We start from the raw sequence: 57,671 nt of genomic DNA on the forward strand, positions 1-57,671 counted from the left end.
ACCCTGCGTCAAAATAATGCGGAACTCGTATTCGCTTGTACGATCAACCTTGCACGGTTTGGTAATAACGTTCAATATTTCAACGCCACAAGACATAGCCTGCGTAAACTCGTTTGTAACAGGTTTGTCTACAGTTACTACATATTCCTTCTCATGACCATGCTCGGAACGCATCATTTGATTGACAATGCTTCCATCGTTGGTTAATAGAATGAGTCCCTCTGACGCTTTGTCCAGCCTGCCAATGGCAAAAATCCGCGAAGGGTAGTTAACATAACTAATAATATTACCAGCAACCTGTTCTGCTGCGGTACAAACAATGCCTATAGGCTTATTCAGAGCCAAATATACAGGTTCACTGGAATTATACGGAATAACTTCCCCATCAATCAGCACGATATCCTGTGGCTCTACTTCCGCGCCCGCTTCACAGACAATGCCATTAATCGTAATTCGTCCTGCTGCAATCAGTCTGTTGGTTTCCCGACGTGAACAGAATCCTGTCTCACTGATGTACTTGTTAATTCTCACGATTCACCTGCTTCTGATTATAATATGTGAGTTTAAATAAAATAATTAAAAAAACACCTGATTGTTCTTGCTTAATCAGATGTTCGCCGTTTACGACAACTTATACTTTCCCGGCTTATTTGCTACTGTTGCCGCCGTTTTTATTCCTTGTTGGTTTGGCAGTGCCGCCTTTTGTGCCACCTGCCGCTTTGCTTCCCGGTGCGCTTGTAGAAGCGCTTTTTGTCCTTACTGGCTTCGCAGTTTTGTTCCAGCGTGTCCATCCCTTACTACCTGTGCCTCTGCCGGTCCCGCCGCCCTTGCTTTTTCCACCCATATGATCACTCCATTACTAGTCGTTCAGATTTAACTAAGCTATCATACCATTACTTTGAATATAATGCCCATTTGTTTTAAAAATTGAACATGTTAAGCCGCAAATACTTTCGCAAAACGGATCTTACTGTATTTTTGTTAGTTTGCAGGTTAATAATGAGATAAGGCCATATAGTATGGAAAAATAATGATTCTTAAAGGAGTGAAACACATGTCTGTTGATGTTTATCTTAACTTTAATGGAAACTGTCGTGAAGCAGCGGAGTTTTACGCAGAGGCATTTGGGACTGAGAAACCACAAATTATGACGTTCGGTGAAGCACCGCCCAATCCTGATTATCCTCTACAAGAAGAAGCCAAAAATCTGGTCATGCACACGCGGCTTCAAATTGATGGTAGTAATGTCATGTTTTCAGACGTTTTTCCTGGTATGCCATTCGTAGCCGGAAACAACATCAGCCTCGCCATCGTCAATAAGGACGAAGAGAAAATTCGATCGTACTTTCATAAATTAAAAGAAGGAGGAACCGTAAACATGGAACTTCAAGAAACATTCTGGAGCAAATGTTACGGTAGCCTTAAAGATAAGTTCGGAATTGAATGGCAATTAAGTTATGATAACGGAATGACCGACAGTTAGTCTGTTATATTACCCTGCGATAGTTAAGCCCTCGCAAGCTATTCTAATTGAATACTTTGTGAGGGCTTAATATCAGCTTAAAGTTACTCTATACAGCAGCCTTAGAATTCTTCCAAAACCTTGAATTTGTCTCCATGAATCTTATCCAGGTGATCCTCTCCCCAGTAGCATAAATGGTCTAGCGCGGGTTTTAATCCCCAGCCGTAGTCCGTTAACTCATACTCTACTTTAGGAGGGATTTCATTATAAACCTTTCGTGTAACGATCTCATCCTTTTCTAGGCCTCTGAGCTGAGTGGTCAGCATTTTTTGTGTAATGCCGGGTATTAACCGACGAAACTCAGACGTTCGTTTCCGTCCTGTCATCAGATGGTAGATAATTAAAGGCTTCCATTTCCCTCCCATCACCTCTAAAGCCGCTTCCACTCCAACTTGATACTTCTTTTGAACCCTATTTTTTGTCTGTTCAGTCATTTCTTAATCCTCCTTTAGAAGGCTTCGTTTGCTCAGAACAACCCATCACTTCAATTCATTACTCAGATCAGTTTCTAGGGAATCTACCTAGGGCACTTCCATGTTCCTATGGCACCTGTATCATCCTATAGAACTTAGAAGTGCGTACTTCCAGATTATTTTCCTACTGTATATAATAGCATCAAGCATTGAGCATTCCTAGAAGTAAGCTATTGAGAAAGGTAGTGAAGAAGCATGAAAGTATTAACCGTTGTTTCACACCCGAGAAAAGATTCCTTGACCTTTAAGGTTGCTGATCGTTTCGTACAGGGTCTTGCCGATGCAGGCCACGATTATGAGATATTAGATTTGCATGGGATTGGTTTTGATCCTATTTTAAAAGGAGTAGATGAACCGGATTTGACAGTTGCGGAACAGTCCTTTTCCCCTGAAGTAGAAATGGAAATAAGGCGGATGAAGGAGCATGATGCATTGGCATTTATTTTTCCACTTTGGTGGTGGAATTTGCCAGCTATGCTGAAGGGTTATATTGACCGTGTATGGAACAATGGGTTTGCGTACGGTTCGAATCACCTGCATCATCAGCATATCTTGTGGCTTGGCTTGGCCGGCGTTTCGAAAGAACAGTTGAAAAAGCGTAACTATGATGAAATGATTACTCATTTGCTGAATGTGGGAATTGCAGATTATTGCGGAGTTTCCAATTCCAAGGTTGAATTCTTAGATGAGACCCTGAGTTCAAATTCCGGTCATTTTGTAATGCTGCTGGATCAAGCTTATCACTTTGGTTTGAATTATGGCAAGGATTAGGCTTTATTTACAATCCCCTCCGACACGAAGGCCGGAAATCCTAACAGAATGCGAGAAAGAATTATCTTTCCGCAAGGAGACCTAAGTAGTAACGCGAAAAAAGACGTTAACCCAGCCATATTTTGCATGGACAGGGGTTAGCGTCTTTTCATTATTCTGCATTTAACTAGCTTTCGACAGCAAGTAAAGGAAATAAGGGGTAACCAGTATGGTGATAATAATTCCGGTTGGAATATCTGCACCAAAGCTGATCGTCCGAGTAAGTGTGTCAGCAATCAAAATGACGAGTGCACCAACTAATGCTGTCGTAGGTAGCAATAGCTTATGATTGGGCCCTACTAGCTTGCGCGCTAGATGGGGACTGACCATGCCTACAAAAAAGAAATTCCCTCCAAGTGCCACGCTACCAGAAGCGAGCGCAACGGCAGCAATCGTCAAGCCGATAAACTCCCTTTTAATTGCTACACCGAGGCCCGATGCTGTCTGATTCCCCAAATTCAACGTATTGAGTGTGTTAGACCTGTAAAAAACGTAAAAACAGATGATAAACACCCACGGGAGCAGCACCATAATATAGCTCCAGTCGTCCCCCCACAGGTCTCCAGCCTGCCATCTCAGAGCAAAGTCATACTGTTGCTTGTCTAGCCGGAGTGTCAACATCAGAGATAATGCGCTGTAGCCACTCCCCATAGCGACACCGGTTAAAATTAGGCCTGTAGGCGAGATGTCTCTTCCCCGCCTGAAAGCAAACATAAAAATCAAGAAAGCTGCCGTGAGGCCGCCTGCAAAAGCTAACCCTGGAAGAAGAATCGGCGATAGCAATCCTTCACTAGCGAACAACGTAATATACATAAGTACAAATAGCCCCGAGCCTGAGCTGATGCCGAGTGTCCCGGGACTGGCCATGTCGTTTTTGAGCAAGCTTTGCATGATACAGCCTGATATCCCCATGCCAATACCTACCAATATAGAAAGCACAATACGTGGCAGTCGAAAGTCAAACACGATCAGGTTCTGTTTGCTCGTTCCTTCGCCCATGATGACCTTGAAAACTTCGAGTGGAGAAAGGTTCATTTTCCCAACATTCATACTGAGTATAGCCACTAACAGCGTCAGCACTACTAACAGTAAAATAATGCTAATACCCCTGCTATTGCGGGACAGCTTCAACTAAACTCCCTCCTTTGCTTGCGCACAAGGTAGAGAAAATAGGGTACGCCCACCAAGGCAAAAATAATGCCAAGGGGTGTTTCGTGAGGGCGATTGATCAGTCGTCCAAGTAAATCCGCTGCCAACAGAAAGACTGCTCCATACAAAGCTGAGGCCGGGATAATATACCGATAATCCGTTCCGACCAGATGGCGCATAATGTGTGGCACGATCAAACCCACGAAGCCAACAGGACCGACCACAATTACCGATAATCCTGTTAGAATTAATACAATTAGGGTTGAAAACAACTTAATCCTATTGGCACGAATACCCAAGCCTGATGCTACATCCTCCCCGAAGCTCAAAATCGTAATTGAGGGAGAAAGCGCGATGGCACAGACCAAACCCACTACAAACAGTGGAGCAATGAAAGCTAGTTCACCCCACTTGGCACTGGCTGTACCACCAGCAGACCAGTAATCAAGGGCTTGGCCAATCTCATACTTAATAGCGATAAACGTACTAAATGCACCAAAAAGCATGGAGATGGACATTCCTGCCAGTACCAGTCGCTGAGGCGTCATGCCTCGCTTGCCTATAGATGCGATGTAATACGTAATGCCCGTAGTGATTGCTGCACCTAGGCAAGAATACAGCATGGTTTCTCCGTAGGTGCGACCAGGCAAAAAGGCCATACATAACGCAATAGCAAATGTCGAGCCTGAGCTTATGCCAATGAGTCCCGAATCCGCTAGTGGATTACGAGTGGTTCCCTGCATAATCGCCCCACACACAGCCAAGCTACACCCTACCATGATATCTGCCACGGTGCGTGGAAACCGCAAGGTGTGAATAATCTGATGTTCCGTAATGTAGGGATCAAACTGAAATATAGCCCCCCACGCCAGCTTCAAGCTCATTTCAGCAGCACCAAAGGTAATGGATGCTGCGGTAACCACCAGAAGCAGGAACACGCCCACGATCATGCAGCCTATAAAATGAAATATTCCTTTTTTATTTGGTTCTTTGTGAGTAGACATCGATTACACCCTTAGTTGGTCAATTATGCATCATTACTTCGTCTGTTCCAGCAATTTGCTAATCATATAATCTAGCTGTCCCGTCATACTAGCAACGTCCGAATAATAGAACAGTCCTGCATATTTCGCTGGAATTTCGATGATATGTCCGTTTTTAACGGCTGGAATGCTGCTCCAGATTTTTGTCTTCGCATATTCGGATTCCTTGCCTTCCTGCTTAAACCAAAGGACATAATCTCCAAAGTATTCAGCAGCTACCTCGTAGGATAAAGAACCACGATTCTCTCCGGAGTTTTTAACCAATGTGTTGAGCTTTTCCGGTTTGTGAAGTCCAAGATAATTGTAAAGCAACGTTCCTCCGCGTGAGCCTGTTTCATAATAAATTCCGTAGGAGCCACTGCCCCAGTCCTCGAAAATGCTAAACGTTTTGTCCTTGAATATGTCGGAATTTAGTTTTTCTTTGGCCTGACTCAGCTTGCTTTCAAACAGTGAAATCACTTTGTCCGCTTCTGCTTCATGTCCTGTGGCCTGACCAAGAAATTTCAAACGTTCTAGGGAGGTCATTTTATCCTCAGGTATCACAAGAACAGGCGCAATTTTAGACAGCTTATCATAATCCTTTGTATCATATGTAATGATAAGATCAGGATCATACTTCATAATTTCCTCAGTTTCCCACTTTTCAATATTGGGGACGTCGCTAAACTTATCGTAAAAAGGCATCGTTTCTTGTTTCCACCCCATGACTGCGGCCGGCTTAATCCCTAGTGTAAATACATCGCCAACATACCAGTTCACGACTACCCGTTGAGGATTAGCGGGCACCTTCACATCTCCTTTTACCGTAGAGACTGTACGTGTATCAGAATCACTGCTTACCTCTTCCTTCGTGGACGACGCGGATTTAGCAGATGAATCAGAGGAGCTGCCAGCATTCCCACAACCTGAAATAACGAAAATCACTACGAATAGTGCACATAAAATCATGTGAAACTTCTTGTTCATCATACGATGCATGTTGCAAATCTCCTTTGAAATATAGTAAGTGCAAAGCATACTTAAAATTAATGATATTGATAATCATTATCACTAATATAAAATTGTAAATTTTACCTCACTGATTGTCAACTATTTCTTGTTTTGTTTTACTTTAATGGGTTCTCCAGTGTTGCTCTTCTATTCGCTTCATGCCATTCCTGATAGATTCCTCCAATTTCATAAAATGCTTTGTTCATTGAAGTTGTCAGCTCCTTCATGATCTCCTTTGTATATTTTAAATGAGTATTTATGTTATCCACTTTATATTTGCGAAGCAGATTCAGATGGGCAATGATGTGAATTGTATCTTCGATGATCCAATAAATCACATCCTCTTCCTCTTTCGTAAGCTTGTTCAGCATCTGTATGCCTCTTTCATACATTTGGAGCGTATAACCCCGCTTGCTCACTTGCACATACGGACTCAGATCATCATAAAAATCCGTACAGAAAGGTCGTCTTACATATTGCTCATACTGCTCTTCATATATTGAAGTTTGTTCAAGCAGTTTAATCGTCATATCTATGAGTTCTTGTTCGCTATATATTTTTTTCATCAGATTTTCCCTTCCCTCTCTCTACTAAATAGATTCAAGTCATATGGACGAAAGCATCGGCTATTCTATGGGTAGTGGTATCCCTGATGTTCAATGGAACGTACGCGCTCGCAGCTTCAGCAACATCAACGTTTATCGTTACGTTTCAACAAGCAACCTTGGTATACAACGATCACGTAGGCACGATTAGGCCATTGCTGTCCAGGTGGCAGGTCAATCCATTAGTGAAGGTAACAGCGTAAAGGCCTCCTCCGTTTCTGCCAAAGGTTCTACCGTTAAGCTAAAAGTGACGATAATAGAATGCTAAAAATAGACCGTCACTCCCAGGAGCAGCGGTCTTCATATTTACAAGTCGCGGTAACTGGGCAGGTACCATTTCGGTATATAGGATTGAAAGTCATCATATGCCTCCAATACCTCTTCAGCTCGTTGCACCATATCGTCTACCTCTTCTTTGCCAAATGGAATGGCCCAGTGGATCGATGAAAGCTGATTGCTTGCAATATACAGAGCCATTAATCTAAAAAATAAATCAGGTACATTGTTATTAAAATAACCGTGGATTCGGCCCGAAGCGAATAAAGGACTTAATGCTGCACACCAGGTAATTCTATTGAATTCTTCCCAAGGATCACCATAGTCCATTCTATTAAAATCGATGATACCCAGTTCACCAGATGGGGTAACCACCATATTGCCCACATGATAATCCCCATGCTGAAATGTTTGAGGACGATTTTCTAATAGATGACGGTTTTGCTCAATAAAGCTTATGGCTTGATCTGCTCCCTTTAAGAAAATACCGCATGACTTATAGTTTGTAATATACCTGTTGATTTTGCCATTATAATGCTCAGCCCATGGGGCTCGATCTGGCTCTGCATGAATCTCATGCATTTTTTTCAATGCATCTCCCGCTTGAACTCCAAGTTGATACTGTTGTGCTGCAGCTAACGTGGGGATCATCTCTTCAGCATCTTTCCCTTCGATCCAGGTGAACAAGGAATATACAGATTGACCCTCATTACAAAACCCAAATTCAAGCGGCCGGGACATGAACAGATTCTCCACGTGATTCAGCTTTTTTACAGCTTCAAACTCGCGTTTCTTTTTATCATAATGAACCATATCCGCCATTCTTAGCAGCAAGTCTCTACCATCAGTGGTTCGAATATAATATTTTTTGTCACTGGACCAGCCTCTATGAATCTCTTCCACGTTGCTCCACTTGCTGGCACCCGGTATTTCACTAAAGAGTTGATTCACGCTCATCCCCCCACGTTAAAATAGCCTTACTTACTAACTTAATATATGCTTTCCATAGTTTACCTTTGAAATGACAGAGGAATCAATCTTCTTCCAGAAAAAACTCAAATAAAAAAGGCTGAAAAGACAAGCTGTCTCTTCAACCTCAATATTCGCTGAGTTGCCATCGTGAACACCCATCACTTATATTATAAAATCAGTAAGAATACGAAAACTCATGTTTAAATTCGTCTACCCGTTGAATGGTTTTGAGAATATTGCGACCTTCACGTGTACCATCAATAATACGACGAGCTTGTTTACTATCCCCAATATTAATAACTTCTACTTGATGTTTTTTTCCATATTCGAGCAAGCTGTCCATCAGCGGACTGTATGAACGCATACCCAAGCATACGAATCCAAGATCAAAAGGAATCTCAAACTCCTGTTCTCCATGCTTTACTTTGAAACGGTCGCTACACACTTCTGTCAAAGCTGTTTCCGTATGGACGTTCACTTCCCGCTCCTCTACCATTTTCATCATGGAGATTCGGGTAATCATATCCAGATCTTTACCGAGTAGCGGCATCATCTCAATAATGGAAACCTCTTGTGCTCCACGCTCTGCGTAATATTCGACGACATCCAGTCCCACAGCCCCGCCACCAACTACAGCAATGCGTTTACCTTCAAACTCCTGGAATTTCTCCATGTTGTGCAAAAGATCAAAGATGGAGAACACTTTTGTCCCCGGTTTGCCCAGTTGCTCATGCAAACCTGCAATGGGCGGAAGAAGGGGTATAGCCCCCGTCGCATTGACAATAATATCAGGATTCAGGGCACTTATCATCGCCAAATCGGCTCGGGTCCCTGTTACAATGTTCAGATTGGTTAACTGTTTGGTGCGTTGAATCAGATAATCAGGGAAATCATTGATGCGTGTTTTGTCTGGCAAGCGGGCAATATCACGGGCCAAACCGCCCAACTCTGGTTTCTCCTCAAAGAGGGTTACTTTGCAGCCTACTTCGGCTGCCGTACATGCTGCTTCCATCCCAGCAGTACCCCCACCGATCACAACAACCTGAACATTGTTTTTAACACGTTGTTTCCGGTATTCAGCTTCCTTGAACAGATCCGGATTTACCGTACAGCAAATCGGTTTACTTTTGGAGATACGATGATCGGCACAACCAATGTTGCAAGAGATACATTTTCTAAGCAAATGTTCGTAGCCGTTTTGCACTTTAAGCACCCAGTTCGGTTCTGCAATCAAGCCTCTACCCATTGCCAGAAGATCCGCGTCACCTCTCACCAAAATATCCTGCGCAGCCTGTGGGCTCCGAATATTACCTGAGGTCATCGTTACCTTCCCAAATTTTTCTTTTACCGCTTTGGCCATATATGAGCGCCAACCATCTGGTAGGTTCATCCCGTCAATCTGGAACTGGATGGAATCATTCAGAGCAGCAGAAACATTCAAAATATCTACCTCATCATTAAGATACTCCAATAACTCGAGTGTATCTTCCAGTGTGTTCCCACCTTCTGTGAACTCTTCCGCGCTAAAACGTAAGCAAATAGGGAAGAATGGGCCTACCACTGAACGAATTTCATCAATGACTAATCTGGCAAAACGGGTACGGTTTTCTGCACTGCCGCCAAATTCATCCGTGCGTTTATTATACATCGGCGAAAGAAACTGACTCAGCAAGTAGGAGTGTCCCGCATGAATTTCAACACAGTCAAATCCTGCTCGTTGCGCTCTTCCCGCTGCTTCTCCGTATTTGCGCACAATGGCGTAAATTTCTTCTTTTTGCAAAGGTCTTGGAATCGCTCCGCCCTTTTTAGAAGGAATATTGGAAGAAGATACAGGCTGAATTCCGTTCAGTCGTCCCGCATAAGCTGAAGCACCCGCATGGTTAATTTGTACAGAAACACAAGCTCCATAAGAGTGTAGGGCTTCTGTTAATCTAAACAGTCCGGGAATAAACTGATCGTTATCCATACGCAGCTGGGTTGTTCCGTTTGTACCCATTGGGAAATCCAGACAAACATTTTCTACTGTTATCAAGCCGGTACCACCTTTGGCCCGTTGCACGTAATAGTCAATATGATCCTGAACAAAGCTTCCGTCCATGGCAGCAAAGTTAGTTCCCATTGGGGGCATAACAATCCGATTTTTCAAGGTCATGCGTCGTATGGTTAGAGGTTCAAAGATAGCAGGATAGTGGTTCATTGTTCTTCCTCCTTGCGAGTGTACAAATTTCATGTTCAAGCTTCCATTAAAGCATTCTCATATGTGATTTATTTCACTTTTGGGAATATCGAGATGTTATTGAGTACGATCATTCCTTATGACTTGATTTTATATCATCTAATCCATAAATTCTAATGCTATTTTATGTACTAAATCATAGTTTCAATCTATAGATTAACTGGAGTTATAAATAAAATAAAAAAGGAACAATCCTGTGAGGAATGTCCCTTTGGTGTGGAAAAATCATGCTTATATTCTGGTATCCATCTACCGAGCTGTTCTTTTAAAACCGTTGGGTACACGTACCAAAATCCCTTCCCTAACGTATCTGTCCAGCAGTCCACACATTGTGGTATATCCATTTACTTCGAATAAAGGTGCGTAGGCTGAGGCTTTAGGAGAGGTATTCAGATATTTAAGGAAAAATCCTTCGTCGATGACCTGGGTATCGTAAATATAAGCCTCAATAGATGTATGCCGTTCTGGGTGATGCTCCCCAATATTCATAAACAGACAATGATCACCATGCAAATCAGCTGACCATATTCCATCAATAATCAAGTCTGTTTCTTTCTGTTCCAGCCATTCAAACTGAGTTGGGAACGGGTCGAACTCAGAAGGTCTGAATTGGTGGGTTTCGGTAGCCATTCGTTCACATAAACGCTGAGCAGATAGTGTGTATTCGTCCCACAAGCCCAGAATAGCCATATCTCTTTCATTCGAGTATTCCCACTCTTGATCCTCTTCTGTCGAAGTTGAGAACTGTGCGAGTGATTGGTCTATCCCCTTATGTCTCATTGCTGTTTTCTTTCCTCCTATCCATCACTAGAAGTGCTCCATTCAGAAACCAAAAATCCCCTGCCCGAAAAGCCGGGTGAGTCCAATGAAAGGAAACACCCCGGCTTGACGTCAAGGGAGACTTGTCTATCCGTATCAAGATTATACTTTTAAATCACCATCATAGGTGGCAATCATATTGTACAGTTCAGGACGACGGTCACGGAAAATGCCCCATTCAATCCGTCCTACTTCCAGCTCATCCAGGTCAAATTCAGCAGTAAGCACTTCTTCATCGGTACGACCCGCTTCTGCGATCTTGTTACCTTGATGTCCGGCAATAAAGGATGAACCGTAGAATGTAATACTGGAGTCTTCGTCCGTTTCAGTTCCGATCCGATTGGAAGCTATGACTGGAATCAGGTTGGAAGCCGCATGACCCAGCATGCAAGTCTGCCAGTGATCCTTGGAATCGATGGCAGAATCCTGCGGTTCCGAGCCAATAGCTGTCGGATAGAACAAAAGTTCTGCGCCCATAAGCGCCATACAGCGGGCCGCCTCAGGATACCATTGATCCCAGCACACGCCTACCCCAATTTTGGCATAACGTGTATTCCATACTTTAAAACCAGTATCGCCCGGATTAAAATAAAATTTTTCCTCATACCCAGGACCGTCCGGGATGTGGCTTTTGCGGTATTTACCTAACACTTCACCGTCTGCGTCAATGACAGCAAGACTGTTGTAGCGCGCGTAGTTTTTCTTTTCATAGAAGCTGATTGGCAGCACAACCTGTAATTCTTTGGCGATTTTCCTAAAATGGTTAACCGCTTTGTTGTGCTCCAGCTCAGTGGCATATGAATAATAATCAGACTTTTCCTTCTGGCAGAAATATGGAGTCTCGAACAACTCCTGTAGCAAAATAATTTGTGCGCCCTGCGCAGCCGCTTCACGTACTAACTTCTCTGCTTTACTAATATTTTCTTCGATATTGGTAGAACAGCTCATTTGAGTTGCTGCAACTTTTACTTTTCTCACTTTAGTCCTCCTTTTAGATGTTGTATCGTTCAACGCTTTACAGCAGGCATCTGCTGGGTCGTACAGTGCACGTTACCGCCTTCACGGATGACCGCCATACCGTCTACAGTACGAATGATGCGATCTGGGAATACATTTGCCAGCACTTGCTCAGCTGCAAGATCACTCTCAGCGGCAGTGCCGCCGAACACTGGCAAAATAATACCGCCATTCACAAAATAGAAGTTAATATAACTCAGTGTCAATCGGCTGTCTTCATAATCCACACGCGGCGGCTGACCGATTCGAATCACTTCCAGCTTACGGCCTTTGGCATCCGTTGCTTGCTCCAGAATGCGCAGGTTTTCCTGCGTGATTTCGTAATTTTCATCCTCAGGATCATCACACACTTGCATAATGACCTTGCCAGGAGCTGCAAAACAAGCAATATTGTCCACATGACCGTCTGTTTCGTCGCCACTAAGACCACGTTTTAGCCATATTATCTTCTCGGCACCTGTATACTCACATACATGCCGTTCAATTTCTTCTCTGCTTAATTCCGGATTTCGGTTGGAATTGAGCAAACACTCTTCGGTTGTAATCAGTGTGCCTTCGCCATCTACGTGCAGTGAGCCGCCTTCCATCACAACCGGTGCATCAAACCGTGGAACTCCAAGTTTGTCCAAAATTTGCGGTGCAACCTGGTCATCCAGGTCCCATGGGGCGTATTTGCCACCCCAGGCGTTAAACTTCCAGTTAACACCTGCCAACTGACCATGCTCGTCTGTGAGAAAAGTAGGGCCGTTATCACGCAGCCACGCATCGCTGTGCTCAATCGACAGCAGTTCTACCCGTTCCCCAAGTTCAAGCGCCTTAACGCTCTCCAGATCTTCCGGATTTACGACCACAGTAACTGGTTCAAATTCCGCCATGGCGCGTACAATTCCGGCATAGCCCTTGCATACATCAGCATGCATATCCGGGTAAACCATTGAAGATTTTACAGGCCAAGAAATATACGTGCGTTCATGTGGCGCCCATTCAGGCGGCATCTTATAATGTGAATCCTTAATTTGCATGTATTGAAGCTCTCTTTCTTTTTCATAATGTAGACTCCGCTCCTATCATACAATAATATGATCTTTGTCTCAATCGAAGCGGAAAACTTTCAATAATTTACATTCACATTGGAGTAAATTACTTTGAAAATGTGATTGCTTTCACTGTATTCCCATCAAAATCCTTCACAGTGAATTGTGCTCCCTCCAACACACCGTAAGAGGATGGATAGTTTTCTTTTGGCAGCGAGATCGAACCGGGGTTCAGTATAAAGATCCCATTTTCCACATCCGCTACCGGAATATGAGTATGTCCCTGGATAAACACATCTCCCGCTTCTAGTGGTGGTAAATTTCCGATACTAAAGCCATGTCCGTGCGTGACATAGATTCTCCGTCCTTCATGGTATAGCAAAGCATAATCACCCATCATAGGAAACTCCAGCAGCATCTGATCCACCTCTGCATCGCAATTTCCGCGCACAGAAACCGCAATATGGGACTTGTGCTTATTTAACAGTGCGGCCACTTCTGCGGGATTATACCTTTCTGGTAACGGATTACGTGGTCCGTGGTACATATAATCTCCGAGCAGGACAAGACGATCGGCTTTCTCCTCCCTGAACTTTTCCAGTGCCAATTGCAACCAGTGCAGTGAGCCGTGAATATCTGATATAAACATCAATTTCATAATTATTCTTTCCTTTCTGAATAGGCTGAAAATATTCCACTTAAGCACATTATTGCATTATTCCCTAAACAAATCTGTGCAAAAATGTTCTTTCGTTTGGTCATACTCTTTTTAAGACAATAAACTACAGCTCCGAGTGAGCTGTAGTTTATTGTTATTCCTTTTATATTTGTACTTATCATCTTCGGTGATTTTACGGGTGACCTTGCAAGGGTTTTCAACCGCAATCACACCAGAAGGCACATTACCACCGGTCCATCCTCGCTTCGCTTATTTAGATACAGAAGTCAGATTTCTTTTAAAGCTTCATTGTAGGATTCCACATGCTCACTCTTCAGAACTGAAAAGCTACTCACATTGAAATTTCCACCAAATTACCTTCTGGATCTTTAATTACGCTTTCATAATAGCCGTCACCTGTCAATCTTGGCTGACCCACTACTTCATATCCTGCATGCATGAGCTGCTCTGTCTTTTCATTCACCAGTGCTTTACTTCCAACGGAAAATGCCACATGAGCCCAGCCCGTAATATTGATCTGTGGAGAATGATCTACTCCCGTTTTACGCATAACCTCTAACCTTGCTCCATCCTCAAAGGTGATAAAATAGGACTCAAATCCTTTTGTAGCGTTATAATATTTATCGTTAGATTTTCCATCAAAATATTGCTCGTAAAAGCTCTTCATCTTTTCTAAGTCTCTCACCCAGATCGCTACATGCTCAATCTTCATTATTTTCCTCCTTCTGCAGCCCTCATAATGAAAAAATCATTAATTTATACTGGACTCAGTTTTCTGTATAGTTATTATTAGTGTTTTAATAAGTCTTAATATATATTAGTAATTAATTTTTGTCCAATTCTAACACCCCTAAAAAATTAGCGACCGCTTCGTAAAAGAAAAAAAGCGGTCGCTATCTATAAGCCTTCATTTATATATTGTACTTAATCACTTGTTTTTATAAATTAACGTTTCAAGCTTTCACCATTCGTAGCAATAACTTCTTTATACCAATGGAACGATTTCTTCGGATATCTTTCAAGTGTACCGCTGCCATCATCATGACGATCTACGTAAATGTAGCCATAACGTTTCTTAAGCTGAGCGGTCGATGCGCTAACAAGGTCAATACATCCCCAAGACGTATAGCCCAAAACCTCTACTCCGTCCTCAATAGCTTCTCCAACTTGAACCAAATGATCATTCAGGTAGTTGATCCGGTAGTCATCTTCAACCGTTTTTTCGCCTTTTTCATTTGTAATCAGTTCATCAACGGCGCCCAGACCATTTTCAACGATGAATAGTGGTTTTTGGAAGCGATCATAGAACGTATTCAGGACATAACGTAAACCTTGCGGATCAATTTGCCAGCCCCACTCACTTGCCTCAAGATGCGGATTGATGACACCACCAAGGATATTACCTTCACCTTTGACTTTTTTAGCTTCGTCAGCTGTCTCACAAGTACTCATATAATAGCTGAACGAGATAAAATCAACGGTATGCTTCAAATCTGCGGCATCACTTGGTTCAAAGTGAATAGTGATTCCGTTTTCTTTAAAGAAACGTTTCATGTAACCTGGGTATTGACCTCTTGCGTGAATATCGGCAAATGCCATGTTTCTGTGATCAAATTCCATTGCAGCAATGACATCGTCTGGGTTTGGTGTCAGCGGATAAGTAGGCATACTCAGCACCATACAGCCAATTTTGAAATCAGGGTTGATCTGATGACCGATTTTTACCGCTCTTGCACTCGCTACAAGCTCATGGTGAATAGCCTGATAAAGATCTTGCTCACTAAGTTGATCTTTTGGTGTGCTAATTCCTCCACTCATGAATGGTGCTTCAAGAATGGAGTTGATTTCATTGAAAGTCAACCAGTATTTAACTTTATCTTTGTAGCGATTAAATACAGTTGTAGCATAGCGCTCATAAAAATCAACAAGCTTACGGTTTACCCAACCATCGTATTCTCTGGACAAATGTAAAGGTGTTTCATAGTGAGATAGTGTAACGAGTGGCTCAATTCCATATTTGTGAAGTTCATCAAACAAATCATCATAAAATTGCAAGCCTTTTTCGTTAGGCTCCAGTTCGTCACCTTTAGGGAAAATACGTGACCATGCGATAGAAGTACGGAATACTTTGAAGCCCATTTCCGCGAAAAGTTTGATATCTTCTTTATAATGATGATAAAAATCAATACCGATCAATTTCATGTTATCTTCTGTGGGTACATCCGTAACGGGCCCCCAACCACCACGAGGAGTTACATCCTGAATGGACCAGCCTTTTCCATCTTCTTGATAAGCGCCTTCGAGCTGATTAGCAGCAACTGCTCCGCCCCACAGGAAATCTTTTGGAAACTGTGTACTCATATTTTCTCCGCCTTTGCTGATGTTTTTTATTAACTAGGATAGAAACACGTTACCTCTATGCTAATGTGTTATAAACTACTTCTAATTGAATCTTAAGGTTTGTAACGCGTTTCATGTCAAGTTTTATTTTAAAAACATCCAGAGCTTATCATAGTATTATCTCCAATAATTACTCCCATATTTATAACTCTTCTATTATTGAGTAAAATGACTATTCTTCAAATGGCGGATCTACATGAATATCTCTATCTGGTTCAGTACTTACCCAGCGTGTAAAGATAACCTGAAAGCCGGCTCGAGTCGGCGCGCAGGCAAAAGGACCTGCCTGTTGTCCCGTTTCATAAGGAAAACGTGCTACACGTACAGTGCGCCAGCTTTGATTTTCGGTTCTGGCTCTAATGATAACCGCATCCTGTAGTTGTGAAGCACGGATCGTGACATTTTTCCCTACCCAATCGGGTACAGGAGCTAATGACCAATCGGAATAGCCATCTGTGACTACGACTGCCAGCTGAGGAATTCCGTCATTTAATTCGATTCCGGCTTTAATCCACTTTTGTTGTCCTTGATACAGCATTATACCGGCCTGATCGTAAAGCTCCGTAAATGAGCCTAATTGAAACGTGACTTCGATGGCAGAGCCTTCTTCCCAGTCTGTAAGCAGGGAATGTCCGCTACTGCGTTCAAACCCATACAAAGTTTTTTCCCAGTAGTCGCTTCCTTCTCTGGTTTCAACTTTAAGAAACTGGTCTTCTTCTATGGATGATACAGGGTGATTAGTCCATGTCCCTGTAGTCCATGCAATCGATTTTTGATTCATTAATCTCATCCTCTCATGCTTTATTGAACGATGTCTTATTTCCTTTTCTCCACCAATTGCAAATTGTACGTCAGACTTTCAAGGGTCACCGAAATCAAGCCATACATGTATTCATCATGCGTATCGTTTTTCACAAAAATCTCGGGCATATGTTCTTTGGGTATATCTTTTAGACAGCCGCTATAAATATCGTCCAACAGATTCGGCTTGGATAACTCTCCAGTCAAAGCGATAGATACAGGGTTTATAATCGCAATAATGGAAGTTATCGTTTGGATCGCCAGAGGAACAAAGCCCTCTATGCTATTTAACTGTTTAAGCTGTTCCTCTCTTGTTAAATCAAAAGGTAGGAAGGAAACTTCCCCCGCAAATTTGGTATTTCCTTTTAACAAATGTCCATCGACAATAAAACCCGCTCCGGGGAAATTGTCTTTTGGAAACGTAACAATAGCAAAGGTTTTATCCTCATCATAATTCTGCATGTTATAAAATCCGTAGACTGTTAAATGCATATCATTTTCAATGGTAACTTCTAATCCGTATTTATCTTGAAGCTGTGGACCTACAGCGACTCCTATGAGCAGGTCGAGATCACAAACATCGATAATTCCTTGATGAACGACCCCGGGGATGCCAATTCCAATGGCTTTGACGTTTCCATAGTTATTAATCAGCTCTCCAATTTGGGTTTCTATGACCTCATAATCAATATGAGGCACAATGGAAGTATTCTCGATGATGGTATCACCAAGCAAATTAGCAACAGCATAAGTAAGAGAATGTATACCGCCTTCCGTTTTCACATTTAAACAGATAATATAAGAATAATCAGCGTTATATTTGTACCGTCTAGCCGGACGTCCGCCGTTCGACTCTTCCAATTCCGTCTCTAATACTTCCCCGGTTTGAAGAAGCTCATTCAGAATATTTCCGCAAGTTGCCACACTAAGACCTGTGATACTGGCTATCGATGACTTGGTTGCATATTCCTTGGATTTCAGTGTGTTTTTAACTAACTCTACATTAATTTGTTTAACCCGAATGGTGTTATTGGAGACTGGTTGTATTTGAATACACTCCTTTTCCAGTATTTATTAAAAGGTTTATAATAAGTTGTAATATAACGCTCTGCCTGTAAAAAGTCAATTTGTACGCCTTTTCCTCTTCTCCTCTATCATCATGCTATACTATAAATAAGAAATAAATTTTTAGTGCAGCATTTCTGCGTTGAAAGTCACTTAAATAGGGGGGAATTCTGTTGTCAGCTATTGAGTATATAGCAATCATCGCATTGCTCCTCTCCGTCATACTTTTAATTAAGGTCTACAGCCTTCAATCTCGGCTTAATGACTTGAAATCCGACGTGGAGCGTCTAGAAAATCGTTCAGGAATACAAGGAACATCGCTGTCAGGCACCATCGCTGCCTCTCCTCCACATATTCTAGACGCAGGAGCTTCAGAAGATATCAATGAAAGGTTGCTCCTGCTCATTAGGGAAGGAAAAAAGATTCAAGCCATAAAAGAACTGAGAACGGCTAAGGATCTTTCCCTTAAGGATGCAAAGGATTATGTGGGTCACTTGGAAAAACTCTAAAGAAAGGAAGAAATAAGATGAGTGCCAGCAAAACAAACGCCATGCGCATATTGGACGGGCAACATATACAATACAATATTTTGAGTTATGATCATCAAGATGGAAAAATAGACGGTATGAATGTGGCTGAGAAAATCGATAGAGCCCCGGAGATAGTTTTCAAAACTTTGGTTGCACATAGCAAACAAAATCTGTTTGTTTTTGTAATTCCTGTACATCAAGAGCTTGATCTCAAAAAAGCAGCCAAATCCGCGGGAGAGAAAAAAATTGAAATGCTTCCAGTTAAGGATTTGCAAAAGTTTACGGGATATATTCGCGGTGGTTGCTCCCCCATTGGAATGAAAAAGCTCTACCCCACTTTTATCGACCAGCCTGCATTGGAACTGGAAGCCATCGTTGTAAGCGGTGGGAAAATTGGGACCCAACTGGAGTTAAGTCCGCACGATTTAGCTCAAATCATTCAGGCTCAGTTTACAGATCTAACGCATACAGCATAAAACTCACTACATGATCATAAAATCTTTATGCGTATTTTCTTATCCCATACTTCATCAAGCTTCAACCTGGAGAGGAAGATTTAATGATGCATAATGATTGCCCTAAAAATGCAAGAATCCCCCAACCCATCAGAAGTGATGGTGCTGGGGGCATCGATAAGGGTCCACGTGATGTGATGAGGGATCTACAGAATCCCGATATGCTGGTTCCCCCCGTAACGGACAATGGTCTCATTCCAAATATGAGATTTTCTTTTTCTGATGCCCATATGCAGCTTAATCATGGTGGGTGGTCAAGAGAAGTAACGGTAAGGGAATTACCTATTGCTACAACCCTTGCCGGGGTGAATATGAGTTTGACACCGGGTGGTGTACGTGAGCTTCACTGGCATCAGCAAGCGGAATGGTCATATATGCTGTTGGGAAGTGCTCGCATTACGGCAGTAGACCAAAATGGACGTAATTTTATTGCTGATGTGGGTCCCGGAGATCTCTGGTATTTCCCTCCTGGCATTCCGCACTCTATACAGGGACTTGAGGATGGGTGCGAATTTTTGCTGGTTTTTGATGATGGTAGTTTCTCCGATCTGAACACCCTATCCATCTCCGATTGGTTCGCACATACTCCCAAAGACGTACTTTCTGCAAATTTTGGTGTACCAGAAGCTGATTTTGCAGCAATTCCTCAAGACCAAGTATATATCTATCAGGATTCCGTTCCCGGTTCTCTTCAAAGCCAAGCGGTTTCCTCTCCCTATGGTACGATACCTCAGTCCTTCAAGCATGAATTACTAGCCCAGCCCCCAATCAAAACGCCGGGCGGAAGCGTACGAATCGTCGACTCCTCCAATTTTCCGATTTCCAAAACCATTGCAGCTGCTCTTGTTGAGATTGAGCCCGGCGCCATGCGAGAAATGCACTGGCATCCTAATAATGACGAATGGCAATACTATCTTGCCGGGCAAGGACGGATGACTGTCTTTGGCGGTAATGGTGCAGCCCGTACGTTTGATTTTAGAGCCGGAGATGTTGGATATGTGCCTTTTGCTTACGGTCATTACATTCAAAATACAGGCTCCAGCACACTTTGGTTTCTTGAAATGTTTAAAAGTGACCGTTTTGCAGATGTTTCCTTGAATCAATGGATGGCCCTTACGCCTACAGAACTGATTCAGAGTAATTTACATGTAGGTACTGATGTGATCTCAAATTTACGAAAGGTAAAATGGCCCGTTGTCAAATATCCCAGTTATTCTTATGACCCTAACCATAAGAGGTCCGATGATTACTATACAAAAAAACACCGTATCTAAATACGGTGTTTTTACAAACTAATTAACAAAGACTATTCCTCAGAGTCTACATTGTGGTAAACCTGCTGAACATCCTCCAAATCTTCTAATGCATCAATCAGTTTATCGAATTGAACCTGTGCATCTTCTGGAAGAGAAATATCATTTTGGGCAAGCATGGTGAGCTCCGCAACGGTAAACTCAGTTACTCCTGCTTGTTTGAAAGCTTCCTGCACAGCATGGAATTGATCAGGCTCTGCATATACGATGACGGCTTCATCTTCTTCAATGATGTCACGTACCTCTACATCTGCCTCCATCAGTAGCTCCAGCACTTCATCTGCGGTTTTACCCACCAGACCAATAACTGCTGTTGAATCAAACATGTAGGCTACAGATCCGCTCACACCCAGGCTACCACCATTTTTAGTAAAAGCAGAACGCACATCCGATGCTGTACGGTTAACGTTATTGGTCAGCGCATCTACAATGACCATGGAACCGTTCGGTCCGAAACCTTCATAACGAAGCTCTACGTAGTTTTCATCGCCAGCACCTTTTGCTTTTTCAATAGCACGGTCAATGATTGCTTTGGGTACATTGTACGTTTTTGCACGTTCTAGAACTACTCTTAGTACCCGATTGGATTCAGGATCAGGTTCGCCTTGTTTGGCTGCCACATAAATTTCCACGCCAAATTTAGCATATATACGACTCGTATTAGCATCCTTGGATGCCTTCTTTTCTTTAATGTTATTCCACTTACGTCCCATAATATCCCGCTCTCTTCCTGTATGAATATACACAACGAACTTCATTATATCCTTGTATATTATATCTCCTAAAGGACATACGAACAAGTTTAAACAACTCTGTTATGGAAAAATAAACAAATCTACCTAATTAGGGATGCTTGAAAATGTGTACTTTCATTTCTCCTCATCTATGGACAATCTCCCTATCCATGTCTAAGATGAAGAGGAAGTCTGACTTGAAGGAGATCATTCACTTGGATGTCTTGTACAAAAAGTTGAGCCATAATCATGAAATCACAGTATACGAAACCACCGAGCTGTATGGTGAAAAGGGATTATTTCGGGTGATGCAGTTTTCAAATACAGCCGTCCAAGGCGCGGTGGACTTGAATCATCCACAACGCATTTTGTTCGAATATCCGAGAGCAATTATCCATCTTATGGAGCTGAACGATCCATCATTTGAAGATGTATTTGTTATCGGGCACGGTATAGGTACAATAGCGGGTCATTTTACAGATAAACGTTTTAAGATTGCCGAGCTGGATGCACAAGTTGTAGAGTTCAGCCGAACATTCTTTGGATACGATCAGGATAATGTGACTGTTGGCGATGGACGACGCCTTCTGGAGAAGGAAGCGCCGGATGCTTATGACTATGTTATTTTGGACGCCTTCACGGAGCTGGGTACGCCCTTGCATTTAGTATCCTGGGAATTTTTCAAGATGGCCAAAGAAAAGCTGGATTCCGAAGGCTCCCTGATCATGAATTTAATGGGCAAAAGTGAACACGACCATTTGATCAATGCCATTCATACAACGTTACGTGAAGAATTTGCCTATGTCTCAACTTTCTCGCTCCCCTCGGAAGGCGCTGCCGACGTTCAAAATATCATTATGATAGGTCGGGACAAGCCAATCCGGTTTCAGGCACGTCAGATGGCGGACTTTCATGAGATTACACTCGGAGAAGGCCATATTCTACGGGATATAGATGCTTAGTGTAGTTCCAATATTCGTCTCTCTACATCTTCAATACGAATCGTCTCTTTGTTGCAGCTTTTTCGTTCCACTAACTCTACTTTCCCGTGTTCGGCATCTTTACCTACGATGATGCGCACGGGAATACCTACTAAATCGGAGTCTTTGAATTTAACCCCAGGCCGTTCCTCCCGATCATCCAGCAGCACCTCCACACCGCGATCCTGCAGCTGGTTGTGTAATTTCTCGGCTATTTGCATCTGAAGCCTGTCTTTCACAGAAATCGGAATAATATGAACTTGAAACGGGGCTAGTGCATAAGGCCATATCATTCCGTTCTGATCGTGATTTTGCTCTACAATGGCAGAAAGGATCCGGGATAAGCCAATGCCATAGCAGCCCATAATCATCGCTTGCTCAGCTCCAGACGCATCCAGAAAGGTCGCACCCAGCTTCTCACTATATTTGGTGCCCAATTTAAATACGTGTCCGATCTCAATTCCACGATGAAGTTTCAATTCCCCTTCGTCACATCGAGGACATCTATCCCCTTCTATGACATTGCGCAAGTCAGCCACATGCCGAAGATCTATATCGCGCCTTGGGTTCACATGTCGATAATGGTAATCCAGCTCGTTCGCGCCTGCGATACCGCTGGACATTTGGACAACGGCGTAATCCACCCACACAGGGATTGTCAATCCGCATGGGCCTATGAACCCCGAGGGGGTTCCAGTCGCCTTTGACACGATGTTTGTACTTGCTATTTCGAATTTTTCACTACCTAAAATATGTTTAATTTTCACTTCGTTAACCTCATGATCCCCCCTAACAACTACAGCAATAGGTTGATCGTCAGCCATATAAATCAGTGTTTTGATGATTTCTTTGGGCTCTATGTGAAGCGATTCAACCAGTTGATCTATTGTACACAGGCCTGGAGTATGGAATTTTTCCATTTTAGCTGTATCAAAAGAAGGAGGGCTGACTTGTTCATTTTTATATGAGACAGGAGATATTTCTATTTTTCCCGTCGATCGCGCCACGGCTTTTTCAAGATTAGCTGCATATTCACAGCAGGTACATGCTACAATGGTGTCCTCTCCAATATCAGCTAGAGCCATAAATTCATGGGTTTCACCTTCGCCACCAATGGCACCCGCATCTGCTTCTACTGCACGAAAGTTTAGACCACAGCGAGTGAAAATGCGATGATATGCCTGGAACATGGTCGAATAGGTATGATCTAGTCCTTCCCAATGTGCATCAAACGAATAGGCATCCTTCATCAAAAATTCTCTACTGCGAAGCAGGCCAAATCGCGGACGTCGTTCATCCCGAAATTTGGTTTGAATTTGATACAACGTTACAGGCAATTTGCGATAAGAATTCACTTCATTTCGTATTAAAGACGTAATGACCTCTTCATGTGTAGGCCCCAAAGCAAACTCCCGACCATGCCGATCTTGCAAACGCATCAACTCAGGACCATAAACATCGTATCTTCCTGATTCTTGCCACAGCTCCGTTGGCTGCAATACAGGCATCAGCAGCTCCCCAGCCCCTACGCGATCCATTTCATCCCGTACGATTTGCTCTACTTTTCTGAGCACCCGTCTGCCCAGGGGCATATAGGTGTACATTCCAGCCGCCAGTTGGCGGATAAATCCTCCCCGCAGCATAAGCTGATGACTGATCACTTCAGCTTCTGCGGTTGCTTCACGCAAGGTTGTCAGTAATAATTGGCTTTGGCGCATGTGTAGCTTCCTCCTTGTTGGACGATAAAATGTACGCAAAAAGACACATCCGTCAGGGACGAATGTGTCGTGGTACCACCCTTCATTTGACCGTAGCCATACACGGAACGGTCCTTCATTAGATAACGGCGTCTAGCCGGTAACGGTTTATCATACAAACCGCTACAGCTCGCAAGGCAGGGAAACGTTCATTCGCGGCGAGAAACCTTTCAGCCCATGAGTTTCTTCTCTGTATAGCGAGTATTGAACCTTTGATCCTTGGTCTACACTATTCCTATATATTACAATTTTCACCACTTTACACGAAATGTAATTTCTAGTCAAGGAGATAATCTTCTGCTACACAGCAAGAAACTCGTTACCCTGCTCTACCTGTAAGGGCCGCATAGAATAGATCAGTCTGTCCATCATACAACATGCTCCTTTTACAAATTCAATAATTGAGGCCATTACATACGTGAAGCTCCAAATATGCGCTGTTGTAGGTTAGAGTTCTCTTGATTAATTATGTATCATTCTTTTTAAAATACACGCCCTTGAAAAACACAAAATTTTGCGTATGTGTGCCATACAGCTCCTGAAACCTAGAATGAAGTTTATTCATAGAAAGAGTCTCTGAGACCGTCCGATCCGTTTGCAGGGTCAAGTCGACACAGCTAATTCCAAATTGGCACACTTGCTCCATAGGATAACCTTGGGTAATTCCATATATCATCCCGGCAATAAAAGCATCATCTGCGCCTGTGACATCAATGACCTCTTGAACGGGATGAATGGGAATTTGGCCATGAGTTCCATCCTGAGAGGCGTACAAAACACGATCAGCACCGCAGATAAAAATGACATTCTGAACTCCAAGTTTGTGAAAAATTCGGGTGGCATCCAACATATGCTGATCATCTGTAAGTTCTAGCTCCAAATAGGCTTCAGCCTCCACCGGTTTACATACCAGCCACTCCACTCCATGCAAATTTCGGGGAAGCTTTCTCATCTTCGAGGCCGATACCGAAGAAACGACAATCGGAATCCGATGCTCATGACAGACATGTATGGTGGCTGCAATTACGTTCATAGAGAAATTAGTGTCCAGCAGAACGAGTCGGGATGAGGCAATTAAAGGAGCATTTTCAAAAATTACTGAAGGACGAATCTGATCATAAATCTCCATTTCTGCTGTCGCTACAATCAGTTCACCACGCTCGTTCAGCAAGGCAGTATAAACCCCAGTTGACGGTTCACCTTGGACTTGCAGAGGAACCACGTGCATGTAACGGCTGGACTGTTCGATAATAAATTCACCTTCCGCATCGTCCCCAACTGTGGTCAGCAGGCTGACCCGCTGGCTCAACCTCCCTAAATTTTCGGCTACATTTCGTGCTACCCCACCGCAAGATTGCAGTCTTGTACTGCTCGGATTGGAGGTATGAAGCTGAAATGTACCTTTAATCATGATTTTACGATCCAAATTGGCCCCCCCGATACATAGTATTGGTTTGCTAGAGGGCCAAGGCTCGTCCTGTTCATTTTGGTGGATTTTTTTTAATTTCATCATTTGACTCCTTTCTCGAGTCTATTCGTTAAAATGATTTAAATTTGTACAGAAATAGGCACTATATAAAATTAACACGTTCCAAATGTCATATTCCCAAGAATAATGTCGAGTTCGTTAAAATATCCTAAAGTTACACATGCAAAAAAACACCCTATTGTAAAGATATCTTTCACTTTTACGATAGGGTGATTGGGTTGGAACTACAGCATAGTTCTTCCTTACATTATGTTATTCAGGATTTTTGCAAAATCCTCTATTTCAAAATAAATAGAGCTGCTCCGTGAGGAGGTAAATCTGTGGACAGCTCTTGTGCTAAAACACCTAAATCTACATGGTTCCATAAATCTCTGGCATTTGCCTGACCTTCAATACCAAGGTCTTTTAAGGATACACGCACCTTTGAAGATTCATCCCCAGCATTAAACAAAGCTGCATATACATGCCCTTTCCCGTTATGTGAAGTCCAAACGATATGTTCATCCTTTCTATACACCTGCCGTGCATTCAAACCGTTGCGATGAGCATTTAACACTTCTTCATTAGTCAGCAAAGAAAGAGTCCATGCATCATTATCCCGCAGTTCGCCCCCGAACATCAGGGGAGACCGGAAAATGCTCCACAAGGTCATCATCGTTAGCTGCTCATCCTTAGTAAAGCGTGTCCATCTGTCATGGCTGCCGGAATCTACCGAATCTACCGAACGAATACCCAGATGACCCAGTGGTAGCATGTCGCAATCCGGCCAGTGACCCGGCCCTACATGTTCCGCCCATTTCTCGCAGCGCTCAAACATACCATACAGTAAAGGCCATACATCCCAGAAGTCATCAGTCATACGCCACATATTCACGTTTGCGATTAAATCAGATGCATGCTCCAGCGGTGCAGGACCAGGCGATAGACTCAACACCATCGGACGTCCGCATTGGGCGATAGCCCGCCTAATCAATTCAATTTCCGCCAAATGAATACCATAGAGACGTGATGCAGCAATGTCATCTACTTTGACAAAATCCACACCCCATTCCGCATACAGATCAAACAACGAATTATAGTACTCCTGTGCGCCTTCCTTGGATGCATCTACCCCATACATATCTGTGTTCCAGGGACAAATAGAGTTGGGATGCGCAATTTGTCTCGCCGTGGCTGTGGTTCCCAAAATCGGGGTATCCTGATGCACCGCCTGACGGGAGATGCCTCTCATAATATGTATACCAAATTTCAATCCCAGACCGTGTACATATTCCGCAAGAGCTTGGAAGCCTCGTCCATCTGCTGCCGAAGGAAACCGATTCACTGCTGGAATAAGACGTGAAAATGAATCCATTTCCAATGGGACAAACGGGCGATACTGTGAAGATACTGCTCCTGACTCATACCACTGAATATCTACCACGACATATTCCCAACCATATTCCTTCAGATGCTCCGCCATATATTGAGCATTTCCCCGTACTTCCTCTTCCCGTACTGCTGCACCGTAGCAATCCCAGCTATTCCACCCCATAGGTGGTGTATGCGCTGTCAAATGATGCTTCATTTCATTCATCCTTTCATCCAGTAGATCTCATCCTGCTACCAAAAATCCCCTCATCAGTACGTAACTATTATAATGTAAACCCTTACTTTTGTCGCTCGTCTCCTTTTTCATTTCCACTTTTTATACATTTAAGTTGACTAACTAAAAGAATGTGGTACATTTAAAATTGCTTTTAAAAAACTTTGACTTGAATCAGAGGGTGATTTTACATGTGTGAACATACTTATCGAATTTTGTTGTTTTACAAATATGTCAACATTGAAGATCCTGCCACCTTTACGGCAGAGCATCTGGCTTACTGCAAGGAGCTGGGCGTCAAGGGAAGAATCTTGATTGCTGCGGAAGGAATCAACGGAACACTGTCTGGTACAGTAGAGCAAACGGAGCAATATATGCGTGATTTGCGCGCCAATCCGAAATTCCACGATATCGTTATTAAAATAGATGAGTCTGACGGTCATGCGTTCAAGAAAATATTTGTACGCCATCGTCAGGAGCTTGTTACGCTGCGTCATGAAGATGAGCTGGACCCTAATGAAATTAGCGGTAAGCGTCTGTCACCAAAGGAGTTTTATGAACAGCTTCAAGATGAAGATGTAGTTGTTCTGGACGGACGTAATGACTATGAATATGACATCGGTCATTTCCGCGGGGCTATTCGCCCCGAAGTCGAATCGTTCCGTGAATTTCCACAATGGATTCGCAACAATATGACTCAGTTCAAAGACAAGAAAATTCTGACGTACTGCACCGGAGGTATCCGTTGCGAAAAGTTATCGGGTCTTCTGATCAAAGAAGGATTTAACGATGTAGGCCAGTTGGATGGCGGCATTGTGACTTACAGCAAGGACCCGGAAGTACAAGGACGTTTGTTTGACGGTAAATGCTACGTATTTGACGAACGAATCTCGATTCCGATCAATCATACGGATGAGGACGTCATTGTCGGCAAGTGCTTCCATTGTGAAACGCCGAGCGATCATTATATCAACTGCCCAGTGTGCAATCTCCAGCATATTGCATGTCCAGATTGCGAAGAACAGCATCAGCACTATTGCTCTGACGATTGCCGAACCAAAGCGGAAACCGTAGCTACTGCATAAATTGGCAGTATCATTGGTTCATTATAATAAAAGGGATGCCCTATTAGCCGTTCATCATGGCTGTGGGCATCCCTTTTATTGTTTTCACAATAAGTGTCGTAGGCTTCATAGTATATACCTATGGCCTTGATTGTATTTTCATCTTGGACGGGCTCGAAAGTAGCGTCTTATAATGGAAAATGTCATTACAGAAAGGATGGGTGGAATTCATGATTCAAATCGTACTTTCAACTCTATTATCGGTTATCGTTCCGCTGTCCATTCCGGTGATCGCCGGATTTTTACTTGGAAAATTCATGAAGCTGGAAACGAAACCGCTCTCGACTTTGTATTTATATTTTTTAAGCCCCGCCATGATTCTGGACACGCTACTCAAAGCACAGCTTACCTGGCATGATGTGGCGCAGACTGCCGCTTTTTCAATATTAAACCTGCTGCTGTTGTGGGGAATTGCACAATTAGCAGGGAAAATCTTTAGACTGAGCACTCCGGAAACGGCTGGACTTACCTTAATCTCCACACTCACCAATAGTGCAAATTATGGCCTGCCCCTAATTTTACTTGCCTTTGGGCAGCTCGGTCTGGATAAAGCCTCCGTGTATGTCGTCATCCAGATAATTATAGTCAATACCATTGGCGTTTATTTTGCAGCCCGCTCTGAATTTTCTGTTCAAAGTGCTGTTAAGTCGGTGTTTTCACTTCCTGCGATCTATGCAGCTCTACTCGCCATGGGACTGCGGCTACTGGACTGGCATCTTCCCTCAGGGATTCAATCAGGCGTCTCGATGATTGCTGCTGCCTATTCTCCGGTCGTGCTGGCGATTCTGGGTACCCAGATGGCTTATGTAAAAATATTTAAGTTGGAGTCGTCTATTAAAAAAGCCAGCTACGCCGGACTAACAATTCGGCTTCTACTCTCCCCACTTGCGGCTTGTCTTGCTATGCTGATACTGGGAATTTCAGGTCTTTTGTTCTCCGTTCTCTTCATTCTGGCCTCAATGCCGGTTGCTGTAAATGCTGTCATTTTAGCAGAAAAATTTAATGCATCGCCAAAACTGGTTTCCACCTGCATCCTGTGGAGCACGCTTGCCTCATTCCTGATATTGCCTATTCTGATTATGTTGGTGGCAGGTTAGCGAGAAAAAAAGACTCTCTACACCATAGAGAGCCATGCGCGATTCTGTCTCCATTCTACTTGCACAGGCGTTTCAAAAAAAGCACTAAGCGTTTCACTGCTTAGAATATCAGTCGTTTTACCTTTAGCAAATACCGTGCCCCGGCGGATTAAAATCGTATGCGTGTACATCGGTAGAATTTCTTCGATATGATGTGTAACATACAGTAAATTCGGCGAAGCCGGCGACTCCGATAACTGGCGAATGCTATCCAGCAATGCTTCCCGGGAAAAAAAGTCCAAACCATTACACGCCTCGTCCAAAATCAGTAGCTTGGGCGAGGCCATTAATGCGCGGGCGATAAGCACTTTCTGCTTTTCTCCCTGTGAGCATCCCTGATACAACCGATCCACGAGATGAGCACACCCCAGTTGCGTCATAAGCTGAACGGCCTGTTCATAATCTGTATCCGTCGTCTGATCATAAAGTCCAATGGAGGCAAATTTGCCACTAATAACAACATCCTGCGTACGCTGACTCCCATTAATTCTTTCCTGTAAAGAGGAACTGACCCAACCAATAGATTTGCGCAGCTCCCTCAGATCCACATCCCCAAAGGTATGGCCCAATACATCAACACTACCTGTGGTTGGCCATATGTAACCGTTAATCATATTGAGCATCGTTGTTTTACCTGACCCATTCAAGCCGAGTACAGCCCAGTGCTCTCCCTCAGCTACCTGCCAATTGATTTGATCTAGTATGGTGCGGTTATCTCTCTTCCAGCTTACATTGTTAAGTTCAATGACAGAATTCATGGCTGTACATCCTTTCTATTCGTCGTATCATCAGATGTTTATACGCATAGTAAAGATCATCATTAGTACGTCTAGCTTCTCTTTCATGTAAGCATAGCACAGGGTCACAGGTTGTTCAATTTTAAATAACCCACTCCATTGTTCATATAGGAGTGGGCTGGCAATGAAGCAATCCACTAATCAAGATACTTTTTCTTTTTTAGAATCCTTAATTACATTCTTATCTTTGTTCTTATCTTTATTTGTGTCTTTGCTTGGGACCCTAACCTTCCTTCTTTCATTAGCCAGTCGCCAATAGCCTAATACTTTACGGTACATGGACTTATCTGATAATTGGTTAAAAATATATGGGTCTGGCTTCGTATTCACCTCAATAATCCATGGGGTAAAGCGATGATCCAGTCCAATATCCACACCAATTTGCCGGAAATTTGGATATGTTTTTTGCAGTTGTTTGGCGATGGTAAGACCCAGTTCATTTAGTTTCTTGACCAGCTCCGCCTGTTTGCTTTGCGATAAATGGGATTTTAGTAACTGCTCCAAGGCCATCGGCTTGCCACCACTATGATAGTTAGTCACGATTTTACGGGGATGACCCAGACGTCCAATAATTCCAGTAGACTCCCATAGCCCTTTTTCATTACGCTGCACCATGACCCGAATATCAAAATAACGCATTTGATGGCGTAGTAAATGGATTCCCTTTTGAATAAGATAACTTTTCTTCCCCGTATGTTTCGATAGGCTGGTATATAGTGCATCCAAATGTTTAAATTCTTGACGCGTTTCCTCATATTGATAGGCGAAACGCTGGCCAGCCTCCTGCTCTACTCTCATTACACCTTTACCAAAGGTACCTCGCTCGGGTTTTACATAGACCATACCGTATTTCTCCAGCATTGACTTCAAATTTGCTTTGTTATATTTGCGAGTTTCTGGTACATAAGGTTTGATGCTTCCATTCTGAAGCAACAATTGGGTTTTATGCCATTTGCTGCGCGACGCCTGCGCTTGTGAAGAATTCACTTGCCCCTCTCCTCTCTACTCTCAGGTAGAACGCTCTTGTTAAAAAAGATCAATCTATCGTATGCGCTAACTCCCCATTCGAAGCTTCATCAGCCCTGTCCTGCATAGAAATGGACGTTTGACCTTGCCCGGTCGAAAGCGCCTGTCCAAGCATACGATATTGGGAGACGCTGGGAGCGTATATTTGCACATATAGGGAGTGAATAACATGTCAGCGCAATCGGATGGTCCACGGAAGGGTTCCCTTACAATCGATGTTCTGATTCCCGCAATTGATAAAGATATTGCCACACTACCGCTGGTAATTGACAGTCTGCGCCGTCACGTGCAGCACCGAATTGGAAATATTTATATCGTTTCACCGCAAAGCACCGGGATTCGCCGTCTGTGCGTAAACAAGAAATGTACATTTATAGACGAAAAAACGGTGCTGCCCATTACCAAAAAACATATCCATTACGGAACAACGCGCTGGGACCGTTCAGGCTGGCTGTATCAACAATTGCTCAAAATGAATGGCGACAAAATCAGTAAAGCCTCTTTTTTCCTCGTCATTGACGCGGACACGGTTTTGATTCGTCCACATACGTTCCGTAAAGACGGAAAAACGATTTTTTACTACCGCAGCTGGAGCCAGCCTGAGTATTTTCGCACCCATCACAAGCTGATGGGCGTTAAAGCTCCCTCACCAAAGTCCTTTGTTACTCATTATATGCTTTTTGAAAAAGCGCGGCTTACCCAGCTCAAGCAAGTTATCGAGGCCCGTCATGGAAAACCTTGGTACAACGCAATTATCCACAGTATAGACCGGACAAAACAGTTTGGGTTTTCCGAATATGAAACGTATGCCAACTATTTATACAGTAATCAGCCCTCTCGGATGATTTTGCGCAAGTCATTGAATAAAGCGCTTCATCGTCGGGCTTCTTCCCTGTCGCAAAAACAATTGGATGTCTTGGCTAAGAGCTATCGCTCCTTATCTTTTCATCAACGCAAGGTGTACCAGCTTACTCCAAAAACAAAGATTGAATCATCGCTAAAATAGTTTTTAAAATCCTGCAAAATGATGCAGTCCAAAATAGATCTGCATTGAAGGAGGAAACGTCCGTGCGCATCGTATTATTATGCGGTGGTGCCGGAAAACGGCTATGGCCACTATCCAACGAAATCCGGTCGAAGCTGTTTCTCCGGTTGTTGTCCGCTCCTGACGGGCATAAGGAATCTATGCTCGGTCGGGTGTACCGTCAGCTTACCTTAACCGGGCTGGATTCCTCTGCCCTGCTTCTGGCTCATCGGAGTCAGGTAAATCTAGCCTTTCGCCATACAGAAGGTCGTCTGCCCGTTCTGGGCGAGCCTGCCAAACGTGGAACCTTCACCGCTGCTGCACTGGCAGCTGCTTATTTTCACACCAGAGGCACAGGGCTGGATGAAGTTCTCTGCATTGCCCCAGCGGACATGTTTGCAGGAGAGGATTTCTTCCATAGCATAGCAGCGCTCTCCGGCATATTGTTTGAGAGCGGAGCCGATCTGGCTATGCTTGGGACAAGGCCCACTCATCCCTCCGACCAATACGGCTACGTCGTTCCGGGTCTGCAAATGATACGGGAAGGGAAAACTTCCTATGCGCAAGTTGCTCGCTTCACAGAAAAGCCGGATCTCCCCGGAGCACAACAGCTTATTCATCAGGGCGCGCTCTGGAACTGTGGTGTTTACGCTTTTACATTACGGTATATGTTGTCCTGTATGGAGCGAAGTGATCTGCCGCTGAACGATAAAGCATTATGCGCGATGTATGATAGCCTCCCCGTTCGCAGTTTCGACGAAGAGATTGCAGAGCGTGCCGAACATGCCATCGTCCTGCCCTACGATGGCGAATGGCACGACATCGGCAACTGGCAGGCTCTAACAGAGCAGCTAAACAGTCAAGTAATCGGGCGTGGACAGATTAGTGGGCAGACTCACGGCACGCATATCGTTAATGAGCTGCCCTATCCACTTCATGTCATTGGTGTGGAAGATATTATTGCTGCCGCGAGTCCCGATGGCATTCTCATTGCGTCCAAGAGCCATGCCCACGTAATCAAGGAGCAGCTAGGTAAACTTCAACTTCACCCCATGCATGGTGAAACCTCTTGGGGCAGTTACCGAGTGCTGGACGAATTTGATCATCGGAGTCTGAGCGATATACTGGCCATACGGCTGACGGTACTGCCAGATCAACGTTTGAATGGCCGTATTCACGGCAGTGGACTTAAAGTATGGACGATCGTGTCCGGCCGGGGAGAGGTCATGCTGAACGGAGAACGTTTTGCTGCGGCAAGCGGTTCTGTATTTAGCATTCCGGTCGATACGCATCACACAATCCGTGCCGATCTGGATACACCACTGGAGCTAATTGAGGTACGTCTGGGAAACAGCTTGGTGAACGCCTTCTATAAATCCGAGTCCTGACAACACATAGATCAGGATTTTGCAAAATTTGATTCCAGTCGCTCCAAAGTGCAATATATAGACGAACTAGAGCATTTCGATCTATATATTGTTCATTGGAAGTCGCTTATTGGATTTTTGCAAAATCCTCAGATATAATGCACGCTACGGATTCTGAACGAAGGTCGCAGGTCGCACATAAAAAATCGCTCCTGAGCAAGGTGAAAAAGTCCTTGCTCCAGAAGCGATTTTATTTTGTGATGCAGTTACCTTTGACTATTCCGGCTTCTTTTAAAAAATGCTGAACGATCTCCAACTGATAGTGTATGCGTACTTTCTTGGGCAGGCTCCAACCCGTTTCCACGGTAACCGCGCGTGCACCTAAAATACGGGCTACAGCGGTGCGGGAGGAACCTGGAAGCTCATGCAGCCGAAGGTTGAAATGTCGGTCGCTCACCTGTATGGAGCGATTCATTCGCTTAATAACCCGACGAACCGCAGGAACCACCGGGTTGGCCTTGTTGGAGATTAGCGTTTGACCAAGCACCTCGGCATCCTTTTGTGACAATCCATTGGCCTCATGCAAGTCAAGATACCATTCAGGTTGATGCTTTTGTGTTAATTTGAATAGAGCAGCGGAAAGTGGTTGTGTTGCCAGCTGCTTTTTTTTGCGCGGAAAGGTTCGATTAAGATCAGGTATTCCTCTAATCCGTTTGCGGTAAGCCTTTTGGTTTACAATCGGTACAATTATAAGCTTACCCTGGCTAATTCGCAGTTTTTGCTGATTCAAAAGCTTCACCAGTTTCTCAGCAGCTCGTATGCTAGCTATTTCATTACCATGTATCCCCGCGACCACCATCACACACGGACCTTTCTGCCCCCCTGTGACTATATAATAAGGAGTTGCCCAAGAGCCATTTCCGAGCATATATCGTTTGACCTGCATCCCCTTCACCTCCGTATAGGCTGTCGTTGTCCTCTCTTCTGTTCTCGCCGACGGATGATTTCACGGTATAGTCTTAAGTAGTTACTGGTCATCTGTTTGTTGGTAAATCTTTGGTTGACATATGAACGAAGCTGCGCTGGTGACGGATAATTTTTTTGCTGTGCCTTTCCTGCCATTTGGCTAACTGATTTGCAAATCAACTGTGGAAAGCCCAAGAGTACCTCGGGAACGGAGCCATTTTTTAATGCCAGCACCGGTGTTCCACAAGCCATGGCCTCGACCATTACGAGTCCAAATGGCTCTTCCCACAGTGTCGGAAACAGCAGACACTCTGCATGTTTCAGCAGCTTCTGTTTCTGAGCACCTCCAACTGCACCTACATAGCGTATATTCGGATTACGCTGAATTCGTTTCTGAATCTCTTTACGGAAAAATTCTGGAGCTTTGATAGGACCTGCAATAAGCAGTTTTTTTCCTGTTCGTTCTGCAACCTGAATGGCCTGCAATACACCTTTATCTCGTATGATTCTGCCCATAAACAGCAAGTAGCCACGCTTCTCACTGCTGAACTCGTATTCATGGGTGTTGATACCATTATAGATATAAAAACCTTTGCCCCTGCCCATCAGCTGACGCGCTCGTTTACTGACATATACCGGGTTTTTACCGTGTCTCTTCACTGGAAGATGAACGGTGCATACTGATGGACAAGGCAGCTTCCTACGTCCCACAGAAGAACGAAAAGTATGATCATGAATGATATGTGTGTTGGAAGGCATATGCCGGAGTACATATTGGGGGATCTGACTTTGTTTCAAACCCTTGGGGTAGGTAATCAACCGCGCACTGCTCCTGCTCCCACGGGCGGCAAACAGCGATACATGATGCCCTCGTCTCACCAATTCCTCAGTTAATTCATGCACGACCTTTTCCGTTCCGCCTTTGTTAGAGGGTACCGGCTGTGCATCGGGATAGTTGGAAATGACCTGAACAATGGTTAGACGCCGTTTTTTGAGTGCTTTATTCTGCCTTGAAGCCATACGAATTCCCCTTCCTGACCGGAAATACGGTGTGATCCTTACGATGTCAACGGGAATCAGAGCATACTCCCGTACAAGTTATAAATTGTAGTATATAGGTATGTATATTTTGCGTGATTGCTTGTGCCAATCGTCTGCAAGTCGTTTTTTGCCATACGAGCCTATCTATAAGGGGAGTCTATACAATTTGTCAAGCTAAAATTAAGGAGAAAATTCTCATCGTTTTCTAATAAATGAGGACAAAGCGTTGGGGTAACAGGTTTGTAACCATGAGTGGTAAATTCCGGACATTTTATTTGTGTTATTGTCATTTCAGGACATCAACACAATACGAATAACGGAGGAATTTATATATGAAACGTACTTCAAAAAAATTGTGGATGGGTATTTGCTTTACTATGACTTTGGCATTGAGCGCAGGGAGCTTCGTCGTTGGGCCAGCCACCACTCATGCCGCTTCGGCAAGTAAAGCTGATCAGATTATTTCTAAAGGTTCCCAGTTTATGGGTGTGCGTTATGAGCATGGAGCCCCAGCAGGCAATACAAGATCTTTTGACTGCTCTTCGTTCACTCAATATGTATTTGCACAAAATGGCATCAAGCTTCCACGTTCGTCCAGACAGCAATCAACTGTTGGCACTTTCGTACCGCGTAGTCAGCTGAAAAAAGGCGATTTGGTCTTTTTCTATGCGCCAATTCATCATGTAGCCATTTACATGGGGAACGGCAAAATTCTGCATACGTATGGTAAAGGCGGCGTAACGGTTACAGATCTAAATTCGGGCTGGTGGAGCCGCAATTACACAACAGCACGTCGTGTCCTCTAGGATAAATTTTAGTTGATTCCCATCCACCGAATGCTTAACTTACAAATAACAATAAAAAGGGCTGTTCCGCGAGTAGATATTTCTACTGGAGGGACAGCCTTTCCTTTTGTCTTTGGGGCAGCGTGACGATGACTACCGTTCCTTCTCCTTCTACGCTCTCCATACGTATCGTACCCTGATGAGCATCTGTAATTGCCTTGGCAATCGGCAACCCCAGCCCGGTCCCTCCAGTTTTACGATGCCTGGAGCTATCTACCCGATAAAATCGTTCGAAGACCCGCTTGATCTCGCCCTCAGGTATTCCGATCCCATAATCCTTAACCCGGATATAGACATCCTTTTTATCTTTAGATAAGCCTATTTCAATCTCATCCGAGCTGTATTTTAATGCATTATCCAGTAGGATCACTAGCAATTGCTTCATTTTTGTCAGGTTGGCATCCAGCCAAATTTCTTTCTCTTCGGTTAAAATAGAAATTTGACGATCATGTACAGGCTTGAGATGCGCTACTACCTGTTGACAACAACCGATCATTTCTATCCGCTCATGCGGCTCAGGGTCTTTCTGCTGTGAGGAGGCAAGAGTCAGCAACTGCTGTGTCATCGTACGCATTCGCTGAGTTTCTTCATAGATCGATTCAATGGATTCCTTATGAATGTCCTCATCACGCGTGCCCCACCGCCGCAGCATGTTGGCATAGCCCTCAATAATCATAAGTGTGGTATTCAGTTCATGTGAGGCATCTGAAACAAACTGCTGCTGGCTCTGAAAGCTTTCTTCTAATCTCTCCATCATTCGGTTAAAAGTAGCGGTCATTTGGGACAATTCATCTTGATTATGACTGCCAGCGGGGATTTTTTTAAATTTTAAGCTTCTCTCAATTTCCTGCATCGTTTGAATACTACTGGAAATCGGCAGCAATATGGCATTCGCCAAAATCGTGCTCCCTACCAAACTTAGCATCATTGCTCCTACAGTCGAAGTGATGAGAATCGTATTTAAAATATCGAGATTGGTTTCGAGTGCATCCCATTTTTCCACGATCTCCAGCGTTCCCTTCTGATTGCCCTCCGGAGAAAGCACGGGGAGATGGATTACCAGAATTTTATGACCCTGTACATCAGTCAATTGAGAGCTTTGAGAAGTGTTAAAACGAATATCGCCCAGCTTAAAGCGTGACTGGCGACTTACTTCATACAGAAGTCGGGATTGCTGATCAAACACCCTCAGAATAGTATCTCCGGAAAGCTCATCTTTCAATTTTGGACTCCATGCATTCTTCAGAATCATGGTATGTCCGGTTTCGGCAATGATTTCAGTCCACTTATTTTGCAGCACTTCTCTTTCATTTCGCGTAGCGATTTTGACGAACAACAAATGAACCGTGACATCCACAAACAGGAGTATTATCATCACTAAAATAGAACTGAGCAGGGTGATTTTGGTCCGCAGCTTCAATGTTCTTCCTCCCTGATGCAGTACCCCACACCACGTACGGTTTTAATTAATTTCTTTTTGTATCCATGATCAATTTTTTTGCGAACATACCGGATATACACATCTACGACATTCGTATCACCAACAAAATCAAACCCCCACACGTTCTGAATCAATTCATCCCGCTGCAATACCTGATTTTTGTGCTCCATCAGATAGAGAAGCAGATCATATTCTTTGGGCGTCAGTTCGATTCGGTTTCCTTCCCGCACCACTGACCTAGTCTTGCGTTCCAACACCAAGCTATCCACTTGGAGCCTGGACGACAACTTGTCCTCTTTTTGTGAAGCGGTAGCTGTTGGCTCCATTTGATGCCTCATACTGGCCCGCATCCGCGCTAATAACTCCTCAATCTCAAAAGGCTTCGTAATGTAATCATTGGCACCTTCATCCAGACCTGAAACCTTATCAGGAGTCGTGTTACGTGCAGTGACCATAATTACTGGTGTATGATTGTTCACTTTTCGAATCTGCTTCAGCACCTCGACCCCGTTCATTTCCGGCAGCATGACATCCAGAATGATGATATCCCATGTACGTGCTAGAGCTTTTTCCAATCCTTCTCTGCCCGTTTGTGCGATTTCAACTGCATATCCTTCATGGGATAACTCCAACTGAAGCAATCTGGATATCTTCTCTTCATCATCAATGACCAGCACCGACTTTTCCATCGCAAAACCACCTATTTCTATAGAAAAAGCAAATGAGTAACGGAAATGACATTCATTTTTTATTTGATTTTAAGCTTTTATCCGTGTAGTCGCTCTATAATATAACTTTGTTATTCAATTTTTTGATGTTAAGGAGTAATTTATTCATGTTAATTAATGTAGACTATGCTTTATTTCACTGGATCAATGAACTCGCTAATTCCCTCGCCTTTTTGAATGGAACCATGCGTTTCTTGGCGCAATATGCACCGTATTTATTCGGAGTGGCTTTGCTGATTTACTGGTTCACCTTTAAAATGCCGCATCGAATGATGGTTTTAGAAGCCGTTATAACGGTTTGTATCGGCTTTGTAATTAGTTGGGGTCTTGGACATTTGTTTTACAGAGATCGGCCTTTTGTCGGACATTCAGTCATTCAGCTTATTCATCATGATCCCAATGCTTCATTCCCGAGTAACCATGCACTTGGAGCGTTTTCTCTGGCTGCCATTTTATGGCTTCATCATCAAAAATTTCGTGTTCTCTGGGTTATTTTAGCTGTACTCATCGCAGTATCCCGCGTATGGACCGGAGTGCATTATCCCTCGGATATTTTGGCAGGTGCGCTTATTGGTGCAGGTTGTGCCATCGGCGTTCATCAATTCATTCGAAGTCGGAAGCTACCTGGCATCTTTATGCAGGCGGCTATTATATTTTATGAAAAATGGGAGCAGAAGCTGGGGCTCAAGCCTGGTGAACAGGCCAGAACCAAGATGACTGAACACACTTCCTCTGTCCAAATGAAAAGCAGACGCTAAAGCGTCTGCTTTTTAGAAACTTCATTATTTATGCAACCCGTTATGCTGTCGATTTAGAGCGAAGTGACAGCATTCGTCGTTCTTCGTACCGCTGATAAAACCAAATACAAGCTGCCATCCAGCAGCCACTCATAAAATAGCCACCCACAACGTCGCTCGGATAATGTACGCCCAAATAAATGCGGCTCGTCCCGATTGCTACAATCAGCAGGCTGCTGAGTACAATAAGAAGGATACGCCCCAGCCTAGAAGGAACATGCTTCCACACTAAAAATGTCAGCGCCGCATACATGCTGAAAGCTGTCATGGAATGTCCGCTTGGAAAGCTGTATCCATTCTCTTCAATAATACGGTGAATCTCCGGTCTCGCACGCTGAAAAAGTACTTTCAGTATCGTATTCAGCATTACCGATCCCAATACACCAGCCGCCAAAAAAAGCAGTTCTCTGCGGTGTCCCAATACTCTATAGAGCACGAACATGGCCATTAAAACAATGATCACAACTGGAATTCCGCTGCCGATCATGGTGAAAAATTTCATTACACGGGTCATGGCGGGCGACTCCAGTTGTCCAATAACCGAAATAATTTCCTGGTCAAAATGCCGAACTTGATGGTCACTCACCCATAATGCGATTAAGCCAAAACCGAATGCACATACTATACATGTGAGCAGAGCCAAGGAAATGGGCAGCTTTGTTGATGTTTGCTTCATTTTCTGTAGTTCCTCCATAATATTCATTGCGTGATAAAACAAAGTGCAGCATTAGCTTAGATATAGGTCTTACTTTGCCCACTTTTCCCTTATCATTTCATTAAAAGAATTAGTTGCATCCTCCACATAATGAAACCCGTTTTCAAAAAATATCACTTTCAGAATCATTTTATAATATAAGAAATTCATATTGACTACAAAATCGCAAGCGGACTGTAGCGAAAAAAGCAGCAACAAAAAAGGACGCCATTCAAGCCTTATAAACGGCTCGAATGACATCCTATGATTACACGTGGCATACTACAAACGTAATTCCCAAGTTAAACAAGCATCATCTACTAATTAGGTTGGTGTGACTTCTCCAAGTTTAACCTTACTCTCTGCTTCCTCTATTGGATAGCGTCTGCGGAACCACAGCGACTGAAGCAGCAAGAAGGTGCCGCTTACTGTCCAATATAATGGCATGGCAGCAGGGGCATTGAAGGAAAAGACCGCCATCATAATCGGTGAAAGATAGCCCATGATCGCAAATTGCTTGCGCTGGTCAGGCGTCATCTGAAACTGAGAAAGCTTGGCCTGTGCCAAGTATACAATTGCGACGACGATTGACAAAATCCAGTCCGGCTGTCCGAGCCGGAACCATAGGAAAGAGTGAGATGCGAGCTCCGGGGTTAAGCGGATTGCTGTATACATACCGCTCAAGATCGGGAGCTGAATGAGAATAGGCAGACAACCGATATTAAGCGGATTGAATTGATGTTCTTTGTAAAGCGACATCATTTCCTGCTGCATACTCTGCTGGCTGGTGGTATCTTTCTTGTTTTCATACTTCTTCTTAATTCGGTCCAAGTCGGGCTGCATAGCGCTCATCTTGCGCTTCATACCCTGCTGGGCACGCGTTTGACGCATCATAAGAGGCAGTAAGGCCAGACGGACAATGAATGTCAATGTCATAATCGCCAGCCCAAAGCTTCCACCAAACCATTGCGCCAATTGCTGAATAAGCCAAGAAAGCGGGAACACCACGTAATGATTAAAAAATCCGGGTGTCTGTGCATTTATCTCCGCAGCATTCGCACCACAACCAGACAGTAGCATGACCACCGCCAACGCTACCATTAATCCAAATATCCGTTCTTTTTTACCCCAAAAGGTGAATCCCTTGAATCGTTTCATATGTTCCTCCTCGTTGATTGGCTGTGCCATCGTTCAACGAGGGAGAACAATCGGATGCATCTTCATCCGGCGCTTCTTTACGCCGGATATGTCGGGCCAGCCGGACAGGCATGTCCTGTCCACGGGCAGACATCGGCATCTGCGGAGAGGCATGAGACCTCACGGGCCCACCTTCGACCCAGCATTCGGGTACATTGCCGTGCAAATGAGCGAGATACGTATAAGTCACTGTGCACAGCAAACCGATTGTAAATAAATAAGGGAGTAGGTCTTGAAGCTCAAACAAGGGATTCACCTCCTTCGGTTTGTTGCTACAATTATAGCACGAAACCGGACAAGCGACTAATCTTTAATTAGAGATACGGGTTGGATCACAAGCAACTGAAATAATTATTTCTGCTCCTTCGGTCTAATGCTCAAATCCGGTGGAAGGACGCTCTATATTACGGTAAAAACTTAACGGATAGCAAGCATACGATTCAATGCTAGTACAGCATCCTGTCTGATCTGAGCATCCACACGAATCACACCCACAGGCTCACCCCGGTCAAACTGTTCCATTGCCCACAGCAAATGGGGAAGATCGATCCGGTTCATGGTCAGGCAGGGACACATATCTGGATTGAGCGATTCAATGTGCTGTTCAGGGTACTGCTGCTTGATTCGTTGCACGAGATTCATTTCTGTGCCAACAGCCCATTGGGTCCCTGGCTCTGCCGCACGGATGGTATCGATGATGAATTTTGTGGAGCCCGCGCAATCTGCGAGCTGTACGACTTCATAAGAGCATTCGGGGTGAACGATGACCCGGACGTTCTTATCACGCTCGCGAACGTTGCGAATATGATCTACTGTAAACTTTTCATGAACGGAGCAATGCCCTTTCCATAAAATAATTTTTACGGTTGCTGGGTCCTGTTCAGTCTCAAGCTGATCTGTCATTGGATTCCACACGGCCATTTCATTTAGCGGAATTCCAAGATCGTAAGCTGTATTGCGACCTAAATGCTGATCCGGCAAAAACAAAATACGTTCCTTTTGCTTCAGCGCCCACTCCAGCACTTGCTTAGCATTCGAAGAAGTCACGGTAGCCCCACCATGCCGTCCTACAAAGGCTTTGATCTCTGCTGTGGAATTTACATATGTTAACGGAATGATCGTATCTCCTACCAACTCCTGTAAATGCTTCCATGCTCGTTCTGTCTGTTCCACATTCGCCATATCTGCCATCGAGCAACCTGCACGCATATCCGGCAGGACAACAGTCTGTCGATCGGTAGTCAGCATATCCGCTGTCTCCGCCATAAAATGTACCCCACAAAATACAATGAACTCCGCTTCCTGATTTTGTGCAGCCATTTGAGCAAGCTGTAGAGAATCTCCTGTTATATCAGCAAACTGAATAACCTCGTCCTTCTGATAGTGGTGGCCCGGTATAAGCAGCTTGGGTCCCCATTTTTGTTTCAGTTCGGCCACTCGCTGCTCCATTTCAGCAACCGTCAGTGTCTTATAATGCTCTGGCATAAGCCCTCGATTTCCTTGTAAAACGTCAAGCATAGACATTAGAATCCCTCCATATCGATGCGGCTGATCGTTCCGCTCTCAGCGAACAGATAACCGCTTTGTGTACATTCATATTTACAAGTGTCTTGACACTTATATTTACACATGCCTACAATAATCTCAAGAGTTTTTGAATGGAATTATTTTTAAGCAGGGAGGATTTGGTGTGATTTATCTCGACTATGCCGCTTCTACACCTATGTGTGGTGAAGCTTTAAATATGTTTAACGTATTAAATAAGGAAATGTTCGGAAATGCCAGCAGCCTTCATGATGCGGGCGGTCAAGCAGCCTACACGCTGGATTACAGCAGGCAACGAATAGCAAATATGATTGGCGGGCAAAAGGAAGGCATCTATTTTACGACAGGGGGAACAGAATCCAATATGCTGATTGTGCAATCGATCCTGAACGGGTTGCCGCAGCATAAAAAGCATTGGATCATGAGCGCTTTGGAACATCACTCGATGTACAACCTTGCCACTTTGCTGGAACGTCAGGGCTATGAGCTGACCATTGTGCAACCGGATCGGGAAGGACGAGTGACTCGTGAAGCTCTTTTACCTCACCTGAGAGAAAACACCGGACTTGTATCCGTACAACACGCCAATTCGGAAACGGGATTGGTTCAGGACCTTGCTGCCTTATCTCCCCTGCTACGCGAACGGGGTATTTTGCTGCATAGTGATGCGGTACAGACATTTGGGAATATTCTCGTAGATGTAGAAGCCATGGGAGTAGATGCACTCTCTGTATCGAGCCATAAAGTGTATGGCCCCAAAGGCGTCGGAGCTGCATATCTCAAACCCGGAACTCCTTGGCGTCCCGTGTACCCTGATACAATACATGAAAACGGATTTCGTCCTGGAACGGTTAATGTTCCCGGGATTGCAGCCTTTGTCGCGGCGGCAGAAATGATGACCGAACAGATGGAGTCGCATCAGGAGCGATATGCTTCCCTGAGAAGACACTTTATTACGAAAATTCGGGAAAGATCCATTCCGTTACGTTGGGTGGTACAGGAAAGCGAGAATAAAGCAGCGCTTCATCATATAGTAGGCTGTTTTTTTCACGGTTACGAGGGACAATATGTTATGCTGGAATGTAATCGCAGAGGTGTCTGTATATCCACTGGAAGCGCATGTGCTGCCGGACACCACGATCCTTCGCCTGCCTTACAGGCGCTTGGAGCATCCGGCCGTGAAGCGTTACAATTTATCCGTGTTTCTTTCGGAAGAACGACCACCATCGAGGAATTGAATGTATTGGTAGATATTTTGACAGACCTGACGCATCGAAAAGAAAGGAGCTTATCCCGTTGACTGAATCTTTAAAACGGTCAGGTACGGATCGCCGCGAACAGCTACTATTGTGGCTCAAGAGCGAATCACCACTGACCGGGAGCGAACTGGCGCGCAGATCCTCCGTCTCCCGACAAGTAATTGTACAGGATATTTCCCTGTTAAAAGCAAGCCAAGAGCCTATCCTTGCAACGAGTCAAGGATACATTTATATGGAGCCTGCGGGTCAGGCAACTCCCTTAGCCTCACGTATTATTGTGTGTAAACATCGACCTGAACAGACAGAAGAGGAACTAAAGCTGATTGTGGACTACGGTGTAAGTGTGCAGGATGTTATTGTTGAGCATCCGGTATACGGGGATCTGACTGCTCCGATACGGGTTGGAACTCGCAAGGAAGTGGACGATTTTATCCGTAAAATCAGCTTCACCCAGGCCACTTATTTGTCCCAGCTGACGGGAGGCATCCACCTGCACACCTTGAATGCCTCGGATGAAGATAAAATTAATGATGCCTGCGCTGCATTGGAGCAAGCAGGCTTCCTAATGACGGACTAACTTAGTGCACTTAGCGGAGTAAAGAAAATCCTGTCCAGTGTATGTGGAGTGCAACTGTGCTCCACATGGACGGTATGTAAGCAGCGAGAAATAAAAAAATCCCGGCCCCCTCATATAAGGGAATCGGGAATGAACTATGTGAGCTTAATTTCAAGCAGCTCATATTTAATTACAGCCATGGGTGCATCCACATGAATGATACTGCCCACTTCTTTTCCCAAAAGTGCCTTGCCTAAAGGACTCTCATAGGAAATTTTGTTATCAAGAACATCCGCCTCAGCAGGACTTACAATTTTGTATTCCATCTTTTCTGAAAATTCGATGTCATTCAAAATGACAGTCGATCCAATACTAACGGTTCTAAGGTCTAAATTACTCTCATCCACGACCCGGGCTTTGGTCAGCATCTTCTCCAATATGAGAATGCGGGTTTCCATAAACGCTTGGTCGTCCTTGGCTGAGTGATACTCACTATTTTCTTTCAAATCGCCGTAGCTGATAGCCAACTTAAGGCGTTCGGCTAGCTCCTTGCGTTTTACGGTCTTCAGTTCCTTTAGCTCATCCTCCAGCTTGGCCAATCCCTCTTTAGTTAACAATACTTCTTCATTCGACATATTTTATCTACAACTCCTATTTCAGCATTTTGCTTAATTCCAATTCAACGCTCAAAAATACAATAAACGAACTAAACCGTTTTAGTCTAAACATTGCTGATTGAAAACGCTCTGGGATTTATGCAATTGATCATTTGGCTTGCTTTATTGTAGTTTACTCTAAATCGGACCAACATGCGAAATAAATTACTGGATAACAGTAGCCAACTGCCTTCAGCCAGGGTGATTCTTATAGTAACCAATGCTCTCTTATTCGCATATCGTATGATCATAACGTATTTTGATGAGCACTGTAGTGCCGCTGTCCTTGTCCCGAATTTTCATAAAAACCAGGCAAGAACAGTATATGGCGGGAGGAAGATTCAATGGCTTCCTTAGGAAAGAACGGCAATGGGAATGGCAATGGAAACGGGAATCGTAAATCCAAATCCCCACCTAACGGTCAAAAGAAAAATGGATTAAACAGTAATTCGGCTATCTTTTCCGCGCTTCAAGGAAAAAATGTGGAGGTCCTTGTGGCAGCCCTCCTACTAACAGGAAAACTAAACGTCGATTCGGTGACTTTATACAGACAAGCAACATTGTTTTTAGGACTCACAGGAAAATACAAAACACTAGCATCCACTCCATCCAATGTCGATAATATGGTGAAATTTTTAAATGATAACGGGAATATGACACTGGACCAGGTGATACAAGCCTTTTCACAGAAAATAAATAATTAACAAGTGGCGAAAGGAGACTTATGTGGTGAGTGAGTTTGATGGAGAATATTTTGCAGAGGTTGTCATTATTGTGATTCTAGTTGCCATGTTCTTCTATGGCTCCTCAGATATAGAGGGACTTTCCGCTTCGCCAACCCAATCCTAAAATGATAATTCCCGCTTCGTAAAAAATAAAAAAGCATCTATAGACTCTCACGAGGTCAATAGATGCTCTTACTTTTTAACGGCCCATCATTTCTACTTCATGGCCCTTTACTTCTACACTTATCGTTTGACTAGAAACTTCTCCTGAAGCATTGACTAACTCGGCCCGGTACTCATATGTACCCGGCTTTTGATTTTGGATGCTGGTCACTGCACTTTGGGCCTGCGGACTTTGGCTCAGCAGATCCTGCGCGTCGATCAGCTTTCCGTTTTCATACAAGTTGTATTTCGTCGCATTTGTGCCCCACCACATGTTCATAGCAAGAGTATAGGCACCATCACCATCCCAATTGTCATGAGACAGCACTGGAATGCCAGGAGAAGCATCGGTCACTTCGACAGTTAACGGGTCGCTGGTCGTTTTACCAGAAGCGTTGATCAGTTCTGCAGTATACGTGTAGGTACCGTTGGTCTTACCTGTAACAGGAATGACTGCATGCTGTGCTCCAGGAGAAGCCGCTTGCAACGATTGAGTGCCAATCAGCTTGTCATTTTCGTACAACTTGAGTTCATCACCATTCGTACCCCACCACAGATCCATAGTGATGTTGTAATTGCCATCCTTCAGCCCAGTGTCCTGCCCGTTATCATGCGACAGCACAGGTTTACTCGGCACTTCACCTACACCAGTCTTTTCGACTCTAACAGTTACAGGATTGGATACGACCGTTTTACCATCCAAGGTAACGCTGGCTGTAATCTCCGCGCTCCCCTCTTTTAGGGCCTTAAGTTCTCCATACGTATCCAGCGAAACGGATTCATGACTGCTGACATACTGAACAGAAGCGCGGTTTAAATCTGCTTCGCTGCCATCTGTCAGCGTACCCTTGAGATGTGTCACTGCCGTATCCCCAATGTTGAGGGTCGTTTGATCCAGTGAAAGCTCTACTTCTTGCAACTCTGCACCTGCCTGAGCTGAAAAATCATCCAGTCCACGCGGTTTCAACTGATAATTCCCTTTGAAAATCGCCGAAATTCCTTTTAGCTTCACGTGCTGTCCTTCTTGATATGGAAAAGTTGTCCGTGTTAAGCCTGTACGTGCATCGACACGCACATGGTGACTTACTTCACCTGATACTGCATCAAATTCAAACGAACCTACGGGAGTCGCGTCTATCACATTACGAATCATTGCCGTAGGAAGCTCAACCAACTGTCCTTGGCTCGCATCACTGAGTTGGGTGACTTGTACAGCTTCTGGAAGTTGTCCTTCTCCCGTTTTTTCAATTGCCACTGGATCGGTTAACTCTAGCTCACTATTAAACAGTGCCAAGCTTGCTGTAAGCTTTACTCGATCCCCTTGGTGAAAGCCGCTTTGGTTCTGATATACATAAATACCGCCACTTTCATCCTGCATGTAAAAGGCTTGACCACCGAATACACCTGGTTCTGTCGTCACAACACCCTCTAAGGTCACGACTTTACCAGCCGGGAGACTCCGTGCTTCTGCGACACTGATACGAGCTGGAACCGTATTGCCTTCCTCAGGCAACGGCTGGGCCGGGACATCAGACAACACGACGGATTGAGTCAGCAGATTGCTGCCGTTTTGCCTCAGTCTAAGATTAGCTGAACCACTGGTTCCCGGCTTGATTCGCACCGTCAAGTCCTTATAGGCATGCCCTTTGCCGTTGGACTCCAGACTAAATGTTCCGCTATAGCCGTAAGAGGTTGGCCAGCTTCCATCCGGATTTTGAATCTGGGCTACTTGATTGCCGCCCTCTATATAAATACCTGTGCTGAATCCGCTAATCGTACTATTGGGAGCCAGCTGATCGGCAGTAACTCGAATTTGAAAAGGCTGTGCATTGGGCAGCTGCTCTTGACGAACGATGTTGTACACAGGCTGCGCACTGGCTGTAGGTCCGCCATAGGACCCTGCTTTGAAGGTTCGCTGATCCCACCATTTGTAGCCAGCTGCGGGAGCGGACCAAGGCTCGGCTTGTGGTTCCGTGGAAGCCTGTGGCTCTTCAAAAGGCAGTAATGCCGTCGGCTGGTCCAGCTGTAAGCTTTTCACTTCCGTCAGGCTGGTATACTCCTCCTTCTTGGACAACCAGTCTACGATATTGACCAGTAACTCGGCGTCATCCTGCTCCTTAAAGCCGTCATAGGTTGTCTTCTTGGTTCCTGTCTCTTCGCGCAAATATTTTGGCGTTGCATCTTCGACAGGAGACGAGTCCCCAATGAAAGCAGCTTTGCCTAGTCCTACTTTCGATACAACTGCATAAGGTCCTTCCGGAATGCCGCCTCCATTATACACGCCCTGATCTACCGCGTTGCCCCAAGCCTGATTGGTTTTAGGTAGATATACGATTCCCTTGGCTTTCGCTGGGTCGATAATTGCGAGTGTTGATCCTGCATGCATTGCCACATTACTCACTCCAGCTGTAATGCCGAACGCCTGTGCTGGCTCGACAATCTGATTGGCCGTGATATCGCCTAATGCATTGTAGCGAAAGCGCACACCAAACTGGCTGCCCAGCCAATCTGAGCTGACTACGCCCTGCATTGCTGCCGAGCTTTTTTCTTCCGCACTCATTCCCTTCGCAGGGTCTTCCCATGCACCACGACGATAGCCATTAATGCTCTCCGATCCGTCCCAGCGATTCTTGTTGCGGTCCGCGTTATAATGATCTCCAATGAAAAAAATACTATTGCCTGCTTTTACATACTGCTCCATTGCAGCCTGTTCGCTCTGTTTAAAAGGAATATTCGGCTCTGCTGTAACAAATACATCATAATTCTTTAGATCATTGTAAGTAATGGGCGTAGATTGGCGAAGCTCGTGTACATCATAGCCATTGCTCGCGAGGGCTTGGCCGAAGTCTGAAAATCCACCATCAATCACCCAATCTGCTGCGCCAGCTGTCTGTCCATGAGTATTATCAAACAGCACTTTTTTACCAGCGTTCTCATTGACCACTTTCGCTGCAATGAAGGGGGCTGGGTCCGCCGGACCTTCTGCCCGTACCGGTTGCATGCTGCCCGCAACACCAGCATGCAACGATAAAGTGAAAACCATAGCAGTTGCATATTTGAAGCTACGGGATGTAAAACGACGAAAGATTCCCATTCTTTCCCTCCTGTTTGTTGGTTTAAAGCCCTTCTGGGGGGCATCAGATACAAATTTTAGCATTCATTTATGTTCGAATATGCATTGTTTTGTAAATCTTTAGGAATAATGGATAGGAAGGAAATTCCAATAAAAAAGATACACTGTATGCAGCAATGTGAGCACCGCAAATAGGATTTTCCCGGCAGCCCGGGTTCTTCTTTCCCCTGTAATCAGCTTTGCGCCATTCACGATCAATACCCACACGGCAATGAGTGCTGAAATGAGTGGCAGTGTGCAAATTCCCCAGATATACCACGCGGAATAGCCATACACGATCTGATTGTTACCATAGACGACCTGCACTCCGAGAAAAATCGTGTTTAGTGACGCAATGAATGCAAGGTTGGACGAAATGTGATTATTCGTTTTACGGATAGCTTTGATCACATATCTTACGATCCAAATTAGCAAGGTTGTGATGAAAAATAAGGAGGCGGCTGCATAGCTGACAAGCAGAGTCCAGGTGCGGTGCCAAAGTGTCGTTTGCTTCATGGTTTTACTATCCGGGGCAACCATCATCCACGTACCGTTTTCCTGATACAGCAAAATTTTAAGCTGGCCCTCCTTTTCCACAAACAATCCATCGCCTGCTGCTTGAAAAACTTTGTCTGTTGCTTCATTCTCATTTGGGTATTTTCCTTTAACAATTAACGTATGATCATCTTGAATTCGCACGGTGTATGTAATGTTTCCCAGTATTCGAATCCATTTTCCCCACCCATGAACAGGATTAGAATCCACCTGATATACACCCTCAATCTCTGGCGAAAGCTTCACTTGCGTGGTAGAACGAGCCAGTGACTGAGAAGCGGCCTGCGGATTTGCGGGCAGCATTTGGGCTATCGCATCGATGACTTTTCCATGAAGCAGAGTGTCCGTGTCAGCTGAATTAATGATCACAAAAATGCCGATCTTTTGTGACGGAATCAGTACCATTTCGGAAATAAAATCATCAATTTCCCCGGTAGCCCACAGCATAGGTACTCCTGTCTCCAAATGACCACGAAAAAATCCGTAGCCCACGCCATCCAGGCGTGCATCGACTGCAAATTGCTGCGCATGCATCACTTTTACCGTATGTGGTTGGAGCACCACTTTGCCCTCATACTTGCCTTGGTTTAAATGAGTGATCAAGTAATGGGAAAACTCGTTGGGTGTGACGTTCAACGCTCCTGCTCCGGGCAGATTGATATACGACAAAGGCTGTTTCAAATACGCTCCATCCTTCCACTGATACGACTGGGCCTGTGCAGGATGATTTAACGGCAATTCCAGTGTCGCGCTGGGCATATTCATCGGCTGGAACAGATGTGTACGAAGGTAATCATTCAGTCCCTGACCGCTTACTTGCTCCACGATATTACCGATCAGACCGAAGGCGACATTACTGTATTCATACTGAATTCCAGGTTTGCGGATAGGTGGCTGATTTTGAAAATACGTGCTGAGATACTGTTCTGTGGGTAAAACGCCTGCCCGAGTCGAGCTGTTAATGTCGTACAGCGCTTCATCCAATCCTGAGGTATGTGTCAAAAGCTGATGCAAATTGAAAGGCTGATTCTGGTATTGCGTAGCTTTATAGCTGTGGAGATAGTTATTCACGTCTTCATTCAAATCAAGCTTGTTTTGCTCAACCAGCTGCATCGTGGCGCTTGCACTAAATGATTTGGTTAGAGAGCCGACACGAACAATGGTCTTTGCTGGATCGAATGCCATTTTCCGCTCCAGATCTGCATATCCGTAGCCTTTACTAAAAAGAATTTGGGTTCCCTGAGTCACGACGACCGCAGCCCCCGGAATATGCAATTTTTCCAATTTTGTAACCATGATATCGTCCACTTTTTTTTCCAATGAATTAGGTGTTATGCTGTCTATTGCCCATGCCGGAGCAATGAGCAGGTTCCAGAGAAACAACGCTGCTAAAAATGCGGATAGGTAGCAAATGCCTTTATTCTTCATATTGAAGTACCATCCTTACGTATGAAGTTGATTTAATGATTTGAACCGTGCGGTGATTGCATAGCGAGCAGATATTTATACTCCGTATGGAAGCCATCAGCATGGCGCTATGGAATCATCGCACTTCCCATCGCGGGAGTGCACATAATAAAGCGAATCCTGATCGAGTCGTGTAAGCAGACGGCATCTTACCTGTCGATCAGGATTCATGTGTTACAGATTAAAAAATTAGTGATTCAGTTCTTAAAATCATCAACCGTAGATTTTCAAGATTTATGATGTGCTAAATCTTGTGTCATGTCTTTGTCCGTGTTCCGAGTTATCTTTTGTATTGCGGCACGGATACTTTTTACATTTTTCTCGATAAATCCGGGTTCCAGTAGTTCATAATGATTACCAATCAAGCTATGCTCTTCATAGCTACCTTGTGTAGCGTCTTTCCATAAAAGTCGATTATCTCCTGTACCCCTCACCGTTTCCGATCCAACGGCGACAAAGCCGTGAATATTCGCCTGAACGCTCTCTGTATTCACAAGCTGGTTGCCATACACCGCGTAAGCGATCATTTTACGTTGGTACGTTTCATTCAACAGCTCACGGTAGGAGTCGGGAACCTGTTCCAGCATGTCATGAATTTCATGCTCTGTTTCTTCAGCTGTGAAGGGCAGGGCTTCCGCCCTTTTGACCGAATCGAGCATAAAAATATCTGATACGGTATGACCTTGACGTTCCAGTGTGTCAGCAACCTTATGCGCCAGATTACCACCTATGGAATAACCAAGCAGTACATACGGACCTTGCGCTTGCGTGCTGACGATCAAATCAACGTAACGTGCCAGCATGGCCTGCTCATCGGCAGCATCATCCACGAACTCCAATCCATACACGACTGCGTCCTGATCCAGTTGTTTGGCCAGCTCCGCGAACGACAGCCCGTATCCAAGCATAGGAGGAAAGCAGAAGATGGAGATCGGACCGTGTTCATTCAACCGTATGATTGGACTATCGGCCTTGTATTCCAGATCCGCTTTCAATAATGTGAGCGCCTGCTCTTCTATAGTCGGGAAGTCCATAACACTACGGATGGGGAGCTCAATGTCTGTGGCAAGGTGAACTTTGCGTATAAGCTCCAGTACTTTCAAGGAATGTCCACCCAACGTGAAAAAGTCATCATGGATACCCACTTGTGGAATTTCAAGCACTTCCTGCCAAATGGATGCCAGCAACTGCTCCACATCGGTTCGCGGGGCGACATATTCTATACCCGTGTGCAGCCCTTTGTCCGGCACAGGTAAAGCTTTGCGATCGATTTTGCCGTTTGTCGTCAGCGGAAGCCGATCCAGTTGTACAAATGCGGATGGAATCATATAGCTCGGCAGACTGGCCGACATCGCAGCTCGAATCTCACGGACGGTCAGCTGTTCATCGGCAGTGAAGTAAGCACATAATTGCTGTTGACCCGTTCCATCCCGCAAAGCGATAACGACGCTATCCCGCACGGACGGTACACTTGCCAGCCGCGCCTCCACTTCGCCCAGCTCAATCCGGTAACCGCGAATTTTAACCTGTTGATCAATCCGTCCGGCGTATTCCAATATGCCGTCTTCACGCCAGCGAACAAGATCTCCTGTACAGTACAGGCGATCTCCGTCCACCCACGGGTTAGCAAGAAATCTCTCAGCCGTCAGCTCAGAACGATTTAAATAACCACGTGCAACTCCGTCTCCGCCGACAACCAGCTCACCCCAGGCTCCGACCGGTTGCAGGTTAAATGACGAATCCACAACATACGCCGTCGAATTGCAGATGGGACGTCCGATCGGCACAGAATCCAGCTGTTCTTCCGTAATGTGATACGTCGTCGAAAAGGTTGTATTTTCCGTTGGTCCATAGCCGTTAATGATGTTCATGTCCGGATTATCACGCAGAACCCGGTTAATATGGGGTGCAGACAAAACATCACCACCAACCAGCAAATACTTCACATCGCCGAAAAGTTTACTATCCTGCTGTGAAAGCTGATTAAATAACGGTGTGGTCAGCCACATCATGGTGATGCTATGATCCCGTATCGTCTCTTTAAGCTTGGCCGCGTCCAATAGATCATCCTTATGCACAAGAACAAGCTGACCGCCGTTCAGCAGCGCGCCCCAAATTTCAAACGTAGATACATCAAATACAAACGCGCAAGTCTGCAGCATTCGAGTCGATTCATCAAATGGCACATAATCGGTATTGCGGACAAGGCGCACGACACTTTGATGCTCAACAACGACACCCTTAGGCTTACCTGTTGAGCCTGAGGTATAAATAACATAAGCAGCATGATTACCCGCTCCATCTATACCCAGATTGGAAGCATCTGCACTGTAGGACGTATCCTCATTCAGATTAACAATCTGTCCGTCAAAATAGCAACGATCCAGCAAATCTTGTTGAGCCAGCAGCAGTTTGGCTCCCGAGTCCTCCAGCATATAACGGATACGGTCCTCCGGATATTGTGGATCTACCGGCACATACGCGCCACCAGCCTTCAAAATAGCGAGTGTTCCCGTAATCATATCCAGCGAGCGCTCCGTCAAAATGCCAACAGGTTCATCGGGTTTCACCCCTGCATCACACAGCGTATGCGCTAATCGGTTGGCTGTCTCATTGAGCTCCCGGTAGGTCAATGATTGATGACCCAAAGCGACGGCAATATGATCCGGCGTACGCTCTGCCTGCTCCTCAAACAATTTTTGGATCGTGTGATTGCTTGGATATGCAGAGGCAGTGTTATTAAACTCTCCTGTAATTTGTTGTTTTTCCGCCGCTGTAACCAGTTCCAGCTCTTCTATGCAAACATTCGGGTTAAGCAAAACTTGCTCCAACAGATTCACAAAATGTCCATGCAGACGCTTAATGCCTGTTTGATCATAACTTAACGCATTATACATAAAACGAATCTTGATGCATTCTCCTGGCATAACGACTAAGCTCAGATCATAGTTAGTCTGCTCTGCAGCCACCACGTTGGAAATCGGGAATAGTTCCTGCCCGTCACTTCCCAGTTCTTCGACCTGCTCATCTACCGGATAATTTTCAAATACCATAATATGGTTAATTAAATCCTGTTTCTGATCGGTCAATGCCTGAATCTCAAACAGTGGATACGTATCATACGCATGAGAAGCCAGAGCCTGCTCCTGCGTTTTCTTCATAACTTCTGCAAAAGATTCCCCTGCCTCACTAAGGATGCGAACAGGAATGGTATTAATGAACAAGCCGATAATATCCTCTACCCCGATAATATCCGATGGACGGCCTGAGACGACACTGCCAAATACGACGTCACTGTGGTTGTTATATTTTTGCAGTAAAATCCCCCATGCGGTTTGTAGTAACGTATTCATGGTCACTTGATATCGCTTAGCCGTCTCCTCCACCCGGAGGGTCAACTCACGTTCCAAAACCGTCACCCAATCACTAGCCGTGTTGCCTCCACTCTTGCGACCGGATTTTACAGCTGGTAATGCTGTTTGCTGCTCATATCCGGATAAATAGCTGCTCCAGTAGTCGGTTGCCGCCTTGCGATCCTGTGCTTCGAGCCATTCAATAAAGCGGCTGTACGGCACTGCGGGTGCCAGCTCTGGTACTCTGCCCTCCTGAAGTGCTGCATAGCTTTCAAACACTTCTTTATTTATAAGGGACAGACACCAGCCGTCCATGACGATATGATGGAAGCTCCATACAAAATGATAGCTGTCTTCTCCGGTACGTAAAATCGCTACACGCAGCAGAACATCCCTACGCAGATCAAAACCTCGTGCTTTATCTTGTAGCTTGAAATTTTCCACCCGGGTATCTATTTCATCCTTCTCCAGATGGTGTAAATCTTCATATTGAAAGCCGCAATCCTGATTTCGATACACCACCTGCAATGGTTCCGTATCTCTGCCAAAATAAAAATGTGTACGCAGCGCCTCATGTCGCCGAACCAGAATATTCAGGCTTTCTGCAAAAGCCCGAATGTCCATCTGACCTCGCATATCATAAGAAACCTGCTCAAAATACGCGTCATTCGCGGCTGCTTGACTATCTAGCTGGCTGTGAAACAGCATCCCTTTCTGCATCGGGGTCAGTGCATATACATTGTCGATCTCACCTGCAGCACCCATTTCAGATAAGAGGCTGTCCAAACCCTCCACACTCATTCCTTTATAGGAAATATCACTCGGGGTCAGCTCCGGGTGTTCTTTATGGATGCAATGCACCAAAATTTCACGCAGGCTCGATTCCAGTAATTTCGCCAATCGCTCGATCGTCTCCGGTCTATAGCTGGTACGGCTATAGCTAATCGTCAGACCCAGTTGGCCTCCCGAAATGATGCCACCAAAATCCAGCGTATACGTTCGAGCCATGGTCGGGCTCAGCGGCATCCCACCCTCATATGAGGAAGATTGCAAGTCGTTCCCTTTCATATCCTGATCGAACTGTCCCAAATAGTTAAAGCTGATTTCGGGATCTGTCGTAAATATAGCTGAAGATGCCTCCGGTGCCTGTGTCTGATGATCGGCTAAGTATTTCAGTACACCGTAGCCAATCCCTTTTTGCGGGATGCCGCGCAGTCCTTCCTTCACCCGCTTAATCCGTTGCGAAAGTGCCAGTTCTTCCGGCATATCGAGCAAAACAGGATATTGGCTTGTAAACCACCCTATCGTCCGGGTAATGTCCACCTCTGGTAAAATGGCTTCACGTCCATGTCCCTCTAGATTTATCAGGAACCGATCATTTCCACTCCATGCTTGCAATGCCATTCCTACTGCCGTCAACAACAGGTCATTAATTTCTGTACGGTAGGCACGATTGGCCTGTTTGAGCAGCTGCTCTGTCTCTGCGTGTGTCCACAAAGCAGTAACCGACTCACTATCGCCAATCAATGGCTTTTCGTGCTCGTTATACCCGTAATCCTGCGGCAAAGGGGCTAGTTCCGCTTGTGCAAGTTTCCCCCAATACGCACGCTCACGTTCCATAGCTGGACTGTTGGCATAAGCGTGCAGCTGCTCGGCCCACGTTTGGAACGAATCTGTTTTATGAGGCAGCTGAATCACCTGTTCACCCTTGGAAGCTTGATCATAGGCAGTCGCCAAATCCTCGAATAAAATGCGCCAAGATACCCCGTCCACCGCCAAATGATGAATCACGACCAGCAGATGATCTCCATCCGGGCAACGGAACAGCCCCAGTCTCATCAGCGGACCTTCACTTAGAGAAATACCAGATTGAATTTCATTGCACTTCGCTTCAATTATCTTCGCCAAATCTTGCTGGTTTACATCGCTGTCATTATAGTCAAAGCATTCCAGATGGTACGGTTCGCCTTCCGCTACACTGCGGTTCCATGCTGTACATCCGTTCTCCGACAAACTAAAAACCATACGCAATGCATCATGGTGTGATGTAATCTGATGGAGCGCCCGCCGTAGTGCCTGTTCGTCATAGCCTTCCTGCCGATAGAGCATGACAGATTGGTTAAAATAGTGTGGTTCTCCCGTTGGTTGTTCAAAAAACCAGCGCTGAATCGGTGTAAGCACTACATTTCCTGTAACCTCGCCCTGCTCGGCTATTCGGTTAACAGGCTGAATACATGTGCTTAGTCCTGCAATTGTCGGGTATTTGAACAAGTCCTTCATTTCCAGCTTGTATCCAGCCTGAAATAAGCGGGACGATACTTGAATGGCCTTGATGGAGTCACCACCCAAATGGAAAAAGTTATCCTGTATTCCGACTTTCGGGATACCAAGAATGGCTCCCCAAGCTGTAGCCAGTGCCTGTTGGACATCCGTCTCGGGTGCCACATAGTCCATACCTGTATCGAGATTGTGCTCAGGTGCGGGCAGTGCCCTGCGGTCTACTTTGCCATTCAGCGTCAAAGGCAGTCTGGAGAGCTGCACAAAGTAGGACGGCACCATATAGCCAGGCAGATCCTGCGACAAAATGTTACGTAAGTCGCTGGCGCTCAGTTCGCTATCTGTTACAAAATAGGCACATAGCTGTTTTTGTCCGTGATCGTCCTGCCGCACGGTAACAACTGATTCCTTCACACCTGGAATCGTGGACAAACGGGTTTCAATTTCACCCAGTTCAATGCGGTAGCCGCGAATTTTGACCTGTTCATCCATTCTTCCCTTGTACTCCAGTACACCATCAGCACGCCAACGCACTAAGTCCCCTGTACGATAGCAATATTCTCCAGACCGGAATGGACTTTCAATAAATTTTTCCGCCGTAAGCTCGGGCCGATTCAGATATCCACGCCCAACACCATCACCACCGACGATCAGTTCCCCCCAGGCCCCGATAGGTTGCAGCTTCAACGAACGATTGACCACATAAGCGGTCGAGTGATCAATTGGACGTCCAATGGGAATAGCCTGGGTTTGCGGTTCTGTAATGTCATAGATGGTGGAAAAGGTGGTGTTCTCAGTCGGCCCATAAATATTGGCTAGGCGAAGCTGCGAGTACTCCTTCAACACACGATTGACGTGCGGTACAGACAACACATCACCACCCACGAGCAACTCCTTCAAGGACGCAAACACTCCGATTTCTTGCTGCGAATATTGATTGAATAAAGCCGTGGTCATGAACATCGTGTTAACACGATACTTGTCAATTGCCTGTTTGAGCTTGGAGGCATCCAGAATAGTGTCATGA

At 44.7% G+C, this 57,671-nt stretch carries 51 protein-coding genes (2 of these 51 cut by a window edge); 16 read left to right on the plus strand and 35 right to left on the minus strand.

Annotated elements, in window-relative coordinates; all coding sequences use genetic code 11:
• Positions 1-531, minus strand: the 5' portion of a protein-coding gene (locus tag JOD82_RS25570) for a pseudouridine synthase (RefSeq protein ID WP_029515081.1). 162 nt of this gene lie to the left of the window's left edge; only the first 531 of its 693 coding nucleotides appear in the window; the start codon lies at positions 529-531; the stop codon falls past the left edge of the window.
• A gap of 115 nt (positions 532-646) precedes the next feature.
• On the minus strand, positions 647-844 hold the full coding sequence (locus JOD82_RS25575) for a DUF3934 family protein (protein ID WP_029515083.1): 198 nt from the start codon (positions 842-844) through the stop codon (positions 647-649).
• A gap of 210 nt (positions 845-1,054) precedes the next feature.
• Between JOD82_RS25575 and JOD82_RS25580 the strand changes: the two genes are divergently transcribed.
• The gene (locus tag JOD82_RS25580) at positions 1,055-1,483 is read left to right on the plus strand and encodes a VOC family protein (RefSeq protein ID WP_029515084.1); all 429 of its coding nucleotides are present in this window, start codon (positions 1,055-1,057) and stop codon (positions 1,481-1,483) included.
• Positions 1,484-1,584: 101 nt separating this feature from the next.
• On the opposite strand, the gene JOD82_RS25585 is transcribed toward JOD82_RS25580, so the two are convergent.
• The gene (locus JOD82_RS25585; protein WP_029515086.1) at positions 1,585-1,956 is read right to left on the minus strand and encodes a winged helix-turn-helix transcriptional regulator; all 372 of its coding nucleotides are present in this window, start codon (positions 1,954-1,956) and stop codon (positions 1,585-1,587) included.
• Between the two features lie 234 nt (positions 1,957-2,190).
• Here JOD82_RS25585 and JOD82_RS25590 point away from each other — a divergent pair, with 234 nt between their 5' ends.
• A complete protein-coding gene (locus tag JOD82_RS25590; RefSeq protein WP_029515088.1) occupies positions 2,191-2,766 on the plus strand; it encodes an NAD(P)H oxidoreductase in 576 nt (191 codons plus the stop codon).
• Positions 2,767-2,928: 162 nt separating this feature from the next.
• Here the strand turns inward: JOD82_RS25590 and JOD82_RS25595 are convergent, their stop codons facing one another.
• The 4 genes from JOD82_RS25595 to JOD82_RS25610 all read right to left on the minus strand — a co-directional run bounded on the left by JOD82_RS25595 (position 2,929) and on the right by JOD82_RS25610 (position 6,553).
• Complete coding sequence (locus tag JOD82_RS25595) at positions 2,929-3,936, minus strand: FecCD family ABC transporter permease (protein ID WP_029515089.1); 1,008 nt, start codon at positions 3,934-3,936, stop codon at positions 2,929-2,931.
• Positions 3,933-4,958: a FecCD family ABC transporter permease gene (locus tag JOD82_RS25600; RefSeq protein WP_069011182.1), complete on the minus strand. Its 1,026-nt coding sequence runs from the start codon at positions 4,956-4,958 to the stop codon at positions 3,933-3,935. Before JOD82_RS25600 ends, JOD82_RS25595 begins: the two co-directional genes overlap by 4 nt.
• A 33-nt stretch (positions 4,959-4,991) precedes the next feature.
• Positions 4,992-5,975, minus strand: a complete 984-nt coding sequence (locus JOD82_RS25605; protein ID WP_069011183.1) for an ABC transporter substrate-binding protein — start codon at positions 5,973-5,975, stop codon at positions 4,992-4,994.
• 128 nt (positions 5,976-6,103) lie between these two features.
• Positions 6,104-6,553 (minus strand): Imm63 family immunity protein, encoded by a 450-nt coding sequence (locus JOD82_RS25610; protein ID WP_029515094.1) that lies wholly within the window; start codon positions 6,551-6,553, stop codon positions 6,104-6,106.
• 86 nt (positions 6,554-6,639) lie between these two features.
• Here JOD82_RS25610 and JOD82_RS29400 point away from each other — a divergent pair, with 86 nt between their 5' ends.
• Positions 6,640-6,795 (plus strand): hypothetical protein, encoded by a 156-nt coding sequence (locus JOD82_RS29400; RefSeq protein WP_245231687.1) that lies wholly within the window; start codon positions 6,640-6,642, stop codon positions 6,793-6,795.
• A gap of 103 nt (positions 6,796-6,898) precedes the next feature.
• Here the strand turns inward: JOD82_RS29400 and JOD82_RS25620 are convergent, their stop codons facing one another.
• The 10 genes from JOD82_RS25620 to JOD82_RS25665 form a co-directional block, all read right to left on the minus strand.
• Entirely contained in the window at positions 6,899-7,819 is a 921-nt protein-coding gene (locus JOD82_RS25620) for an aminoglycoside phosphotransferase family protein (RefSeq protein ID WP_029515095.1), read from the minus strand.
• Between the two features lie 196 nt (positions 7,820-8,015).
• Positions 8,016-10,037, minus strand: coding sequence for an NAD(P)/FAD-dependent oxidoreductase (locus JOD82_RS25625; RefSeq protein WP_209950186.1), 2,022 nt, complete (start codon positions 10,035-10,037; stop codon positions 8,016-8,018).
• Between the two features lie 288 nt (positions 10,038-10,325).
• Positions 10,326-10,856 carry a hypothetical protein gene (locus JOD82_RS25630; protein WP_029515099.1) on the minus strand — a complete coding sequence of 177 codons (531 nt, stop codon included), beginning with the start codon at positions 10,854-10,856 and terminating at the stop codon, positions 10,326-10,328.
• Between the two features lie 141 nt (positions 10,857-10,997).
• The gene (aguB, locus tag JOD82_RS25635; protein WP_029515101.1) at positions 10,998-11,873 is read right to left on the minus strand and encodes an N-carbamoylputrescine amidase; all 876 of its coding nucleotides are present in this window, start codon (positions 11,871-11,873) and stop codon (positions 10,998-11,000) included.
• A 29-nt stretch (positions 11,874-11,902) separates the two neighbouring features.
• A complete protein-coding gene (locus tag JOD82_RS25640; RefSeq protein ID WP_209950187.1) occupies positions 11,903-12,934 on the minus strand; it encodes an agmatine deiminase family protein in 1,032 nt (343 codons plus the stop codon).
• 118 nt (positions 12,935-13,052) lie between these two features.
• The gene (gene yfcE / locus JOD82_RS25645; RefSeq protein WP_209950188.1) at positions 13,053-13,604 is read right to left on the minus strand and encodes a phosphodiesterase; all 552 of its coding nucleotides are present in this window, start codon (positions 13,602-13,604) and stop codon (positions 13,053-13,055) included.
• 352 nt (positions 13,605-13,956) lie between these two features.
• On the minus strand, positions 13,957-14,337 hold the full coding sequence (locus JOD82_RS25650) for a VOC family protein (protein WP_029515106.1): 381 nt from the start codon (positions 14,335-14,337) through the stop codon (positions 13,957-13,959).
• A 233-nt stretch (positions 14,338-14,570) separates the two neighbouring features.
• On the minus strand, positions 14,571-15,986 hold the full coding sequence (locus tag JOD82_RS25655; protein ID WP_209950189.1) for a glycoside hydrolase family 1 protein: 1,416 nt from the start codon (positions 15,984-15,986) through the stop codon (positions 14,571-14,573).
• 211 nt (positions 15,987-16,197) lie between these two features.
• Positions 16,198-16,806 (minus strand): DUF1349 domain-containing protein, encoded by a 609-nt coding sequence (locus JOD82_RS25660; protein ID WP_029515109.1) that lies wholly within the window; start codon positions 16,804-16,806, stop codon positions 16,198-16,200.
• A 35-nt stretch (positions 16,807-16,841) separates the two neighbouring features.
• Complete coding sequence (locus tag JOD82_RS25665; RefSeq protein ID WP_209950190.1) at positions 16,842-17,750, minus strand: ROK family protein; 909 nt, start codon at positions 17,748-17,750, stop codon at positions 16,842-16,844.
• 314 nt (positions 17,751-18,064) lie between these two features.
• On the opposite strand from JOD82_RS25665, the gene JOD82_RS25670 reads away from it, so the two are divergent.
• The 3 genes from JOD82_RS25670 to JOD82_RS25680 all read left to right on the plus strand — a co-directional run bounded on the left by JOD82_RS25670 (position 18,065) and on the right by JOD82_RS25680 (position 20,210).
• Complete coding sequence (locus JOD82_RS25670) at positions 18,065-18,400, plus strand: ribosomal L7/L12 family protein (RefSeq protein ID WP_209950191.1); 336 nt, start codon at positions 18,065-18,067, stop codon at positions 18,398-18,400.
• A gap of 17 nt (positions 18,401-18,417) precedes the next feature.
• Positions 18,418-18,897 carry a Cys-tRNA(Pro) deacylase gene (gene ybaK / locus JOD82_RS25675; RefSeq protein ID WP_209950192.1) on the plus strand — a complete coding sequence of 160 codons (480 nt, stop codon included), beginning with the start codon at positions 18,418-18,420 and terminating at the stop codon, positions 18,895-18,897.
• An 86-nt stretch (positions 18,898-18,983) separates the two neighbouring features.
• Positions 18,984-20,210: an oxalate decarboxylase family bicupin gene (locus JOD82_RS25680; RefSeq protein WP_209950196.1), complete on the plus strand. Its 1,227-nt coding sequence runs from the start codon at positions 18,984-18,986 to the stop codon at positions 20,208-20,210.
• Positions 20,211-20,242: 32 nt separating this feature from the next.
• Here the strand turns inward: JOD82_RS25680 and JOD82_RS25685 are convergent, their stop codons facing one another.
• The gene (locus tag JOD82_RS25685; RefSeq protein WP_013310214.1) at positions 20,243-20,962 is read right to left on the minus strand and encodes a YebC/PmpR family DNA-binding transcriptional regulator; all 720 of its coding nucleotides are present in this window, start codon (positions 20,960-20,962) and stop codon (positions 20,243-20,245) included.
• Positions 20,963-21,180: 218 nt separating this feature from the next.
• Between JOD82_RS25685 and JOD82_RS25690 the strand changes: the two genes are divergently transcribed.
• Positions 21,181-21,945, plus strand: a complete 765-nt coding sequence (locus JOD82_RS25690; RefSeq protein ID WP_080658550.1) for a spermidine synthase — start codon at positions 21,181-21,183, stop codon at positions 21,943-21,945.
• On the opposite strand, the gene JOD82_RS25695 is transcribed toward JOD82_RS25690, so the two are convergent.
• The 3 genes from JOD82_RS25695 to JOD82_RS25705 form a co-directional block, all read right to left on the minus strand.
• A complete protein-coding gene (locus tag JOD82_RS25695; RefSeq protein ID WP_069011663.1) occupies positions 21,942-23,681 on the minus strand; it encodes a proline--tRNA ligase in 1,740 nt (579 codons plus the stop codon). The genes JOD82_RS25690 and JOD82_RS25695 overlap by 4 nt on opposite strands.
• 505 nt (positions 23,682-24,186) lie before the next feature.
• A complete protein-coding gene (locus JOD82_RS25700) occupies positions 24,187-25,230 on the minus strand; it encodes a carbohydrate kinase family protein (RefSeq protein ID WP_069011664.1) in 1,044 nt (347 codons plus the stop codon).
• Positions 25,231-25,486: 256 nt separating this feature from the next.
• Positions 25,487-26,776 (minus strand): glycoside hydrolase family 27 protein, encoded by a 1,290-nt coding sequence (locus JOD82_RS25705; RefSeq protein WP_069011665.1) that lies wholly within the window; start codon positions 26,774-26,776, stop codon positions 25,487-25,489.
• 209 nt (positions 26,777-26,985) lie between these two features.
• Between JOD82_RS25705 and trhO the strand changes: the two genes are divergently transcribed.
• Complete coding sequence (gene trhO / locus JOD82_RS25710; RefSeq protein WP_209950193.1) at positions 26,986-27,879, plus strand: oxygen-dependent tRNA uridine(34) hydroxylase TrhO; 894 nt, start codon at positions 26,986-26,988, stop codon at positions 27,877-27,879.
• Positions 27,880-28,088: 209 nt separating this feature from the next.
• Positions 28,089-29,015: an AEC family transporter gene (locus JOD82_RS25715; RefSeq protein WP_069011667.1), complete on the plus strand. Its 927-nt coding sequence runs from the start codon at positions 28,089-28,091 to the stop codon at positions 29,013-29,015.
• A 17-nt stretch (positions 29,016-29,032) separates the two neighbouring features.
• On the opposite strand, the gene JOD82_RS25720 is transcribed toward JOD82_RS25715, so the two are convergent.
• Positions 29,033-29,812, minus strand: a complete 780-nt coding sequence (locus JOD82_RS25720) for an ABC transporter ATP-binding protein (protein WP_069011668.1) — start codon at positions 29,810-29,812, stop codon at positions 29,033-29,035.
• A 180-nt stretch (positions 29,813-29,992) separates the two neighbouring features.
• The gene (locus JOD82_RS25725; RefSeq protein ID WP_069011669.1) at positions 29,993-30,838 is read right to left on the minus strand and encodes a YheC/YheD family protein; all 846 of its coding nucleotides are present in this window, start codon (positions 30,836-30,838) and stop codon (positions 29,993-29,995) included.
• Between the two features lie 208 nt (positions 30,839-31,046).
• Here JOD82_RS25725 and JOD82_RS25730 point away from each other — a divergent pair, with 208 nt between their 5' ends.
• Both JOD82_RS25730 and JOD82_RS25735 read left to right on the plus strand, forming a co-directional pair.
• Entirely contained in the window at positions 31,047-31,883 is an 837-nt protein-coding gene (locus JOD82_RS25730; protein ID WP_029514869.1) for a DUF6492 family protein, read from the plus strand.
• Between the two features lie 62 nt (positions 31,884-31,945).
• Positions 31,946-33,289, plus strand: a complete 1,344-nt coding sequence (locus tag JOD82_RS25735; RefSeq protein ID WP_029514867.1) for a sugar phosphate nucleotidyltransferase — start codon at positions 31,946-31,948, stop codon at positions 33,287-33,289.
• A gap of 229 nt (positions 33,290-33,518) precedes the next feature.
• On the opposite strand, the gene JOD82_RS25740 is transcribed toward JOD82_RS25735, so the two are convergent.
• Both JOD82_RS25740 and JOD82_RS25745 read right to left on the minus strand, forming a co-directional pair.
• Positions 33,519-34,214, minus strand: a complete 696-nt coding sequence (locus JOD82_RS25740; RefSeq protein WP_069011670.1) for a succinylglutamate desuccinylase/aspartoacylase family protein — start codon at positions 34,212-34,214, stop codon at positions 33,519-33,521.
• 5 nt (positions 34,215-34,219) lie between these two features.
• Positions 34,220-35,254, minus strand: coding sequence for a glycosyltransferase family 4 protein (locus tag JOD82_RS25745; protein WP_029514864.1), 1,035 nt, complete (start codon positions 35,252-35,254; stop codon positions 34,220-34,222).
• A gap of 353 nt (positions 35,255-35,607) precedes the next feature.
• On the opposite strand from JOD82_RS25745, the gene JOD82_RS25750 reads away from it, so the two are divergent.
• Positions 35,608-36,081, plus strand: a complete 474-nt coding sequence (locus JOD82_RS25750; protein ID WP_029514862.1) for a C40 family peptidase — start codon at positions 35,608-35,610, stop codon at positions 36,079-36,081.
• Between the two features lie 82 nt (positions 36,082-36,163).
• Here the strand turns inward: JOD82_RS25750 and JOD82_RS25755 are convergent, their stop codons facing one another.
• The gene (locus tag JOD82_RS25755; protein WP_029514860.1) at positions 36,164-37,540 is read right to left on the minus strand and encodes a sensor histidine kinase; all 1,377 of its coding nucleotides are present in this window, start codon (positions 37,538-37,540) and stop codon (positions 36,164-36,166) included.
• Entirely contained in the window at positions 37,537-38,250 is a 714-nt protein-coding gene (locus JOD82_RS25760; RefSeq protein WP_069011671.1) for a response regulator transcription factor, read from the minus strand. The genes JOD82_RS25755 and JOD82_RS25760 overlap by 4 nt, the downstream gene beginning before the upstream one ends.
• 146 nt (positions 38,251-38,396) lie before the next feature.
• On the opposite strand from JOD82_RS25760, the gene JOD82_RS25765 reads away from it, so the two are divergent.
• Complete coding sequence (locus JOD82_RS25765; protein WP_029514856.1) at positions 38,397-39,047, plus strand: undecaprenyl-diphosphatase; 651 nt, start codon at positions 38,397-38,399, stop codon at positions 39,045-39,047.
• Positions 39,048-39,087: 40 nt separating this feature from the next.
• On the opposite strand, the gene JOD82_RS25770 is transcribed toward JOD82_RS25765, so the two are convergent.
• The 4 genes from JOD82_RS25770 to nadA form a co-directional block, all read right to left on the minus strand.
• Positions 39,088-39,762 (minus strand): phosphatase PAP2 family protein, encoded by a 675-nt coding sequence (locus JOD82_RS25770; RefSeq protein ID WP_029514854.1) that lies wholly within the window; start codon positions 39,760-39,762, stop codon positions 39,088-39,090.
• 342 nt (positions 39,763-40,104) lie between these two features.
• Positions 40,105-40,938 (minus strand): membrane protein insertase YidC, encoded by an 834-nt coding sequence (gene yidC, locus JOD82_RS25775; RefSeq protein ID WP_069011673.1) that lies wholly within the window; start codon positions 40,936-40,938, stop codon positions 40,105-40,107.
• Positions 40,904-41,224: a hypothetical protein gene (locus JOD82_RS25780; RefSeq protein WP_013310179.1), complete on the minus strand. Its 321-nt coding sequence runs from the start codon at positions 41,222-41,224 to the stop codon at positions 40,904-40,906. Before JOD82_RS25780 ends, yidC begins: the two co-directional genes overlap by 35 nt.
• Before the next feature lie 170 nt (positions 41,225-41,394).
• Positions 41,395-42,501, minus strand: coding sequence for a quinolinate synthase NadA (gene nadA / locus JOD82_RS25785; RefSeq protein WP_165150061.1), 1,107 nt, complete (start codon positions 42,499-42,501; stop codon positions 41,395-41,397).
• Between the two features lie 166 nt (positions 42,502-42,667).
• Here nadA and JOD82_RS25790 point away from each other — a divergent pair, with 166 nt between their 5' ends.
• Positions 42,668-43,822 carry an IscS subfamily cysteine desulfurase gene (locus JOD82_RS25790; RefSeq protein WP_069011676.1) on the plus strand — a complete coding sequence of 385 codons (1,155 nt, stop codon included), beginning with the start codon at positions 42,668-42,670 and terminating at the stop codon, positions 43,820-43,822.
• Positions 43,819-44,358, plus strand: coding sequence for a transcription repressor NadR (locus JOD82_RS25795; RefSeq protein WP_069011678.1), 540 nt, complete (start codon positions 43,819-43,821; stop codon positions 44,356-44,358). The genes JOD82_RS25790 and JOD82_RS25795 overlap by 4 nt, the downstream gene beginning before the upstream one ends.
• Before the next feature lie 134 nt (positions 44,359-44,492).
• Here JOD82_RS25795 and greA read toward each other — a convergent pair whose 3' ends face one another.
• Positions 44,493-44,972, minus strand: a complete 480-nt coding sequence (greA, locus tag JOD82_RS25800; protein WP_013310174.1) for a transcription elongation factor GreA — start codon at positions 44,970-44,972, stop codon at positions 44,493-44,495.
• Between the two features lie 365 nt (positions 44,973-45,337).
• On the opposite strand from greA, the gene JOD82_RS25805 reads away from it, so the two are divergent.
• Entirely contained in the window at positions 45,338-45,697 is a 360-nt protein-coding gene (locus JOD82_RS25805; protein WP_029514846.1) for a hypothetical protein, read from the plus strand.
• Positions 45,698-45,917: 220 nt separating this feature from the next.
• Here the strand turns inward: JOD82_RS25805 and JOD82_RS25810 are convergent, their stop codons facing one another.
• From JOD82_RS25810 to JOD82_RS25820, 3 genes are all read right to left on the minus strand, one after another.
• A complete protein-coding gene (locus JOD82_RS25810; RefSeq protein ID WP_209950194.1) occupies positions 45,918-48,974 on the minus strand; it encodes an endonuclease in 3,057 nt (1,018 codons plus the stop codon).
• Positions 48,975-49,073: 99 nt separating this feature from the next.
• A complete protein-coding gene (locus JOD82_RS25815) occupies positions 49,074-50,975 on the minus strand; it encodes a serine hydrolase domain-containing protein (protein WP_069011683.1) in 1,902 nt (633 codons plus the stop codon).
• Positions 50,976-51,241: 266 nt separating this feature from the next.
• Positions 51,242-57,671: the 3' portion of a non-ribosomal peptide synthetase gene (locus JOD82_RS25820; RefSeq protein WP_208332773.1), read on the minus strand. The gene runs 4,790 nt beyond the window's last position; the window shows 6,430 of its 11,220 coding nt (coding positions 4,791-11,220); the start codon falls outside the window, past its right edge — the gene reads right to left on this strand; its stop codon occupies positions 51,242-51,244.

Origin of the sequence: Paenibacillus sp. 1182 (assembly GCF_017833915.1) — a bacterium.
GTDB lineage: Bacteria > Bacillota > Bacilli > Paenibacillales > Paenibacillaceae > Paenibacillus > Paenibacillus polymyxa_D.

Bases quoted from the DNA above. Each gene is read 5' to 3' on its own strand.
- JOD82_RS25680 (WP_209950196.1), top strand. From the start codon at position 18,984: ATGCATAATGATTGCCCTAAAAATGCAAGAATCCCCCAACCCATCAGA.
- JOD82_RS25605 (WP_069011183.1), bottom strand. From the start codon at position 5,975: ATGCATCGTATGATGAACAAGAAGTTTCACATGATTTTATGTGCACTA.
- JOD82_RS25740 (WP_069011670.1), bottom strand. From the start codon at position 34,214: ATGCAGGTCAAACGATATATGCTCGGAAATGGCTCTTGGGCAACTCCT.
- JOD82_RS25765 (WP_029514856.1), top strand. From the start codon at position 38,397: ATGTTAATTAATGTAGACTATGCTTTATTTCACTGGATCAATGAACTC.
- greA (WP_013310174.1), bottom strand. From the start codon at position 44,972: ATGTCGAATGAAGAAGTATTGTTAACTAAAGAGGGATTGGCCAAGCTG.
- ybaK (WP_209950192.1), top strand. From the start codon at position 18,418: ATGAGTGCCAGCAAAACAAACGCCATGCGCATATTGGACGGGCAACAT.
- JOD82_RS25695 (WP_069011663.1), bottom strand. From the start codon at position 23,681: ATGCGCCAAAGCCAATTATTACTGACAACCTTGCGTGAAGCAACCGCA.
- JOD82_RS25590 (WP_029515088.1), top strand. From the start codon at position 2,191: ATGAAAGTATTAACCGTTGTTTCACACCCGAGAAAAGATTCCTTGACC.
- yfcE (WP_209950188.1), bottom strand. From the start codon at position 13,604: ATGAAATTGATGTTTATATCAGATATTCACGGCTCACTGCACTGGTTG.
- JOD82_RS25815 (WP_069011683.1), bottom strand. From the start codon at position 50,975: ATGAAGAATAAAGGCATTTGCTACCTATCCGCATTTTTAGCAGCGTTG.
- JOD82_RS25770 (WP_029514854.1), bottom strand. From the start codon at position 39,762: ATGAAGCAAACATCAACAAAGCTGCCCATTTCCTTGGCTCTGCTCACA.
- JOD82_RS25715 (WP_069011667.1), top strand. From the start codon at position 28,089: ATGATTCAAATCGTACTTTCAACTCTATTATCGGTTATCGTTCCGCTG.
- JOD82_RS25655 (WP_209950189.1), bottom strand. From the start codon at position 15,986: ATGAGTACACAGTTTCCAAAAGATTTCCTGTGGGGCGGAGCAGTTGCT.
- nadA (WP_165150061.1), bottom strand. From the start codon at position 42,501: ATGTCTATGCTTGACGTTTTACAAGGAAATCGAGGGCTTATGCCAGAG.
- JOD82_RS25580 (WP_029515084.1), top strand. From the start codon at position 1,055: ATGTCTGTTGATGTTTATCTTAACTTTAATGGAAACTGTCGTGAAGCA.
- JOD82_RS25575 (WP_029515083.1), bottom strand. From the start codon at position 844: ATGGGTGGAAAAAGCAAGGGCGGCGGGACCGGCAGAGGCACAGGTAGT.
- JOD82_RS25760 (WP_069011671.1), bottom strand. From the start codon at position 38,250: ATGGAAAAGTCGGTGCTGGTCATTGATGATGAAGAGAAGATATCCAGA.
- JOD82_RS25720 (WP_069011668.1), bottom strand. From the start codon at position 29,812: ATGAATTCTGTCATTGAACTTAACAATGTAAGCTGGAAGAGAGATAAC.
- JOD82_RS25805 (WP_029514846.1), top strand. From the start codon at position 45,338: ATGGCTTCCTTAGGAAAGAACGGCAATGGGAATGGCAATGGAAACGGG.
- JOD82_RS25700 (WP_069011664.1), bottom strand. From the start codon at position 25,230: ATGAAATTAAAAAAAATCCACCAAAATGAACAGGACGAGCCTTGGCCC.
- JOD82_RS25610 (WP_029515094.1), bottom strand. From the start codon at position 6,553: ATGAAAAAAATATATAGCGAACAAGAACTCATAGATATGACGATTAAA.
- JOD82_RS25650 (WP_029515106.1), bottom strand. From the start codon at position 14,337: ATGAAGATTGAGCATGTAGCGATCTGGGTGAGAGACTTAGAAAAGATG.
- JOD82_RS25745 (WP_029514864.1), bottom strand. From the start codon at position 35,254: ATGGCTTCAAGGCAGAATAAAGCACTCAAAAAACGGCGTCTAACCATT.
- JOD82_RS25685 (WP_013310214.1), bottom strand. From the start codon at position 20,962: ATGGGACGTAAGTGGAATAACATTAAAGAAAAGAAGGCATCCAAGGAT.
- JOD82_RS25810 (WP_209950194.1), bottom strand. From the start codon at position 48,974: ATGGGAATCTTTCGTCGTTTTACATCCCGTAGCTTCAAATATGCAACT.
- JOD82_RS25600 (WP_069011182.1), bottom strand. From the start codon at position 4,958: ATGTCTACTCACAAAGAACCAAATAAAAAAGGAATATTTCATTTTATA.
- trhO (WP_209950193.1), top strand. From the start codon at position 26,986: ATGTGTGAACATACTTATCGAATTTTGTTGTTTTACAAATATGTCAAC.
- JOD82_RS25705 (WP_069011665.1), bottom strand. From the start codon at position 26,776: ATGAAGCATCATTTGACAGCGCATACACCACCTATGGGGTGGAATAGC.
- JOD82_RS25730 (WP_029514869.1), top strand. From the start codon at position 31,047: ATGTCAGCGCAATCGGATGGTCCACGGAAGGGTTCCCTTACAATCGAT.
- JOD82_RS29400 (WP_245231687.1), top strand. From the start codon at position 6,640: ATGTTCAATGGAACGTACGCGCTCGCAGCTTCAGCAACATCAACGTTT.
- JOD82_RS25660 (WP_029515109.1), bottom strand. From the start codon at position 16,806: ATGAATCAAAAATCGATTGCATGGACTACAGGGACATGGACTAATCAC.
- JOD82_RS25630 (WP_029515099.1), bottom strand. From the start codon at position 10,856: ATGAGACATAAGGGGATAGACCAATCACTCGCACAGTTCTCAACTTCG.
- JOD82_RS25585 (WP_029515086.1), bottom strand. From the start codon at position 1,956: ATGACTGAACAGACAAAAAATAGGGTTCAAAAGAAGTATCAAGTTGGA.
- JOD82_RS25640 (WP_209950187.1), bottom strand. From the start codon at position 12,934: ATGCAAATTAAGGATTCACATTATAAGATGCCGCCTGAATGGGCGCCA.
- JOD82_RS25625 (WP_209950186.1), bottom strand. From the start codon at position 10,037: ATGAACCACTATCCTGCTATCTTTGAACCTCTAACCATACGACGCATG.
- yidC (WP_069011673.1), bottom strand. From the start codon at position 40,938: ATGAAACGATTCAAGGGATTCACCTTTTGGGGTAAAAAAGAACGGATA.
- JOD82_RS25750 (WP_029514862.1), top strand. From the start codon at position 35,608: ATGAAACGTACTTCAAAAAAATTGTGGATGGGTATTTGCTTTACTATG.